A 56,223-nucleotide genomic window follows, 5' to 3' on the forward strand; every position below is an offset into this window, starting at 1 on the left:
TAAAGAACATCTCTTCACTTGGTTAAGCAATTTGCTTTCCGTTTGAAGAGGCGGCCATTCTAGCGAGATATTCTTTCGTGTCAAACACTTTATTGATTTATTTTTTACTTATTTCAAAAACAAATCCTGAAATCTCTTTTGGCTAGAAGCCTTACTGAACATTGCCTTGAACCCTTGTGGGCTCTGCCGTGTCAGTGAGGACGCATTATAGAGGTCAGCATCACATTGGCAAGCGTTTTTTTGAATAAATTGCAAAAATAGCGGTTATTTATTAAAAACCATCCCAAAGGCTTATTTATCCCAATTTACCCTCAACTCAAATACAGGTTATCCACAGAGTTATTAAAAAAAGAGGGCTTTCGCCCTCTTTTTTACATCTTAATAGTTAGATTCCAGAGCCATCTTGCTCATCATCTTCTTCATGTAGTCCACATTCTCGCTTTAGACCATTAAACCGCGTCTCTTCTTCTTTCATGCCAGGCACCCACTTTTGAGTTGTGTGCGTATCACCGATAGATAAATAGCCTTCTTCTTTAAGAGGGTGGTAACTCAGCTCATGCGAATGAAGATAATCTTCTATATTTTGGTTGGACCAATCAATAATGGGAAGAAATTTAAAGCGTCCATTTTGAATAGCTAACACGGGTAAACTCGAACGACTCTCTGCTTGCTCTCTTCTTAAACCGGAGAACCAAGTTGTAACCTTGAGCTCTTCAAGCGCACGCTTCATCGGTTCCACTTTATTAATGAGGTTATACTGCTTAATCCCCTCTATCCCCTGCTCCCATAATTTACCATATCTAGCTTCTTGCCAGCTTGGACTAATCTTCGCACTATATATATGCACATTAAGGCCAAGTTGCTGGGTAAGCTGATCAATAAATTGATACGTTTCAGGAAACAAGTACCCTGTATCGGTGAGTATCACTGGCACATCATTCCTAACCTGGCTTACTAAGTGAAGCATCACCGCTGCTTGCATACCAAAACTAGAACTAAGAACGTGCTGTCCAGGTAAGTGCTCGAATGCCCAGGCGATACGTTGCTCTGCACTTAACGATTCTAGATGTCCGTTGAGTTCGGCCAACTTGAGGATTTGCTCGGTCTTGGTCAAAGACAATAATGTTTCTAGTTTATAGCCCTCTTCAAATTTAAGCATAGAAATCCCTCTTTGACACTTTGACTTCCTCGATCACGCCCGTTCTTATTACGAAGTCACCAAATGCTTCCTTGTTGGTACGTTTTTGAGCCCACTCTCCAACCAAGCTATCAAGCTCCTGCAAGATTTGCTTATCAGTAATGTTCTCTTTATACATTTTCGGTACACGGGTTCCCGCTTTATTGCCGCCAAGATGAAGATTATAGCGACCAGGTGCTTTACCCACTAAACCAACTTCAGCCAACATCGCTCGTCCACATCCATTAGGGCAGCCAGTAATACGTAAGATAATGCTCTCTTCTTTAGGTATTTGATGTTTCGCTAACAGGTCTTCAACCTCAGTAACAAATGATGGAAGAAAACGCTCTGCTTCCGCCATTGCTAAAGGACAGGTTGGGAATGCCACACATGCCATTGAATCTTTACGCTGCTCGCTCACTAGATCATCCATCAAGCCATGCGCGCGCGCTATCTTTTCAATCTTGGTTTTCTGCGTTTTACTTACCCCTGCCACTATCAGATTCTGATTTGCGGTCATTCTGAAATCACCCTTATGAATCTTGGCTATTTCAGCGACGCCTGTCTTTAAAGGTTTTCCAGGGTAATCAAGTAAGCGACCATTCTCTATGAATAAAGCTAAGTGGTGTTTACCGTCTATTCCTTCAACCCATCCAATACGATCACCACGTTCTGTAAATTCATATGGTCGACTTTTAGAGAAAGCGATACCTGCTCGCTTTTCCACTTCAGCTTTAAATACGTCTATCCCTACGCGATCTAACGTATATTTGGTTTTCGCATTTTTACGGTTAGAACGATTGCCCCAATCACGTTGAGTCGTTACCACCGCAGCTGCGACATCTAAAGTATGTGCCAGTGGGATAAAACCAAAGTCATCAGCACGTCGTGGGTATGTCGACAGGTCACCATGCGTCATTGCCAAACCACCACCGACGAGAACATTAAAGCCAATAAGCTTGCCAGCATCTGCGATGGCGACAAAGTTCAGGTCATTTGCGTGGACGTCCACATCATTTTGAGGAGGGATAACAACGGTTGTTTTGAATTTCCTTGGTAAATAGTTACTACCAAGAATGGGTTCTTCTTCAGTGGTTTCGACCTTTTCACCATCTAACCAAATTTCTGCGTATGCACGAGTCTTAGGCAATAAATGTTCGCTGATTTTTTTTGCCCACTCATAAGCTTCTTGATGAAGCTCAGATTCAACCGGGTTAGTCGTACACAACACATTTCGGTTAACATCGCCAGCCGTAGCAATGGAATCAATACCAATACTATTCAACGTCTGGTGCATCAGTTTAATATTAGGCTTCAATACGCCATGAAACTGAAACGTTTGACGAGTCGTTAAACGAATACTGCCGTAGAGACTATGGTCTGAAGCAAACTTGTCGATAGCTAACCATTGTTTAGGAGAAATGATCCCGCCAGGCATACGCGCTCGTAACATTACGTTGTGTAGAGGTTCTAACTTTTGCTTGGTGCGTTCATTTCGAATATCACGGTCATCTTGCTGATACATACCGTGAAAACGAATTAGTTGGAAGTTATCAGCTGTAAACCCACCAGTGATTTGATCGGTTAAATCCGATTCAATCGTGCCTCGTAGGTGATTACTCTCTCGCTTCAAGCGCTCGTTATCAGCTAATGGGCCCAACACTTGGCCTAAGACTTCTTGTTTGCTCATTAGTACACATCCTTTTGATAACGTTTTGCTTTTCTTAACTCGTTTATATATTCCTCAGCTTCAGCTAAATCTTTGCCGCCATATAGCTTTGCAATTTCAACCAAGGCCGTATTCACATCTTTTGCCATATGGGTCGCATCTCCACATACATAGATATGCGCACCTTCCTGCAGCCATTGCCAAACTCGTTCACCTTGCTCCAGAAGGCGATGTTGAACATAAACTTTCTCATGCTGATCACGACTAAACGCAACATCTAAACGATCCAATACGCCAGACTTAAGGTACTTTTGCCACTCTACTTGATATAAGAAATCTTGAGTAAAGGTCCTGTCACCAAAGAACAACCAGTTCTTACCTTTCGCGTCTTTATTTTCACGCTCTTGAATAAAGCTTCGGAAAGGTGCGATACCTGTCCCAGGCCCCACCATAATAATGGGGGTATCATTGTCGTCTGGAAGTTTAAATTGCTTGTTATGTTCAACAAACACTTTAACCTCACCACCTTCTTCTAGCCCTTTAGCTAAGTGGTAAGAAGCCCCTCCGTATCGGGTTTCTTCTCCTTTGTCATACTCCACTAACGCCACCGTCAGGTGAACTTCTTCATCCACTTCTGATTGGCTTGACGCGATCGAGTATAAACGTGGTGTTAGACGACGCAGTATAGACAGCAGCGATGTGGCATCGAGTTTGGTTTTCTTCTCTTTGAGTACATCAATCACTTGAGTTTCAGCTGAATACTCTCTTAGCTGATCTTTATTCTCGACTAATTTCAGCAGTTTTTTACTACCTGATAACTCGGCATATTTGGTAATAAGCTGCGGATTTGACGCTGTCACTTCGTAGTTCTTAATTAACGCTGTACGCAATGAGACACTTTCACCATCAACATCGACACTTTCAATGCCAGATAAATTAGTCTGTGCAAGAATCGCATCCACCAGCTCGCTACTGTTTTCAAACCAAACACCCAGTGCATCCCCCGCTTGGTAGGTCAGCCCAGAGTCTTCTAAATCAATTTCAATATGACGAACATCTTTACCTGAATCACGCCCGGTAATTTTTTGGCTTGTTAACAGTGTCGCAGTATAAGGGTTCTGCTTAGTATACGACGCAGCAGCACCTGCCGTTGCGACAGGTAACGTCACAACATCCGCAGGTTGAGACGATAAGTCATCTTTGATCACTTCGAGCGCTTTAAGGCGCCATTCTGCTGCTGAAACGTCGTAGTCAACATCACAGTCCAACCTTTCGATGAATGGAGTTGCGCCTTGCTTCGTTAAAAATGCATCAAAATCCTTACCTGTTTGACAGAAAAACTCGTAGCTTGAGTCACCAAGACCAATCACACCAAATTTTAGATTGGTGAGTTTAGGGACTTTTTTAGACTGCAGAAACTCATGTAATTCAATCGCATTGTCTGGTGCTTCGCCTTCACCATTCGTCGACGCAACAAAAATAACGTGAGTTTCTTTCGCTAAGTTTTTGCCTTTATAGTCACTTGCATCGAACAACTGTGCGGAAATACCGTGAGCAGAAGCTTCTTGCTCAAGCGCTTCCGCTACACCTTTAGCATTACCAGTTTGAGAGGCGTAAATAATAGTCAGCTTACCCGCGGGGGCAGCAGCAACGGCAGAAGTCACGGCACTGGCGACAGGGGTCAATTGTGCTGAGTTTTGAGATTGGCTTAATCCCCAAAAGTACCCACTTACCCAGGCTAATTGGTTAGAAGATAAAGCGGTTGATGCTTGCTGTAGTTGAGATAACTGCTGATCATTAATAGGAGCAGCTAAACCCGGTAATTGTTGTTGTGTATTTCCATTTGATGACATAGTCACGACATCCCTAATCATTGCGTGACGATAGATTAACCAACCATTTTAATAACAAGAAAGAATAGATATGAATGTTTTATAACTTTTTGGAAGAAAGGAATAGTTTAAGGTGGGTTACTTAGCTTCAATACGTACCTGAGAAAAGCCTACAGCAAGAGCCGATTTTGAGGCTTTATCGAGATCAAGGTACTGACACTCAGCTCCATGAATGTCGGTTAACATAAGGAAGCCACCCTGTTTGTGGCGAAATTCCACTACCCACCCACCATCAAGCTCGGAAGGCTCGATAATCGCTTCGGCTAACAAGTCCTGATGATAAAGGTGCTTCAATTCGGTTATGGTCATAATTACTCCCTAAATATACCGCTCGCCTATCTACGTAGGTTGATTAGTATAACTATAGCAAGTAGCGGCACATTCGCCTGTTTAGTTGTTGCGAACATGTTAACCTTCACGTGCAACAAAGCGATGATAAACCCATAAAGCAATGACAAAAGCAACAATCCAAGGAAGCAACTGAATAACCACTCCCATCATCCCCAGCACAAACATAACAGCAAAAGAAGCTACAATGGCTAATGTGACCGTCACAAACGTCACACCAGTCATGACTAACATCCCAAAAAATACCATAAGAAAAATCAGCTCAAACATATCGCCTCCTCAGGCTCAAACTAAACAGTGAAACACACAAACTACTGTACAAACTAACTGCACAAACCGTTCCAGTTTTTAAGTAACTGATTTAGTTGAACTTACAAAACAAAAAAACTCCAACTAGCGTCAAAGCCAGCTGGAGTTGGTATTTTTTACCACAACATTGGTAAATTTAAACGTCGAGTTCTTTTGGAATTTTAGTCAGTGCTGTTTGAATCACTTCCACACCTGCACCTTTTTTATGAGCATTTTCACTAATATAACGACGCCACTGTCTACCACCTGGCATTGCTTGGAATAAACCAATCATATGTCGGCTGATATGACCTAGATTAGAGCCATTAGCAAGCTGCTTCTCGATGTAAGGGTACATCTCTTCTACAACCTGACTGCGCTTTTTCACAGGCTTGTCTAAACCAAAAACCTTTTGGTCTACTTCCGCAAGTAGATAAGGGTTTTGATACGCTTCTCTACCAATCATCACTCCATCAAGGTGTGCCAAATGCTCCAAAGATTCGTCCAGTGTTTTAACGCCGCCATTCATACCGATCTGTAAATGTGGGAAGTCTTTCTTAATCTGGTAAGTTCGAGGATAATCGAGCGGTGGGATCTCTCGGTTCTCTTTTGGGCTCAAACCACTCAACCATGCCTTACGAGCGTGAATGGTAAAGTCTTGACAACCACCTTGCTCTGAAACGATAGAAACAAAGCGCGTCAGAAACTCATAAGAATCCTGATCGTCAATGCCAATACGTGTCTTTACCGTAACAGGAATCGACACAACCGCTTTCATTGCAGCAATACATTCCGCAACCAGTTCAGGCTCTCCCATAAGGCAGGCACCAAAACGGCCGTTCTGTACCCTATCCGACGGACAACCAACATTGAGGTTAATTTCATCATAACCACGCTCTTGGGCAAGCTTGGCACAAGTCGCTAAGTCGATTGGGTTTGAGCCACCTAACTGCAACGCGACTGGATGCTCTTCTTCGCTGTAAGTTAAGAAATCCCCTTTACCATGGATAATGGCACCTGTTGTGATCATCTCGGTATACAGCAAGGCTTGCGAAGAAAGCAAACGATGGAAATAACGACAATGCCTATCCGTCCAATCGAGCATGGGCGCAATTGAAAGACGGCTTGAATGGAAATCGCTTGTGTTGTCTGGCTTCATCATTGTTTTACCTAAGTTTTAACCACTCAAATCCGCTTTGAATATCATGGGTACTTTGCCTAAATTAGTCCCATAGTCCCCGTAAGATAGGAGGACAACGGAATGCTTTCTCTATCAATGAAAAAACGGTCGCGACAAAACGGGGAATTCCGCTACAAGGCAACCATCATCGTGAAGAAAAAGCAGGCAATAATACACAGAGAATTAAGAACTTTCAAAAAGAAAGAGCTGATGTCAACCCGCTTGAAACCCTCCACCTAGACACTACCCCTTGATAAATTTATGACTAGTAAGGATTTTACTGATTTACAGAATAGTACTGCGTGTACCAAACGCTATGTCATCGACATGTTTAATAGCTGGTAATTAAGACCCAGCCATAGCACTACTCTAAACCTGGGTTGTCTTTTTCTCTTTCAAGCTGATTTACCTTTGTGGTGATAACTTCATCCCCCCCTCTTTATATCTAACCCTTCCTTGCCTAATACAAGGAAGGGTTACCATGTTCTTTTTACTCCCCAACCTGTACAACGACTCTTCGCTCACCACTACTCAATAAAACCAGCCTGCACTCCCAAGCCCCACGATAAAATATAACACAATGAAAAATATAAATAAAAACACAAAAACCAAGTGTTAATATCAAAGAAAACAGCCGATACGCTTAGCAATATGTGTATTTGGCCTATGATGATCCTTTTACTTGTAGAGCTGTACATTAGGTCGTTAAATATCTCTTCAGAATTAGTCGACTCAAAGTATGACTTTTGATCTCACCTCGGAGTTGGCCAATAATCTATGTGACAGAAGCATCGCAATCCATGAATCTATCTGCCGTTCCCCACACGACAATAACGATCTGTGTAGGGAAATAGTATAAGATGTAGGGATATCGCTTAGGTAGGTGGTCATGTGAATCAACAGTTAATCCAACAAGTCGAAGATATTTGTGCTGCTCGTGGTGTTCGCTTAACGCCACAACGTCGCAGTGTCTTTGTTCTAATTTGTGAAAATAAAAAGGCATCAAGTGCTTATGAACTACTGGAGCAATTAAAGGCCAGTGAACCTAAAGCCAAACCGCCAACCGTATATCGCGCTCTTGATTTTTTATTGGAGCAAGGGTTTATCCATCGCGTTGAATCGACAAACAGCTTTGTCTCATGCTGTTCATTTGGCGAACATAAGCATTTTTCTCATCTTCTGATTTGTGACAAATGCGGCAATGTCGTTGAACTACAAGATGATAATCTGATAGCCTTGTTGAATAGCAACGTTGATAAATATGGCTTTCAATATTCCAACCACGTTATAGAATCTCATGGTACTTGTCAGACGTGTTCGTCATTGGAAGATCACACTTAGATAGAAGAAGTTATGCGCGCTGAATTTGTAAACCCGTTTTTAGCCTCACTCATGAATGTGCTAAAAACAATGGCTTCAATGGAGATAAAGCCATTAAAACCCAGAATTAAAAAAGATGAGGTTGCACGTGGAGACGTGTCCGGTCTTATTGGAATGGTAGGAACGCAATCTCGCGGCTCAATGTCAATTACCTTTGAAGAAGGGTTGGCACTGGAGATCATGCAAAAAATGTTGGGTGAGCGCCCTCATGGCTTAAATGAAGAAGTGACCGATATGGTCGGTGAAATCACCAACATGGTCACTGGTGGTGCAAAGCGTATCCTAGCAGAGAAAGGCTTCGATTTTGACATGGCGACCCCTGTGGTCGTTTCGGGAAAGGGGCATACCATTCGACACAAGTGTGATGGAGCCATCATCATCATGCCATTTACCTCAGAATGGGGTAACGCATTTATTGAAATTTGTTTCGAATAACGATTAATTTCGAAGAGCCATTTTTCGAAGAAGCTTGTCGAACACACCTCGATGTTGCTCACTCATAAAAAATGCCAGTCCTTAGATGTGACTGGCATTTCTCGTTGTTAAGCTCGTTAACCGTGTAAGCGATTATCCGCTTAATCTCCCGCGACTTTCATTGACTCAATCAAGATTGAACCAGTTTGAATCTGCGAGCGAGTTTCAACGTCACTACCAACAGCAACGATATTTTTAAACATCGTTTCCAAATTAGAAGCAACGGTAATTTCAGATACCGGGTATTGGATCTCGCCATTTTCCACCCAGAATCCAGCGGCCCCGCGTGAATAATCACCCGTGACGGTATTGACTCCCTGCCCCATGACTTCAGTCACTAGCAAACCAGTACCGAGTGTTTTAAGCATGGCATCAAAGTTTTGCCCAGTATTTTTTACGTACCAGTTATGAATACCACCAGCATGACCGGTTGGCGTCATATTCATTTTTCGCGCCGCATAACTGGTTAATAAATACGTCGCCAGTTTCCCATCTTTAATAATTTCTAGGTCTTGAGTAAACACCCCTTCACTGTCAAATGGGCTAGATGCTAAACCGCGAAGTACATGTGGTTTTTCTTCGACTTGAAACCACTCTGGCAGAATAGTTTCACCCAGTTTATCAAGTAAAAATGAGGATTTTCGGTAGAGATTTCCACCACTAATCGCCATGACGAGGTGGCCCATCAATCCCGTTGCCACATCATTGGCAAACAATACAGGGTACTTACCCGTTTTTATTTTCTGAGGGTCTAATCTTTGAATGGTTTTGGATGCTGCTTCTTTACCCACTCGTTCAGGGGACCAAAGGTCATCGATATGGCGGGCAAGCGTATAGCTATAATCACGCTCCATATCACCATTTTTACCCTGACCGATAACGCTACAGCTGATACTGTGGCGGCTAGACGCATAGCCTGCAAGCAAGCCGTGACTATTACCATAGACTTTAACACCGTAATGACTGTCATAACTCGCGCCGTCGCTTTGCTTAATCTTATCACTGTAAGATAATGCCGCTTTTTCTGCTTCAATGGCTCGCTGTGCTGCAACATCAGGATTCGGTTCATCAGGATGGAAAAGATCAAGGTCTGGAATGTTGGAGACCATCAACTCTTTCGGTGCAGGTCCTGCAAACGGATCTTCTGACGTATATTGTGCAATATCCAGCGCTGCGGCAACGGTCTGCGCAATGGCTTTTTCACTCAGATCTGATGTCGAGGCACTACCTTTACGCTGACCTCGGTATACCGTGATGCCAAGAGCACCATCACTGTTAAACTCAACGTTTTCAACTTCGCACATACGTGTTGAGACGCTTAGTCCGGTACTTTTTGTAATGGCGACTTCCGCGGCGTCGGCACTCACAGATGCCATGTCCAAAGCTTTTGCTACCGCGGCTTCCAGCTCAGCTTGCTGCTGAGCAACTTGCTCTCTTACGTCCATAATCCATCTAACTTTTATCAATTATCTTTGCCTAGAATAACAAGCTTTTCGCTTTCTCCCCAGATTTCTTGCTAAAATAGGCAATATTCGTAACGAGATAGTGATATAGGCAGAAAACATGGCTCGCAAAAATCAGAAAGCACCGTGGGAAGAAGAAGAAGAAATCATTTGGGTAAGTCGAACCGAAATGAAAAATGACATGGAAGCGTTACAAAAACTAGGCGAAGAGCTTGTAGGGTTAAAACCTTCCGTGTTAGCAAAATTCCCGCTTAGCGATGACCTAAGAGATGCAATCAAAGACGCGCAACGTTTTAAAAACGAAGCTCGCCGTCGTCAGTTACAATACATTGGCAAAGTCATGCGTAATGTTGATCCAGAGCCTATTCAAGCAGCACTGGATAAAATCCGCAATAAGCACTCTCAACAAACAGCAGCATTGCATAAGTTGGAAGAGCTAAGGGACAAGATTGTAGAAGAAGGCGATTCAGCTATTGCAGAAGCCTTAGACTCGTATCCAGATCTCGACCGCCAACGCTTGCGCCAACTTGCTCGTCAAGCGAAGAAAGAGAAATCAGCCTCTAAGCCAGCTAAAGCGTTTCGTGAAATTTTCCAAATGCTAAAAGCGGAAGAAGAAGCAAAAGAAGAAGCGCTAGCACAAGAGCAAGACCAAAACAGCTAGAGTCAATTTAAACAGTGGGAGCGAACTCGCTTTCACTGTTTTCTTCACTCTTTTTACCACCGCGCCACATCGTCGATTTTAATGCTGCGCCGCAAGAACAAATTTGGCTAACTCAGCATGGTCATGATGACTGTTCAATGCCTCAATGTTACCCACCATCGATATACTCCCCTTAGAAAGATAAGCAAAACGATGAGCAATTGCCTTTGCGTCATTCAAGTGATGCGTCACCATGACAACCGTAATAGCATTGTCCTCAGCCAGATTTTTTACCACCGACAGCATCTCTTTCCTCAACAGTGGATCGAGCGCAGAAAAAGGTTCATCTAATAGCCACAATGGCCGAGATTGAACAAAACAGCGAGCTAAGGCTACCCGTTGCTTCTGCCCGCCAGATAACTCTGAAGGTAAGCGAGATAAGTAGTCTTGTAGCCCCACCTTGCTTGCTGCTTCCTTTACTTTCTTTAGGACTTCAGGCGTCAGTTTAAGCGAAGGGTGAATACCAAGAACAATATTGTCTTGAACGGTAAGATGCTCAAAAAGGTTATTATCTTGAAATAGCATCGCCAGCGGTCGCTGATGAGGTTCCAATGACAACATTGACTGCCCTCCGATAAGGATCTCACCCGATTCCGGGGCGCAAAAGCCAGACACCATTGCCAGTAATGTTGATTTACCTGCACCACTTGGCCCAATTAATGACAATATTTCACCTCGTTTGACCCCTAAGGTGAACTCAAACCATTCTCGATGATAGCGATATCTTGTTTGCTTCAATTCCAGCATCATGTTTATTGCGACTCCCGATGTCTATTTTTCACTACTAGGCGATCGGTCAGTGAGAACATCCCAATACTTATCGTAAATAACACCAATGAAACCACCGCGGCGGCCTGCATTTGATAACTTCCCAATAGTTGATAAAGATACAAGGGAAGCGTTTTAAAATCTTGACTACCAAACAATGCAATCACGGTTAAATCCCCTAACGAGAGGATAAAACTCATTGAAAAAGCATGCAGCAATGGCGCTCTTAACGCTCGCCACTCCATACTAAAGAATCGCGCAACCCCTAAGATACCAAGACTCTGCCAAAGTAGATGATACTGGGTTGCTAGTTGAAGCATGGGCTGGCTGAGCGTTTTAATCACAAACGGCAGAGCCATTAACGCGTTAACCATGACAACAATCACCACGGCTAAACTAAATACATCCGTCATACCACGCAACATCAAGAATGTTGCCGTGCTCAGTACTAGTGCAGGTGTCACCAGTATCACTGTACCAACCAATTCAATTTTATCGGCAAGGCGGGAGCGCTCTTTCAGCCGCAACATTCGCGTGGAACTCACTATCAAGACGCCCACAATCAAAGCAATCACCGCGGAGAACATCGCCACTTGCAAAGACGAAAATAGCGACTGCCAAAATATAGCATCCGTTAATACCGTATAGGCTTTGTGATTCAATCCACTAAGGACCACCATCAATAAAGGCGGTATGACAAGCAATAGACTTGCGATGATCCAAAAAGCATCCCAAAGCCGCTTATTCCAGGTATCTGATGATTGAATCGGCGCGGCATGACAAAAAGTGCTCGCCCCCTCCAATACTTTACTAAAGCGTCCTACAAGCAAGACCAATACGGAGCAAGTACCCATTTGCCATATCGCTAATACCGCCCCAACCTGCAAGTCAAAGTCGAACTTAATGGCTTGATAAATAGCCAGCTCAATAGTCGTCGCTTTCGGCCCTCCTCCCAATGCCATGACCGTCGCGAAACTGGTAAAACAAAGCATGAAAACGAGTCCTACAACATGAGGTAAATGCTGCTTAAGCCTTGGCCACTCAACAAACTTAAAGCAATGCCAACTTCCCATTCCCAGATGTTTTGCCAGTTTACGCTGCTCACTAGGAACACTTTCAATCGTCATCAATAGCAAGCGTGTTGCAAACGGCAAATTAAAAAACACATGGGCGATCAAAATGCCATTTAGTCCGTATATGGAAAAAGGCAGTTTGGTATTGAATAGCCCTAAGGCCTGAGCGACGACCCCCTGATTTCCGTACACAGCAAGAATACCAAACACGCCTACTAGCACAGGTAAAACAAGGGTTGTTCCAAACACTTTAAGCAAAAAGTTTCGGCCGAAAAATCGACGACGTGACAGCGCATGCGCCACCGGCAAAGCTAAGCCGACACTCAAGCCAGTAGAAAGAGTGGCTTGAAAGAGGCTAAATTTGGCGACATGAAGATAGTAGCTATCCGTAATTAAATCACTGAAATTGGCAAGTGATGAATAAGATAACAACGTCCAAAGCGATGCCACCACATAACTGGCGATGATGATGACAATGACAATGCCTGTTTTTGGTGTACGTATCACATAGACCTCGAAAAAAGCGGCCCAATATAGGCCGCTGTGTAAACGTATTTAACTCAACCATTTTGGCTTTAGTCTATCACTGAATCACCAATACTACTGGATTAGCGCAGATTGCCACTCACGAATCCAAGCTTTACGGTTTTTTGCTACTTCATCTGGCGTAAAGGTCAGCGATTTACTCGGTACGGTAAGTGCATCAAACCCTGTAGGTAGATCACGGTCCACAACTGGATACATCCAATTGCCTGTGGGAATTTGAGACTGAAAGTCATCAGACACGACAAACTGCATAAATTCATCGGCTAATTTGTCATTTTTGGTATTGGCAACCTTAGCGGCGACTTCGACTTGAGTATAATGCCCTTCCACAAAATCCGCCGCGGCGAATCGAGCATCTTGCTCAGCGATTAGGTGATAAGCTGGCGATGTGGTGTACGATAATACCAAATCTGCCTCGCCTTCTAGAAACATGGAATACGCTTCAGACCATCCTTTTGTCACGGTAACGGTTTTTTTCGCTAACTGCTGCCACGCCTCACTGGCGTCATCGCCATACACAGACTTCATCCATAGCAGTAAACCTTGCCCAGGCGTCGAGGTTCTTGGATCTTGGTAAATCACACTAAGATCATCACGATCTTCAATCAAAGCTTTAAGACTGGTAGGTGGCGTTTTTACTTTGTCTTTGTTGTACACAAACGCAAAGTACCCGTAATCGAAGGGGACAAACACATCGTCACTCCAGCCATTGGGCAATACTAAATTATCGGTATCAACCTTGTGGTTCGCGAGTAGACCCGACGCTTTAGCTTCGCTCATTAAATTATTATCAAGACCTAACACCACATCCGCTTTTGAGGAAGCACCTTCAAGGCGTAAACGATTCAAGATCGATACACCATCATCCAAAGCAACCAATTTCAGCTCACAATCACATTGAGCTTCGAACGCTTTTTTAATCGCAGGACCTGGCCCCCAGTCTGACGCAAAAGAGTCATAGGTATAAACCGTTAATGTCGATGCACTTGCCACTTGTGTGAGCGCCAGAAGGGAAGTAGCAATGGCTACTTTAGATAAACGGATGCAGTTCACTCATTCTATCCTTAGTTATTGTTTTATCGTCCAAACAGCCTTTGCACCGAAGTATCAGTAGCAAAGCTCAGTAACAACATTGATGATGAATTGTAACCGCTGCATCACATATTCACCATCCTTATTCCTTTATCTTTGGTCGTACCCCCAACGCGGTACCAAAGCTTGCTCAATGCCCATGTGATCGAGTACTCGCGCGACAATAAAATCAACCAAATCATCAATGCTCTTAGGTTGATGATAAAAACCAGGCGCTGCTGGCATAATCGTGACACCCATGGTGGACAGTTTATGCATATTCTCCAAATGCAATGTCGAGAACGGCGTTTCACGCACGACCAACAACAACTGTCCGCGCTCTTTCAATACCACATCCGCAGCACGTTCAATAAGGTTGTCAGACATGCCATGCGCTATGGCCGCCACACTTCCTGCTGAGCAAGGACAAATGATCATTTGCTTAGGCGCTGCAGAGCCAGATGCAACGGGGGAAAACCAATCTTCCTTGCCACACACCACAAGTTTTTCTGGCTCGCAATTAAGGCGCGCCACCAGCTGCTTATGAGCTGCATCAGGACCACTAGGTAATTTGATATCATGCTCTGTTGCTAACACCACTCGCGCCGCTGAAGAAATCAATAAGTGCACGGTATAATCCGCCGCTAAAAGACATTCCAGCAACCTCATTCCATAAGGTGCACCAGAAGCACCGGTAAACGCGAGCGTGATAGCCTTGTTGGTTGCGTTCATTAAGCCAATCTCTCTAATAGTTTCTGATGAATACCACCAAACCCACCGTTACTCATTACCAGAATTTGGTCACCAGCTTGCGCTTTAGATTGAATCGCTGCGACTAACTCATCCACGCTGTTTCTAATTACTACTGGCTGAGAACAGCTAGCGGCGATATCGTTGACGGACCAGTCAATGTTATCCGGTTGCAGCAAAAACACCTCATCGGCATGCTGAAGAGAATCGGCAAGTTTATCTTTATGAACACCTCGCTTCATCGTGGCTGAACGAGGCTCTAATACCGCTAAAATACGCTTTTCACCCACCTTATTCCTCAACCCTTCAAGGGTGAGCTGTATTGCCGTGGGGTGATGAGCAAAATCATCGTAAATTTCAATTTGGTTCACTTCACCTTTGAATTCAAGGCGACGCTTGGTATTAATAAACTTAGTTAATGCAGCACAGGCAAGCTCAGGCGTCACGCCAACATGCCTTGCGCCAGCAATAGCCATCAGTGCATTATCCACGTTATGATCACCGACCAAATCCCACTTCACTTCCCCCACTTTGTCGCCATGTAAGTAAACATCAAAATGAGACCCATCTTTATGTTGTTTCAGCGCATTCCAGTCAGCTGAAGGTCCGGTATGCTCGACCTCACTCCAACAACCTCGTCCTAGCACATCTTGAATTGCGCTATCACCTGCCGGAGCTAAGATTCGACCATTCCCCGGCACCGTGCGTACCAAGTGATGGAACTGCCGTTTTATCGCTTCAAGATCATCAAAGATATCCGCATGGTCAAACTCAAGATTGTTCATGATGAGGGTTCGTGGATGGTAGTGAACAAACTTGGATCGCTTGTCAAAGAAAGCGCTGTCATACTCATCAGCCTCGACAACAAAAAACATCGACTCACCTAGCCTCGCCGACTGACCAAAATTGCCCAGAACGCCTCCGACTAAAAAGCCTGGCTGATAGCCACACTCCTCTAAAATCCAACTTAACATGCTCGACGTGGTGGTTTTACCATGAGTTCCAGACACAGCAATAACCCAGCGGTCGTGAAGCAAGAACTCTTGTAACCATTGAGGACCCGAGGTGTATTTGAGATTTCGATTCAATACATACTCAACACAAGGGTTACCGCGACTCATTGCATTACCGATCACAACTAAATCTGGCGCAGGATCCAACTGACTAGGGTCGAAGCCCTCAATAATTTCAATTCCCTGAGACTCAAGAAGTGTGCTCATAGGGGGGTAAACGTTAGCATCACTACCAGTGACTCGATGGCCTAACTGTTGAGCTAGAACGGCAGCGCCACCCATAAAGGTGCCACAGATACCAAGAATATGAATATGCATGTTGGGTTCTCTATTGTTCACAGTGCTTCTTTTTGCTTTCGCTATATATACCCAAACCACGCGATAAAAGCGAGGAAGTTAACAGTTACGCGGCATTTTGTGACTTCCATCATACAAACACCCCATTTGTAAGGTTACTTCATTACCATTAAAAAGTTCTGCCCCCTACAATATTCCATGTGTGTAGATGAATACCCCCAACTCGTTCACTCACACTTCTCCCCCAAGATAATAGTTAGCAGATTAAAGGAAAGACCATGTCTGAAATGCGCACCCTAGGCGAATTTATTGTTGAGAAACAAAACGACTTCCCCCATGCCAGTGGTGATTTATCATCCCTTATCTCTTCAATTCGACTTGCCGCAAAAATTGTAAACCGAGAAATTAATAAAGCAGGCCTTGTCGATATCACCGGTGCAGTAGGTACTGAGAACGTACAAGGTGAAGCACAGCAAAAGCTGGATCTTTATGCTAATGATAAATTTAAAGCGGCACTTGAAGCTCGTGACCAAGTTTGTGGTGTTGCCAGTGAAGAAGAAGATGAAGCTGTAGCCTTTAATAAAGAACTGAATAAGAACGCAAAATACGTCGTGCTAATGGATCCTCTTGATGGTTCTTCTAACATCGATGTAAACGTATCTGTCGGCACTATCTTCTCCATCTACCGTCGAGTCTCACCAATTGGTACGCCTCCCACTCAAGAAGATTTTTTACAGCCAGGAAATAAACAAGTCGCTGCTGGTTATGTTGTCTATGGTTCTTCAACGATGCTGGTTTACACCACAGGTAAAGGCGTCAACGGTTTCACCTACGATCCCTCTATCGGTACCTTCTGTCTATCCCATGAAAACATGATGATTCCTGAAGATGGTTCGATCTATTCCATTAACGAAGGTAACTACATCCGCTTCCCTATGGGCGTGAAAAAATACATCAAGTACTGCCAAGAAAATGAGCCAAGTGAAAACCGCCCATATACCTCGCGCTATATCGGTTCTTTGGTGTCAGATTTCCACCGCAACCTGTTAAAAGGCGGTATTTATCTGTACCCGAGTACGCAAAGCCACCCGAGCGGAAAGCTTCGTTTGCTGTATGAGTGCAACCCAATGGCCTTCATTATGGAACAAGCTGGCGGAACAGCCTCTGATGGTAATCAGCGTATTATGGATATTAAGCCAACAGAACTTCACCAGCGAGTGCCTTTCTTTGTAGGCTCAAAACGTATGGTAGAAAAGGTTGAATCTTTCTTGGAAGAATACCCAGAGCAATAAATTTTCTACAAATTAAACAAATTAGAAGTGTCTCTCAGTGAGGCACTTTTTGTTTTAATTTTCAGCGTATATACTTTATTTAACCCATTTGAATGATAACGCCTATCCTTAATATCTATAGGGATTTAGAATCAAGAAGGAAGATCCAAATGAGCTTAAACCACGTACCTGCCGGTAAGTCACTACCTGATGATATTTATGTCGTCATTGAAATCCCGGCGAACGCCGACCCGATAAAATATGAAGTGGATAAAGACTCTGGTGCTGTCTTTGTCGACCGATTTATGTCCGCACCTATGTTTTATCCCTGCAACTATGGTTATGTTAACGACACGCTTTCACTCGATGGCGACCCTGTGGATGTTCTCGTCCCAACACCGTATCCACTCATCCCAGGTTCTGTCATTCGCTGTCGCCCAGTGGGCGTTCTGAAAATGACGGATGAATCGGGCGAAGATGCTAAAATTTTTGCTGTTCCGCACAGCAAAATATCAAAAGAGTACGAACACATCCAAGATGTAAATGATATTCCTGAGCTACTTAAAGCCCAAATTACCCAGTTTTTTGAGCGTTATAAAGAACTAGAGCCAGGTAAATGGGTAAAAGTAGAAGGGTGGGCTGATATTCACGCCGCTCGAGAGGAAATCATCAGCTCCTATGACCGAGCACAACAAAAATAGTCACCATCAAAAAGCGCTCTTTATGAGCGCTTTTTGATTATACTCACTTAACGCTGGAACATCATTCTATCAGCGCTTAGCTCTAGATTGCTTCCCTCGCCAATATTCTTCCAAATAGGTACGGCTAACATCTTGGCAAATCCCGTAGTAAATCTTACCACTCAACCCCAAAACAAATGGGTCCTGCTGGCAATACGTCTCCTTTCCTAACGCATACCCCATTTGATATTGCTTATATTGAGCAAGACTCAAAGAGGGCGTATCCTGCTCCAACTCACTACGATCTTTGATAACGTAGCCTTTCATGGCCCAAGCTTGGCCAAACTCTTGCCATGCTTGGTTATCATCACCTGTTGGTGGCTGTAATTGAACACACCCTACCATCAGTAGCCCTAAAATCAGCACGCTATAATTTTTCATGGCTAACCTCACGCAAACTTTCAGCTTAGTTAATCGGTCTTATAACTTATTAACTGTAGCAGCATCTCTCGAGTTAAACGGCCATCAATCAACTTCAAATTGGTATAAGAAGACCACAGAGCTATAGAGCCCCGACACCGCCTCAACATAAAAATCTTCAATAATGCGATAACGGATAGTGAACTCACCCAGTGAGTTAAAGATGCCGACGCCATACTTTACCTGCAAGCCCGGTAATACATAGCCACTAACGGTAACTTGAGAGTCATCCCCCGTACCAGCGGTATCTAATTGTAGGTCTTGAACCCCAAACGCTTGACCAATTTCACCGACCACCTTGCCGCTTTTTGCCAAACTTAAACCAATTAGCGTCGTTGTCAGCGCATTGCCTCCAGTCTCACCATCGATGTCTTGACCACGAAGTAGATAAGATAAAGCATTCGCCTGTGGCATCGTTGGGTCTGAGAATATCTCGATTTTCGGCTGCGTTGCCAACCCCGTTACTTTCACACCAGCTGTCACATCATCAGCGGTAGTGTCTGGGTTTCGGATGGCTTTAATATTGACGTAAGGTTGGTCCACAGGTCCGGTCATCAGGATCTTACCTTCATCGATGAGTAAGTCCTGTCCAAAAGAGTTATAAGAACCATTCACAATGTTCACTTCCCCTTGGATAAATGGCCCTTTATCTTTTTGAGAGACATGAAGCTTGCCGCGCAAACCACCTTTAAGACCAAAAGCAGAGACGGTGAAATCATTACCAATAGAGATTGAAACGTCAGTTTCAATATTGAAAGGTACTGGTATTGAATCGTCTTGCGGTGTTAAGTCAGCATTGAGTATCACCTGATCACTAGACACTGCCACCGCACTTGGTGGCAGCTCTTCGACTACAATGCGTCCCCATGGTAAACCAATGCTACCAGTGACTTTAGCCAGCTTTGGTGTGGCCTCAATGGTCATATCAGGTACCACTTTCACTTTGACCATTGGTGGCACATCGACCTTTAATTCTTCAGCAAAGACTCGCAGTTTTGTTCGCCAATCTTGTAGATCTTGCCAATTCCCGTCGCCGTTGATCAACAGTTCGCCATCGGTGGTCTGAATTTTTGCATCAAGCTTACCATCATAACCATTGAGATTAAGCACAAGTCCACCAGACTCCACCTGTATCGGAGAAATATCACCTTTCAGTGATAAGTCTTCTACTTTAAGATCGCCGTACAATTGAGGGTGCAGAGCATCGCCTTTTATCTGAATAGAGGATGATAAGTTAGCTTGCAGCTTGTTAAATTCACCAATGATGGGCTGTAAGAAGTCAAGATTAAACGTGGAGAGATTTAGCTCGCCTTCAATTTGCTTGTCCTCTTCCAGTACATTAGGCAACGTCACTTTGCCTGATAGGTCGCCATTATCGGTAACATCAAGTAACCAAGATGCATCCAATTGGTCATTGGCCAAGTTGGCTTTGAGTTCTATCGACTCCCACCCAACCACAAGCGGGATTTCTAACTCCTGAGTTACCTGCCCTTTTGGTAATCTAACGTCTACTTTCACTTCAGGCGAGACCTCTGGTGCCCATTTCGCCCATATGGTGGCGCTGGCCGAACCTTCTAGGCGGGTTTGCTCAGGAACATACGCTTTAATCTGTTCAAAATTGAAGTTCTTCAACGTGACCAACGCTTCACCCGACGTGCCGGCTTGAATATCCTTTTCTAAACAAACACGCGACTCTGACTGCTTCCAACAGTGGGCGCTGACGTCAGCACTTTGTTTGTCTACATCAACTTTCACTTGAATCGGGTTTTGCAGGTGTAACGGCCCTTGCTCCGTTTCAAAGTGAGCGCTTGCTAACTCACCTGTCCATATCAAACTCGGCTTATCAATGAGTTCACCGACAACACTTAACTGAGCGGAGAGTAACGTTGAAACCAGATCTAAGTCCAGTTCATGTTTTGCCTGCGTGCCTTGTAAACTGACATCGAGTGAATCAACTTTGTGTTCTTGATATTGAATTCCCGAGGCCTGCAAACGAATATCGGCTTTGGCCTGATCTATAGGCAATGGTTTCGCTTCACCGGAAAGCGATAACGTGTCGATACTCGCCTCTTGCTGCCATTTAGCCTTCTTAACCTGCAGATCTAAACGAACATCAGGCTCTTGCATCTTACCTTTTAGGGCGATGGTGCCGACCAACAAACCTTGTAACTCAGGGACAGTCTTGGCTAGATCAGGAAAGTCGATGGCGACATTCATATCCCAATTTTTACGCAAGCTGCCTTTCGCGCTCATATTGTTTGGGCCATGCGCTAACGACAAGCCATCCGTATTGACACTCAGCTCTCCTGATCCTGACTTGTCCGCAGCCTCTACTTGCCCTTTTACCAATAATGGGTAATCTCGCAAAATACCGACGATGTCGAGTTTAGGCACTTGTACTTGCCAGCCACCAGCGTCGGTCAACGCACCTGAAGTCACGATTTGGCCACTAATGTCTCCTTCGGCTTCTGGCCATTGCAGCCCTGGCTGAATATGCGACAGCATCATGTCCGCCTTCCAATTGACAGGCGCTTCCCAATTCGCCATGACCGAACCTTGAATGGAGCCACCGAGAGAATTGATCGTCAACGTTTCAAGATTAATCTGTTTAAGATCGCCTTTACCTTGTAATTCAACCGCAACATCTGGAATTGGCTTGCCCGATGCCTGTGTTTTTAACACTACTTCGTAGCTGTCCAGCGACCCTTTGGCTTTAAGCTGGTCAACAATAACCTGATACTCACTCTCACCTTTCAAAGGCCACGCAGCCTTGCCATCCGACAAAACAACATCAAACGGTAACGTAGGCGCTAATGGCTGAATATTCCCAGATAAAGCGGCGTCAATAACCCCTGAAAAATGACTATCCAGGTGCAAGTCACCAACACTGCCCTTAGCGGTAAGCGCCAGTTTTTGTCCAGTAAGATCTGTTTCTTTTAATTGGGCATCCAAAGTGATGTCAAGGGGGTAATCTTTTATTAGCGCAACGTTGCCAGACAAAGAAGCATCAACCTGCGGCATGGCTAATTCAAGACTTTCGACATGAACATCATGTTTACCCGCGAAGCCTTGCAACCCAAGGTGATGGACAACAATCGGCTCTTCTTGCTGTAAGGTAAAGTCTCGAATATCAAGGCGAGTAATATTGACAAATAAAGGAATGAGGACTTCTGGCAACTCAATTGCGCGCGCAGGCTCTGCCGTTGCAGGATTCTTAACGGCTGTCGAGGTCTCTGCAGCTACAGCGGTATTCGCCATCGCGGTATTTTTCTTAGTCGCGATCTCTGGTACCTCTTCTGCCGGAGGTAACGCTACGCTCGGGGTCGCAAGCAGGGTTTTACCTATAGATAATTTCGAACCGGTCATAGAAAGCGATGTCGTAAAGCTGTCCCAACTCACTTTTGTGCCCAAAATATCCAGTTTAATATCTTCAAGATTCACCTTACCGATCGCGATTGGAATTGGCGTCGATATACTGGTAATCGGCTCTGAAGGTTCAGGAGAAGGCTCACTCGGCGCGATTTCAGGCATGGAAAAGTCTAACCCATGAACCGACAGCTCATTCACACACACTCGAGGGTCGCTGAGACAATTTAGATCAACCGCCAGCGTCAGTGAATCCGCCGCTAAGTCGATAAATAGAGATTCATCTTTAAACGTCACGTTGTTTAAAGTAAAACGAGGGAATAACGCCCCTTTGGTTGACTCCACTTTAAGCTCAGGTAGCGCTTGGCTTGCTCCCCATAAAATGGCCGTTAACCCAGTATTGGTAAACAGTGCAAAAGCAAGGGTGGCCAGCAATAGTGTCACAATCAATATGAACGTCACTGACAGCCACTTTGTTACTCGCCAAACTTTTAACATCATAACTCTGGCCCTAAACTAAAGTGAACTCGCCATTCTGCCTCAGGCTTTTGATCGAGTCCCTTGGCAAAATCGAATTTAATAGGCCCAACAGGCGATACCCAACGTATCCCAACACCCGCACCACGCTTCCAAACTGGCGTGTCATCAAAGGCATCACCCACATCAAAGAACGTTGCCGCCCACCAGTTATTGTAGATACGGTATTGATACTCAAGCGTGCTGGTTGCTAAATATTGGCCACCGGTCTTGGTTCCACCAGTATCAACAGGGGAAATACTCTCATAGTCATAACCCCTAACACTGTTGTCACCACCCGCGTAGAAACGCAAAGATGGCGACAGTTTCGAAGGGTCATCGGCAATATTGGCACCCACATCAACCTTAAATATGCCGCGATGGTTTTCGCCAATACTGCTGATCCATGTTGAGGTTCCTCGCATTCTAAACACCGAGGTTTCTGATAACGCCCGCTTATCACCCACCTCGAACATAATGGTTTGTTTATTACCACTCATTGGCAATACGCCACCACGAGACACAACGCGTGAATAAGAAAGCCCCGGTAAAACAAACTGGCCAACATCGCCTTCTAAATTACGCTCATAATCTTCGACTAAATAGCGGATGTAAGCGGTACGGTGCCAACCACTATCAAGCACCCAGTGCCTTTCAAAACCTAAGTTAGACTCTAGAGTCTTTTTATCCGAACGATTGACGTTTTTCAGACCATACTGAATCACGTAATAATCTCGCAACACATCATCTAATGGAATTTTATAGGCAGCAGTGACCTGTTGTTCAGGAATGGATAAATCAAGACTGGTATTAAAGCTGTGACCACGAGAGTTAATCCATGGCTTTTTCCATTTAAATTTAACTTTTGCTCCGACATCGGTCGAATAACCTAAACCCGTTTCAAATTGATTTTTTACCTGCGGCGCTAGTGACACCTTCATCGGCAACTCTCGACCCTTGCCAACCTGCTCCAAGTCGGGCTCAACAAACACCGACGAAAACCACTCGGTGTTCGACAAACCTTGGTTATATTCCCCCACCTTTCCAACCTGATAGTAATCACCACTTTTATATGGCTGTAGTGATTGCACACGGTCAATATCTATCTGGCTACCTGTGATCGTGGAAGACCCAAATTTATAACGAATGCCGCTATCAAAATGTAACCGAATGAATGCTTGATTGAGCTCTGGCACAACTTCGAGGCGACTCAATGTGTACGCGCCGTCAAAGTAGCCTTTTTGCAAGGCTAAATTGCGAAGACTCGACTTTAACATGTCATATTCACCTTGATTGAGTACCCGCCCTTCTTTGACTGGCGTCACTCGAATCAAACGCAAAAAGTCGGCGTCTTCTTTCGCCTCTCCGGTGAGTTCAACATCCACCAGTTTAATTCGCATCGGTTGCCCTGGCGTTACTGCCACAGTTAATTCATCTTGCTGGTCATTGATCGAGAACTGAATCTCAGCATGGTAGTAACCTAACGCATTCAACGCTGAGTTAATTTCTTTGGTAATACGAGATTGAAAGCGCAGCGAAGTAGAGTATTCGCTAGGGGAAATCGCGGACACATACGCATCCACATTATCTTTTAAGGGGCCGCTCAATCCATTGATGTTCAACTCGATATCTTCAGCTGCCATGAGTGACATTGAAGCGATCATGAACATTAGCGGTGGAAAAACTCTCTTTATCATGCTTTATTGTCGAGACTGAAGTTCGCTATTTTTATTATTACGTTAAATGATAACGCTGTTCAATTTGTAAGTCTGTATTTAACAACTCATACCCATAGAAAAGTATCATTTTTCATACAATATTTCGCCATCTACACTGCCGTTCGTCAACTAAAAAAGGAATCCCCATGAGAAAAACAGACATGGTTTCAGAAGCCGAAGCACTTCCTGGCAGAGAACATGCCATCGCCATCATGGAACCACACTTTATTTACCACAATGATGTCACCGCTCCTTTAGCGGAGCATGAAGAAAGTATTATAGTTGGCTTAGGGTGCTTTTGGGGGGCTGAGCGTGTTTTTTGGCAACTCCCTGGTGTCACGAGCACCTCTGTAGGTTACGCGGGAGGCTATACGCCTAACCCAACCTACGAAGAGGTGTGTTCAGGCATGACTGGTCACACAGAGGTCGTACGTATTGTCTATGACACCACGCTCACTACGCTCACCGACCTTCTCAAAGTTTTTTGGGAAAAACACGACCCGACGCAAGGAATGCGTCAAGGTAATGATGTCGGTACGCAGTATCGATCCGCCATCTATTGCAATGATGACAAGCAGCTAGTATTGGCGCAAACCACTAAACAACAGTTTCAACAGGCGCTAGGGGATAAAGGCGAAATTCAAACTGAGATTCGCCTCTCAGACCATTACTATTTTGCTGAAGTCTACCACCAGCAATACTTGGCAAAAAATCCCAACGGCTATTGTGGTATAGGCGGAACGGGCGTTTGCTTCCCTCCTCAATAAAAATATGCTGCATGCTAGATTAGCGTAAAAAAAATGCCCCAGACAAGTCTGAGGCATTTTTTAACGTTTGGTTTAGACTGCTTATATCGCTAAGGCAGCAATCTCACCGTTAATCTCTTTAAAGGCATCCAGTTTACGGCGGTCTTCCATCCCCGGAAGTAAAACCTTGCCATTATCGAACATGAACAATCCAAGACCAGCAATAAAGAATTGCCCTTTAAATAAAGTTTTTACAAACTTTGCGATCTGTTTCGGACGATAAACCGTAAATTTTTTTAGCATAATCTGACCTCAATATCCGTTTGAGTAAATCTTGTCTTACACAGTTCTTTGCTGTGCCTCGCAATATCTTTTGCGTCTATTGACAAGTATACCTGAACTTTCGCATTAGACAAATTGAAATTAACATCTTTGCAACAAGTTATAAATCACTGTTATGCTTATGATGATTTTATCAAGCTGAGTACATGTCTTGGTCAAATCAACATCTACAAGTTGTACTTAACCTAAGGTTCACCTATGGTTATCGCGATCATCAAATAATAATATGGAAATATCACAATGAAACTAAAGTCTCTCCTCTCTTTAACGTTACTCTGTCTGCCAACACTCGCGTTAGCGACCAATGTACAAGTAGGCTCAGCCGCGCGTTCTGTCTCTGTCGATGCTCATGGTGAGCTTTTACTAGAAGGCGACACCATTAATTATAGCGCTTGGAAGAGTACACAAATGCTCGGAAAAGTACGGGTTATTCAGGCCATTGCAGGACGTAGCAGCTCGAAAAAAATGAACGCCCCACTCATGGCAGCCATTACTGATGAAAAATTCCCAGAAGACAGCTATCAAACGACAACGGTGATCAATCAAGACGATGCGATGTGGGGAACGGGATCATTCGTAAAATCATCGGCAGAGGACAGCAAAAAAGAATTTCCTTGGTCATCCATGGTCCTTGATGAGCATGGCTTAGTGGCAAGTGCATGGCAATTAGAAGCCGAAAGCTCCGCTATTATTGTGCAAGATAAATCAGGGAAAGTACTATTCGTGAAAGAAGGGATATTAAGTGACGATGAAGTCAACTCCGTTCTAGAGCTAATCAAACAAAACCTATAATAAGTTACGCATACCACCGCAAGGGAGCACCTCTCTCCCTTGCCTTCTCCCAGCTAAATAGACCGAAACCTCACCATTCATCTGGAAAAAATATTTAGTTGTTATACTATAACAATTAATTTCAAATAGAAGAGTTCATGTCGTGTTACGAACCTATGCCGTTACATCAGGTACACCCTTGTATCATGCTCTCGCATTGGCTTTGCTTCTACTCTCTATTAATTTTATTTCCATCGAACATCACTACGAGCAACATAGCGATCACCAGCATCACCAGTGCGCCCTTTATGGCAAAGGCTCACACTCCATTCCGACCTCAGGCTTAGCAATTCCACTTCCAACACTGGCTCCCGATACCATTCAGCCATCGTTTAATGAAGTTGCCAACCGACCGCCTTTATCTGTTTCTGCTCGCTCCCCTCCAATGCCCAGTTAACTCATACACTCTTATTTTTATTACACATTTTATTTATTAGGAATCACCATGAAACTACGTATGACTTTACTCGCCTCTATCATCGTTGCCCCTATTGCTGTCGCAAATGACGAGTTTCGTCAACATGACGCTCATGTCCATGGACAAGTAGCGATGAACATTGCTCAAGATGGCCAAGACTTATTATTCGAAATTACAGCACCAGGCGCCGATGTTGTTGGATTTGAGCATAGTGCTAAGAGTGAGGCTGAAAAGAAGGCTCTTGCTAACGCTGAAGCCATACTGGCACAAGCGGACAAGATCTTTACCCTACCAAGCTCACTAGGCTGTACACTCGTTGATACTCATGTTGAACACGGGTTAGGTGGGCACGACGACCATGAAGATCACAGCGCTCATAAAGGTCATCATGACCACGGCGATCATGAGCATGAGAAACATGCGGAGCATGACGGTCACGACGATCACGGCCATGAAAAACACGCAGAGCATGATGGTCATGACGACCACGACCACGACCACGACCACGACCACGACCACGACCACGACCACGACCACGACCAACATGATGGACACGGCGAATTTACCGTGCAATACCAATTTAGCTGTTCAAACCTATCTGACCTCTCAAAAATTGAAACCCAATGGTTTACTCACTTCCCATCAACCGAGAAAGTATCAGTCAACCTATTAACCGATAACGCTCAATCTGCTAGTGAGCTCAACTCAACGTCAACCACGATTCAATTTTAACGAATTCGACTCGATTAACTGCTGCCCTGAGCTTTCGCTTGGGGCATATTTAGTGAGGTCTTTATGACGAGCGTAATTGAGCTCAGCAATGTTTCTTTTTGCTGGCAAAAAAACCAGCCGCCCACCATCGATATCCCAGAGCTCATCATCGAGCAAGGTGAGCATTTATTTTTAAAAGGGCCAAGTGGCAGCGGAAAGTCGACACTATTGAGCCTACTGACCGGTATTAATACTGCCGACTCTGGTGAGGTTAAAGCACTAGGGCAATCCTTGACCCAGTTGCCATCACGACACAGAGACCGTTTTCGAGCAGACCATATTGGTTATATTTTCCAACAATTTAACCTGATCCCTTACCTGTCGGTTATTGATAATGTCACACTCCCTTGTGAGTTTTCTCAACATCGACGTAATAAAGTTTCAGGCACACTCCAAAACGAGGCTAAGCACTTACTACAACAGTTGCACCTTGACCCACAGCTATGGATGAAGCCTGTGGTTGAGCTGAGTATCGGCCAACAGCAAAGGGTGGCGGCTGCGCGCGCTTTGATCGGACAACCAGAAATTCTCATTGCAGATGAGCCGACATCCGCACTCGACCATGATAATCGCGAAGCCTTCATTACACTGCTAATGGAGCAAGCAAACCAAGTAAACTCAACCATGGTATTCGTTAGCCACGATCCAAGTTTAGAGCCGCTGTTTAGTCGCAGTGCTAATTTGACTGTTTTAAATCAGGCGAGGTCATCATGAGTATCACCCTAAAGCTGGCTTGGAAAAGCGTGCTCAATCGCAAAACCACCGCCATACTCACCGTACTCACTGTGGCGATTTCCGTTATCTTATTAATGGGCGTCGAACGTATTCGTACTCAAGCGAAAAGTAGTTTTGCTAATACTATTTCTGGCACCGATTTAATCGTCGGAGGACGGTCAGGCCAAATCAACTTATTGCTCTACTCGGTATTTCGCATTGGTAATGCCACTAACAATATTGATTGGAAGAGCTTTGAAGAATTTAGTCAGCACAAAGCCGTCAAATGGGCGATTCCCATCTCTCTTGGAGATTCGCATAAAGGCTTTAGAGTCATGGGCACCAATCACAGTTATTTCGAGCACTATCAGTACGGTAAAAAGCAGGCTTTGACCTTTAGCCAAGGTCGTGCTTTTGATAGTGTATTTGAAACGGTTCTCGGCTCAGACGTGGCAAAATCATTAGGGTATAAAATTGGCAGCGAAATCATTATTGCTCATGGTATCAGCGATGTGAGTTTCAGCCGCCACGACAACCTCCCCTTTAAGGTCGTCGGTGTATTAGCCCCGACCGGAACCCCTGTCGACAAAACCGTACATGTCTCACTTGGTGCTATTGAAGCTATACACGTAGGGTGGGAAACCGGTGCTAACTTGGGTAATGCCCCGAGTAAAAAGCAATTAGAAAATCTGGACTTCCAACCTAAACAAATTACTGCAATGTTGGTTGGGCTAAACAGTAAAATCCAAACATTTGCACTACAAAGACAAATCAACACCTACAAACAAGAGCCATTAAGCGCCATCATGCCTGGTATCGCCTTACATGAATTATGGGGTTTAATGAGCGTGGCAGAGCAAGCTCTGTTAATGGTCTCTATTTTTGTTGTGGTTGCTGGTTTGATGGGAATGTTATCTAGCTTATTAACAAGCCTGCAAGAACGTCGGCGTGAAATGGCAATTCTACGGGCAATGGGAGCAAGACCGAGACATGTTTTTGCATTGTTGGTCAGTGAAGCAACGGCTTTAACGACTGTCGGTATAATCGTGGGGGTTGCAGGCACTTATGGCCTACTTGCTATCGCGAGTCCCATCATTGCGTCACAATATGGAATTAGTATAACCTTATCAGGCGTTAGCCAACATGAATGGCTGCTACTTGGTTTTGTGCAACTGGCTGGGATCCTTATTGGATTCTTCCCTGCCTTACGCGCCTATCAACAATCTTTAAGCGATGGCATGACCATCCGAGTATGACGAGATTTTTATGACAATATTCACTCGCATAAGCTGTGTCATTATGCTGACTATGGGCTTATGTCTACCTCCCGCACTAGCTCAAGGTAGCGAAAGTACCGATAGCGAAGTGCTTAAGCTTGATTGGATTGATTTAATCCCCGAAGCGGAGCGAAATCAGTTTGATGCCGTCGGTATGCCTATAACCAATCACTCTGGTGGACAAATGGAACAGTCAAAAGTTGGCACCGTTCGTCAAGAGCTTGATGGCAGCACAGTAAAAATACCAGGCTTTGTCGTGCCACTAGAAGGCGATGAAGATACGGTGACTGAATTTTTGTTGGTGCCCTATTTTGGTGCTTGCATACACGTCCCACCACCACCGCCAAACCAAATCGTTTATGTGAAATTTAAACAAGGCGCACCAGTGCATCGTCTATGGGATGTCATTTATGTTGTAGGGACACTGAAGACAGAGACCATCAATTCTGAACTTGCCGAGACAGGTTACTTAATTGAAGGTCTCCATATTGAAGATTACGATGATAACTAGAATGCACATAACAAATACGCAACAAAAAACTGCGTGACGAAAATGGATGATTTGCTAGCGTATAGTATTTAACTGATATAGGTTGAAAGATACGCTAGCACGCCGATATAGACGCCTAGTAACAATACCGTCGAGATATGTTTCTTGAGTTTAGGTTCTCCTGAGTGCCGCATAACGCCCCCCTTACTTACCCAATAAATTTAACAAAATTTTATCATTTAGCCTAGGTATTTTTACAACATACCTGCTCTAATTGTTAAATCGGAAAATAGCTCACACAAATAGCGCTAGTCATATTGGCAAAACCTCGTTAAATTTATCTTTCATCCCAAACTCTCATTCAACCTGCCAAGTGTATGACTATGAGCAATGTAACGACCAGCAGTCCATCTCCAATCATTGAGGCGACATCCGCGCGTAATGAGCAAACTCAGAAAAAGAGTTCTCATATGCGTGACAGTGCGAGTCGTATCCGAGCCATTGCTCAAAACCACTTGCTTGACGCTCTCATCGGTGAAGAGTCCCCCAGCAAAAGTGTTTTTGAACGAGCAATACAACGAGACAAACAGCGCAAAGAGCAACGACAAAAAAACCTGGAGCAAATCGTCAAGTTGTCACTTCAAGCATGTAACAGCGAAGTATCCAGCGAACCCGATTTTGATTGGCTATTGCGCTTTTTTGATATGGCTCAGGATATTCATAATACGTCCATGCAAAAGCTCTGGGCGCAAGTGCTCAAAAGAGAAGTCACTAATCCCGGATCCACCTCAATGAAAGCACTAAAAACGCTTAGGGACATGACACCAAAAGAAGCTCAAACACTGCAACGAGCCGCCTCTCTTGCTTGCAGCTTTGGTGCAGACAGTAGCCGAAAGCTACTATTAGGGATCAAACATCATGCAGGACTCTTTAGCTTTTCAAAAAGAGAGAGCTTCGATGAACTAAGTCTAGGTGAGTTTAACCTGCCATATTCAAGCCTATTACTGCTCATAGAGTTGGGAATTTTGTTAGGTACAGAACTGGAGTCAGGGGAAATTGCGCAAGAGCCAGCATTGAAGCTCAACTACCAAGGAAGCGAGTTTCTGCTGCAATCTAAGCTGAAAGGGATTCGGCTAACCTACTATCGCTTTACTCCAACAGGGAATGAATTATGCCAGCTGTTAGGGCATCGCGGTAATACTCATTACCAAGAGAAACTGGTGAATTTGCTCAACAGAAAATTCACTGTCGCGGGTGAAGTAACGTCCTCTTTTCACCACCAAGTCTAATGATAGTCAGCATCACTAAGATGCGAAGACAAAGGAATAGAGTGTGCCCCCTATTCCTTACCCACCTAGCCTTGCCAGTTTACGCAAAGTCATCACATGGAATGAAATCATTGCCTGAATAGTAACCGGGTGGGATTAACCAATGATCCCTTTTTCTTTAAGTACCGCTAAGCAGTCTTCCACCAACGTTGCGACGCTTTTCTCGCTCGCTTGAAGATGAATATCTGGGTCAATAGGTTGTTCATATTCAGAATCAATGCCAGTGAAGTTAGCGATCTCACCTGCTCGTGCTTTCTTATACAAGCCTTTAGGATCCCTAGATTCACATACCGCTAGACTCGCATCCACAAACACTTCTAAAAACTCCCCCTCTGGAAGCAGTGATTTCACTAACGCCCGCTCTTCTCTATGAGGAGAGATAAAGGCAGAGAGTACAATCAATCCAGCATCCGCCATCAGTTTTGCTAACTCACCAACACGGCGAATATTTTCACGTCTGTCTTGTTGCGAAAAGCCAAGATCTCGACACAAACCGTGTCTAACATTATCCCCATCCAGTAAGTAAGTATGGTGACCCAAACGAAGTAACTCCGTTTCTAATGCACCCGCAACCGTGGACTTTCCAGCACCAGAAAGTCCGGTAAACCATAATACAACGGGCTTTTGCTGCTTTAATTCTGAACGCTGCAATTTGGTGACGTAATGCTGATGCCAGATCACGTTCTCATCTTTATCTAAAGTAATGTCCGACATATAAATCCTTAATTGTCACTCTCATCAATATTAAAATGGAAAGAAGTACGGAATAAGCGCTAATACCAGTACCGAATACACGATAGAAATAGGGATGCCTATTCGCAGATAATCTTTAAGTTGGTAATTACCAACGCTATACACCAACAAGTTAGTTTGATAACCATACGGTGAAATGAAGCTTGCACTAGCGCCAAATAACACCGCCATAATAAACGGCATCGGATCAACGCCGTAGCCCACTGCCATGCTGTAGCCAATAGGAAAAGCGAGAGCCGCTGCGGCGTTATTGGTAATCAGCTCCGTAAGAATTAAGGTCACAAAATAAGTCGCCACCAAAGCCCCGAAGACACCCCAACCGTTAAACAACTCCATAAACATCTCGCCCATCCGTACAGATAGGCCCGTTGAGATCATCAATTGAGCAATAGATAGCGCCGAGCCAACAATCACGACGATGTCCGTTGGAAAGCGTCGTCTTAGCTCACCAATATTCACGATGCCAAAAGCAAGAATCGCGATAAGATATAGCGCAAGCCCTTTAATGATCGGCAAAATGTTAGTAAGTGCTAACGCAATAACGACAACAAAGCCCAACAGCACATAACTCGACTTCGAAATATCTAGCCGAGCACTCGAGTCTAAGTCATTCACCAAGACAAACTCTTTACGATACTTACGCCTTTCATCGTCAAAACGTTTTCCAGGCGCTAAAACCAACGTATCGCCGGCTTGCAAAACAATGTTCCCTAATCCACCTTCCAAACGTTCATGTCCACGACGAATGGCCACAACTACTGCATCAAACTTGTCACGAAAATGACTCGATTTCAGCGTTTTATTACAAAACGTAGCCGAGGAACTCACTACGACTTCAAGAAGATTTTGACCATTTAAATGATGCTGTCCAAAAAACGTCAGTCCATTGATTTCTTGTAACGTATTGACGCTCTCTACATCACCACAAAACAATAGCCTGTCTTTTGCCTTCAACACAAAATCGGGACCAACGGAAGCAAGCGTGTCACCATCACGCACTACTTCAGCTAAAAACAATTTTCTTAATGCACGTAAGTTATTCTCAGCAATACTGCCACCCACAAGTGGTGAGCCAGGTTCAACCCTAGCTTCCAAAAAGTAAGGCAGTTCATCTTGATTATCATCATCATAGTTTGGTAATAGGTAGCTCAGTGGAATCAGAATAATGACGCCACCAACTAAGACACTCAAACCAATCCAAGTTGGTGCAAAAAAATCAAGACTCGGTAATCCTACATCTTCAACAAAGCTATTAATGATCAGGTTGGTTGAGGTACCTATGAGCGTTAGTGTTCCCCCCAAGATAGCCGCATAAGACAAAGGAATGAGTAATTTAGAAGGCGCATGGCGTTGGTTACGTTTAATCGCCCCAATAAGCGATACTACGACAGCGGTATTATTGGTAAACGACGACAACAGGGCCGTAGAAATCCCCAGTTTGGCGACCACCGACCCGAGTCTTCCGGTTGCAATAGAACGGCTTACCCAGCTAATCAAACGTGTCTTCTCTAAAGCGGCAGACGACATAATCAACAGCACTAACGTCAATAATGATGAGTTCGTGAAGTTCGTGGCGATAACACTCAATTCTGTCATACCACTAATGAAAGCAATAAACGCTGCGCCAGCAAAAATAAGGCTAGGTTTAATTTGAGTTGCTACCAAGCAGCTAATGATTGACATCAATAGCGCTAAGACGACTCCCTGTTCCCACATAATCCTTATCCTCGATAGCAGCTACACGGTCGATTAATCTATCATTAGGCTGACGAGATCATCGACCGAGTAAACAGTCACTCACCACTAGGGCTACACGTTAAATTTTTGCATCCCACTCAGGGAAGTGCTTCATGATTAACGCTTTCAACTCACTTTCAAACGCCCCCATACGTTCCTTAGGCGAGCGCTCTTGCTCTGCTAACGCATCACGTACTAAACCAGCTCCGACCGTCACATTGGTCAGGCGGTCAATGATAATAAAGCCTCCGGTATCTTGAACCGCATCATAGTTATCAATGGCTACTGACTCAGTGAGTGACCACTCACATAAACCAATTCCGTTGAGGGGTAAGGTTTCTGTATCAAATGATGCGAGCGTGTTAATGTCGTACTGGTGACGCACTGTCTCTAATTGACCTTGGGTTTTCTTACCAGCAATCTTGATGTCGTACGTTTTTCCTGCCGCGAGCGCGTCATCCGTCATCCAAACCACGTCGGCAAGTAATCGGTTTGAAGACGTGACTTTTGCGTCTTGCTTAACAATCAGATCACCTCGACTAATATCAATTTCATCGCTCAATGTTAGCGTGACCGCTTGTCCTGCAAAGGCTACATCTAAGTTTCCATCAAAGGTGACAATACTCTCGATGGTGGATGTTTTTCCCGATGGTAATGACTTAATTTCATCGCCAACTCGAACTTCGCCCGAGCCAACCGTCCCCGCAAAACCACGAAAGTCTAGGTTTGGGCGGCTGACATATTGCACCGGGAAACGGAATTCCCCATAGCGTTTGTCTTGATCGATATCGACATTCTCAAGCAACTCTAAAAGCGGCTTTCCTTGATACCAAGGCATGTTTTCGCTGGGCTCAACCACGTTGTCGCCGTCAAGCGCAGACAAAGGAATAATTTGAATATCAATGCCTTTACCTAGCTTCTCTGAAAATGCCAAATAATCATCACGAATGGATTCAAATCGTTGCTGGGAAAAGTCAACTAAGTCCATTTTGTTTACAGCAACCACAAAGTGCTTTAAACCCAGTAGACTGGCGATAAAGGAATGGCGTCGAGTTTGATCTAACATGCCTTTACGTGCATCCACCAAAATCACCGCTAAATCACAGGTCGATGCGCCAGTAGCCATGTTACGAGTATATTGTTCATGCCCTGGAGTATCGGCAATGATGAACTTTCGCTTTTGAGTTGAAAAATAACGATAAGCTACATCAATGGTAATACCTTGTTCGCGCTCAGCTTGCAGACCGTCAACTAACAGCGCAAGATCAGGCTTATCCCCTGTCGTCCCTACGCGTTGGCTATCTGAGTGAACCGCAGCTAGTTGATCTTCATAAATTTGCTTAGAATCATGGAGCAAGCGCCCAATTAACGTACTCTTACCATCATCAACTGAACCACAGGTCAGAAATCGAAGTAAGGATTTGTGTTGATGCTGATTGAGGTATCCCTCAATGCCTAGCTCGGCAAGTTGTGCTTCTACTGCGCTATTCATAATGTGTCCCTTCGATCCTTAGAAATATCCCTGACGTTTTTTAAGCTCCATTGATCCAGACTGATCATGGTCGATCGCACGGCCTTGTCTTTCACTGGATGTCGCAACCAGCATTTCTTCAATAATTTCCGTCAACGTCGCCGCCTCTGATTCCACTGCACCTGTGAGTGGGTAGCAACCAAGTGTTCTAAAACGTACGCTTTTGTTCTCTACTTTTTCGTCTGGTTGAATGTCCATTCGATCATCATCAACCATGATTAACATGCCATCGCGCTCCACGACTGGTCGCTCAGCGGCCAAGTAAAGCGGTACAATATCAATGCCTTCTAAATAGATGTATTGCCAGATATCCAGTTCCGTCCAGTTTGACAGAGGGAATACTCGGATACTCTCACCCTTGTTGATTTGCCCGTTATAAGTTTTCCATAATTCAGGGCGTTGGTTCTTTGGATCCCAGGTGTGATTTTTGTCGCGGAAAGAGTAAACGCGCTCTTTGGCTCTGGATTTTTCTTCATCACGACGTGCCCCACCAAAAGCCGCATCAAAGCCATAGTGATTCAGCGCTTGTTTGAGCCCTTGAGTTTTCATGATATCCGTGTGTTTTGAGGAACCATGCACAAATGGATTTATCCCCATCGCAAGGCCTTCTGGGTTCTTATGTACCAAAAGCTCAAAGCCATAGTTTTTCGCCGTGCGATCACGAAATTCAATCATCTCTTTGAATTTCCAATCGGTATCGACATGCAATAAAGGAAAAGGTATTTTCCCTGGGTAAAATGCTTTTCTAGCCAGATGCAACATGACTGAAGAGTCTTTACCGATCGAATACATCATGACCGGATTATCGAATTCGGCAGCGACTTCACGAATAATGTGAATGCTCTCCGCTTCGAGTTGTTTGAGGTGAGTGAGTCTTTCTTGATCCATTTGTTGTGCTTCCTTTTTTTCGAGTAAAGGCCATTAAACCTCTACCAGACTGAATTCCTATGCACTCTTAACTTTGAGTACTTGAGTCGATGCCTCACCAAACCAAGCAAGATCTTTCGCTAATTCAACGACCTCGCCTACTACGATCAATGATGGAGCTTGAGCATCTCTCGCCAGATCCGTAAGATCCTTCAGTTGACCCACAAACACTTTTTGCGTCTGTTGAGTACCACGTTCAATGATGGCAATGGGTACGTTCGGGCTTCTTCCATGGAGAACCAATTGCTGCTGAATATAGTCGGATTTCATCAATCCCATATAAATCACAAGTGTTTGTTTAGGACGTGCGAGTGTCGACCAATCCATATCATCACTGTTTGGCTTTAAGTGCCCAGTAACAAACAAAGCAGATTGAGCGTAATCGCGGTGGGTAAGAGGAATGCCGGCATACGCCGTTGCACCAGCAGCTGCGGTGATACCCGGAATAACTTGAAACGAAATACCCGCTTGCGCCAACACTTGAAGTTCTTCGCCCCCTCGTCCAAACATAAAAGAGTCACCTCCTTTAATTCGAACCACTTTGTGACCGCTTTGAGCAAACTCGAGAAGTAGCTGGTTAGTCTTTTCCTGAGGTACGCTGTGGTGGCCGGCTCGTTTACCAACGCACACCAACACCGTGCTTTCTGGCACCAATGCCATTATTTCGTCAGACACGAGATAGTCATATAAAACGACATCTGCCTGCTGCAAATAATTAAGAGCCTTGAGCGTCAATAACTCAGGGTCGCCAGGGCCAGCACCGACCAACGCAACTTCACCAGACTGAAGTATCGACGTCGGTAACTTAGGCTTTACCGAACTCGTCACCAACTGAGGTGTCGTTTTCAATTCCGTTATTGGGTTAAAAGGCTGTTCCATTGTGGCCGTCCATCGCGTCTCTGATGATGGCATTATGACCAACTGGCTATATTACCGGAAATTCTAAAATTTCATTTTTTATTCCAAAAACCACTATAGGATTTATTTGCAGACTTTTGTTACACGGAACAACGCAAGGCTAGCTAACAGCAGCTATTGTTAACAGCACAATGTGCATATGAGACTTACAAGCCAAATATCACAATAACAATCAATTCAGATCACACTTTACCTATGTATGAAAAATAAATTTCACATCAAATTGATACAATCTGCATGTTTTGAAACAAATTTCCATAAAAAGGATATGAAGATGAAAGTGGCAGTGAAACCGATTTCGATCGCCGTTCTTAGCGGTATGCTTGCAATAGCAGGCCCAGTCATGGCTGATGAAATTAAGCTTAGAATAATCGAGACAACCGACATTCATACGAATGTGATGGATTATGACTACTACAAAGACAAGCCTTCACAAAAGATCGGCTTAGCTCGAACTGCCACTTTGGTTAAAGAAGCCCGTAAAGAAGTCACCAACAGCGTTTTAGTTGATAATGGCGACCTTATCCAAGGGAGTCCAATGGGTGATTACATGGCTGCTAAAGGGGTCAAGGACGGCGATGTTCACCCTGTCTATAAGGCTATGAACCAGCTTAATTATGATGTGGGTAATATTGGTAACCATGAGTTTAACTACGGACTAGACTTTTTAGCGGCAACGCTAAAGGGAGCTAACTTCCCTTACGTCAGCGCTAATGTGTTTGATAAAAAGACAGGGGAACACTACTTCAAGCCTTACCTCATCAAAACCCATACCTTCAAAGACAGTGACGGAAAAGCTCAAGAAGTTAAGATAGGTTATATCGGGTTTGTTCCACCGCAAATCATGGTGTGGGATAAGAAAAATCTCGAAGGTAAAGTGTTTGCAAAAGATATTAAAGCGACCGCTGAAGAGCTAGTACCTCAAATGAAGAAAGAGGGCGCCGATATTGTTATTGCCATCCCTCACTCTGGTGTATCCAGCGATCCTTACAAAACTGGCGCAGAAAACTCAACGTATTACCTCTCTGACGTTGAAGGTATCGACGCGATTGCATTTGGGCACTCTCATTCGGTATTTCCAGGTAAGGGCTTTGACAACATTCAAGGTGTCGATAACCAAAAAGGCACTATCAATGGCGTCGCTGCCGTCATGCCAGGCCGCTGGGGCAGCCATGTCGGTGTCATGGACTTAATGTTAGAGAAGGAGGGCGATAGCTGGAAAGTCACAAATGCACAAACTGAAGCTCGTCCTATCTATGATGCGAACAATAAGAAAGCCATGGTTGACGCCGATAAAGGGATAGTAGAGGCGATCAAAGATGACCATGATGCGACCCGTGACTTCGTCAACCAGCCAATTGGTAAAGCAAATGATGTCATGTACAGCTTCCTGGCATTAGTACAAGATGACCCTACCGTGCAAATCGTTAACTTGGCACAAAAAGACTATGTAGAAACCATGATCCAAGGCGACCCTGACTTGGATGGTCTTCCAGTCCTTTCTGCAGCAGCGCCATTTAAAGCGGGCGGTCGAAAAAATGACCCAGCTAACTTTACTGAAGTTGAGTCAGGCCAACTGACTTTCCGAAATGCTGCCGATCTGTATCTCTATCCAAACACGCTTGTGGCATTAAAAATGTCAGGTAAAGAAGTAAAAGAATGGCTAGAGTGTTCTGCTGGGCAATTTAAACAAATTGATATTACCACTGACCAACCACAGTCTCTCATTGATTGGGATGGCTTCCGTACATATAACTTCGATGTTATGGATGGGGTAAACTATCAAATCGACGTAACCCAACCGGCTCGTTACGATGGCAACTGCAAGCCACTGAATGAAGACAGTGAGCGTATTGTCGGTCTGACCTACCAAGGTAAACCTATCGATATGGATCAAACCTTCATTGTCGCGACCAACAACTATCGCGCATACAGTAACAAGTTCCCGGGAACAGGCAGTGAGTTTATCGCCTTTGATTCTCCAGATGAAAACCGCACTATCGTGGCAAATTACATCTCTAAGATCAGTAAAGAAAAAGGGGAAGTGACACCTAGCGCTGATAACAACTGGACGTTTGCGCCGATTACATCAAAAGTAAAAGTTGATGTTCGTTTTGAGACATCACCTTCTGACAAGGCGGCACAATTTATTAAAGACAAAGGTCAATATCCAATGGAGAAAGTCGCGACGGATGACGTTGGCTTTGCTGTCTATCGTATAGACCTACAAAAATAATTCGCCTGCTCATGAGTATTAAGCCACGCTGACGCGTGGCTTTTTTAATTCATCCGGTTTACTCTAAACGCTGATCAGCTATAGGTGATAAGTGAATGCTAACTTGGAAAACAAAGACATTTAATGAATTAAGTACACTAGAGTTGTATCGACTACTAAAATTGCGAGTTGATGTGTTCGTTGTTGAGCAAACTTGCCCCTATCCAGAGCTCGATGATAAAGATCACCAAGAAGGCGTACACCAACTACTTGGCTATCATGGGGATGAACTTATCGCCTGCGCGAGACTGTTACCTAAGGGGGCCAGCTACAATGAGGTTAGCATTGGGCGTGTTGCGACTAAAGAAAGCCATCGAGGAAATGGGCTAGGACATGATCTCATTGATCAGGCAATCAAAGAATGTGACCGACTATGGCCAAATGAAAATATCACAATTGGTGCTCAGTATCATCTCCAAGCCTATTATGGAAAGCATGGGTTTTGTGCTTGTTCAGAGCAATATCTCGAAGACGATATCCCACATATAGACATGAGACTGACGCGATAGCGTCAGCCTGATTACGCTACTTACTACGTCCAAAACCGCCGTCTGATAGACGGAAAAACATAACAGATTGCTCGCCTTTTTCGATCTGCAAGATATCGAGCTGCCCCTCTGGGCTGTACTTGAAGCGAATAAGCTGCCCCTGTTTAATTCGGCTTAACGGTTTGTCACTGCCTTCAACACGAGCCAACGAATTCAGATCAGCCATCGGCAGTTGATTCTTGCGAAAAACTTGCGCCAACGTATCGCCTTTCTTTACCGTATATTCATGCCATTGCGTCTCAACCGCCTCTTCAGCTTGGACAACACCGCTTTGTTCACTCAATGATTGAGTATTGACGCTCACCGTCACACGTTGATTAGTTGGACTTGGTTGTGACACATCGCCCTCACTTGAAGGCCAAAGCAATAATACAATTACGACAGGGGCGATGACACTCAATAAACGACGATGCAACCGAGGTAAGCCCAGCCAAAACGTACGGGACTTTTCCTTAGCTCTTAACCCTTCTGATTGAATGGTCATTTTTATCTTTGAAAAGTCGATGTTTGCCCATAAGGCCTTAAACGATTGTAAGGGATCGCTTTTCTGCTTTTTCCTTTGACGACGATTCATTCCTATCCGTCTCCTGCTACACAACGGCTCCAGTTTAAGAAAACCCACGATCAGAGTATAGAAAAATCGTAGGAAAACCTATTTATAGCAGTCTAATGTCACAAGTTTTACAACTTCCTCAAATTAAATAGTAAAACTTCTTAAGACCATTCCGGTTTTATTTCAGAACTGGTATCCTTTCGGCTTCATTCGATAAGTAAAGAGAGACCGTCATGTCTGACGTGAAATTAGAAACTGTAGAACAAAAAGCAAGCTACGGTATTGGTCTACAAATGGGCCAACAACTTGCTGGAAGCGGCCTAGAAGGTCTTAACGTTGATGCGATCGCTAAAGGTATTGCAACAGCGCTTACTGGTGATATGCCAGAAATCGAAATTGATGAGATCAACAACGCATTACAAGATCTGCACACACGTGCGGAATCTGCGCGTCAAGAAGCGGCTAAAGCAGCTGCAGCAGACGGTGAAGTATTCCTAGCAGACAACGCACTTCGTCCAGAAGTGACTGTTCTTGAATCTGGTCTACAATACGAAATCATCACTGAAGGTACTGGTGAAATTCCAACTTCAGACAACACTGTACGTGTTCACTATCACGGCGAGCTAACTGACGGTACTGTTTTTGACAGCTCTGTATCACGTGGCCAGCCAGCTGAGTTCCCAGTAACTGGCGTAATTAAAGGTTGGGTTGAAGCACTTCAACTAATGCCTGTTGGTTCTAAGTGGAAACTTTGTATCCCACAAGATCTTGCATACGGTGAACGCGGCGCTGGCGCAGCAATCCCACCATTTGCAGCACTTGTATTTGAAGTAGAGCTTCTAGAAATCCTAGGCTAATCTTCAAAGAAAAAATATACCAAGCAGTGATTCGTCACTGCTTTTTTTTTGTCTACACTTACGATCGAGCACATTTAAATGGATCGTATTATGAACAACACTCTTCCCCTCGCATTATCATTTTCTCTTTTGACCTTACCAGTAATGGCCGAATTCGATTTACCCAAGATTGACTCAGACTCAGCGAATAGTCTGCTGAGTAGTGCTAATTCATTGAGCCAATTTCAAGACTCCGCGATGATCAATGACCTAACAAATAATTTATCAGTGTCCCCCGAGCAAGCCTCTGCTGGCGCAGGGGCGCTACTCTCTTTAGCTCAGAGTCAACTGGGAACTAGTGGCGTAACCGAGCTCCACTCACTCATTCCGGGTCTGTCATCTTTGGATAGTAGTGGATTACTAAAATCGGTGGAAAGTATGGAGGGTGTTAAAAGTGCCTTCTCATCCGTTGGGCTCGACCCAAGTATGATTTCGCAATTTGCGCCTGTCGTATTGGAATACTTAGGAAAACAAGGCGCGAGTTCCGAACTGCTCAGTTCGCTAACGAGCCTTTGGCAATAATTGATAGCGATAAGCTAACGTCACCTCTAGGAACTGAGTTTCCAATATCTTAGTTCACTAACATGCAGATACAAAAAAGCCGAGCATAAATGCTCGGCTTTTCAGTTCTTACGAACCTACTGATTACTCAGCAGCAGCTTCTTCAGATGCTTCTGGGCGATCTACAAGCTCAATGTAAGCCATTGGAGCTTTATCACCAGCACGGAAGCCAGCTTTTAGGATACGTGTATAACCGCCTTGACGGGCAGCAAAACGTGGACCTAGTTCGTTGAATAGTTTCGCAACTACTTCGTTATCACGAGTACGTGCAAATGCTAGACGACGGTTAGCAACACTGTCAGTCTTAGCTAGTGTAATCAAAGGCTCAACTACGCGACGTAGCTCTTTTGCTTTAGGCAATGTAGTCTTGATTACTTCATGACGTACAAGAGAGCTAGCCATATTGCTGAACATCGCTTTGCGATGACTGCTGTTGCGGTTGAGTTGACGACCACTCTTACGATGGCGCATGACCTAATCCTTCTAACTAGTATCGATTAATCTTCAGCGATAGACGCTGGTGGCCAGTTTTCTAGGCGCATGCCCAGAGAAAGACCACGTGATGCAAGTACGTCTTTAATCTCAGTAAGAGATTTTTTACCAAGGTTAGGCGTTTTAAGTAGCTCAACCTCAGTACGCTGTACAAGATCACCGATGTAGTGAATCGCTTCTGCTTTCAGACAGTTAGCAGAGCGAACTGTTAGTTCAAGATCGTCTACAGGACGCAGTAGAATAGGATCGAACTCCGGCTTCTCTTCTTTCTCCTCAGGAACACGTACATCGCGAAGATCTACGAATGCATCCAATTGCTCAGCTAAAATAGTAGCTGCGCGACGGATAGCTTCCTCAGGTTCAAGAGTACCGTTCGTTTCCATGTCGATGACAAGCTTGTCTAAGTCAGTACGTTGTTCTACACGAGCTGCTTCAACAGCATAGGCGATTTTATCGACTGGGCTGTATGTAGCATCTACAAGTAGACGACCGATTGGACGCTCATCTTCTTCAGTATGGATACGAGCTGAAGCTGGAACGTAACCACGACCACGTTCAACTTTGATACGCATAGCGATCTCAGCGTTGTCATCCGTTAGGTGACAAATAACGTGTTCTGGGTTAGCGATCTCTACATCACCATCATGGGTGATGTCACCTGCAACAACAGGGCCTGAGCCTGATTTATTCAGCGTAATGAATACTTCATCTTTGCCTTCGGCAACGCGAACAGCTAGACCTTTCAAGTTAAGCAATATCTCAAGGATATCTTCTTGAACGCCTTCTTTAGTGCTGTACTCGTGCAGAACGCCTTCTATTTCAACTTCTGTTACAGCACAACCTGGCATAGAAGATAATAGAATGCGACGAAGTGCATTACCTAGAGTGTGACCGAAACCACGCTCTAATGGCTCAAGAGTTACTTTTGCGTGTGTCGTGCTGATCTGTTCAATATCAACAAGACGTGGCTTAAGAAATTCTGTTACAGAACCCTGCATTGTGTCCTCTCTTTTGTTTAAACCTTACTTAGAGTAAAGCTCGACGATCAAGTGTTCGTTAATGTCAGCAGATAGGTCAGAACGCTCAGGCATACGCTTGAATGTACCTTCCATCTTACCAGCATCTACTTCAATCCAAGTTGGTTTTTCACGTTGTTCAGCAACTTCTAGAGCAGCCTTAATACGAGCTTGCTGTTTAGCTTTCTCGCGGATAGTAACAACGTCGTTAGCCGAAACTTTGAAAGAAGGAACGTTTACAACTTTACCGTTAACTACGATAGCTTTGTGGCTAACTAGTTGACGTGCTTCTGCGCGAGTTGCGCCAAAGCCCATGCGGTAAACTACGTTGTCAAGACGACCTTCAAGAAGCTGAAGTAGGTTTTCACCCGTGTTGCCCTTAAGGCGAGCAGCTTCTTTGTAATAGTTACGGAATTGTTTTTCTAGAACGCCGTAGATACGACGAACTTTTTGCTTCTCACGAAGCTGAACGCCATATTCAGATAGACGACCGCGACGAGCGCCGTGTACACCTGGTGCGTTATCAATTTTACACTTGGTATCGATCGCACGTACACCAGACTTAAGGAATAAGTCAGTACCTTCGCGACGGCTAAGCTTCAGCTTAGGACCCAAATATCTTGCCATGATTCTTCTCCAATTATCCCAGAAACGTTATACGTTTATACGCGACGTTTCTTAGGTGGACGACAACCGTTATGAGGGATTGGTGTAGCATCAACAATGTTTGTGATGCGGAAACCAGCAGCGTTCAGTGCACGAACAGTAGATTCGCGACCTGGACCTGGACCCTTAACCATAACTTCCAAGTTCTTTAGACCGTATTCTTTCGCCATTTCAGCACAACGTTCAGCAGCAACCTGTGCAGCAAACGGAGTGGATTTACGAGAGCCACGGAAACCTGAACCACCTGCAGTAGCCCAAGCAAGAGCGTTACCTTGACGGTCAGTAATGGTTACGATTGTATTATTGAAAGAAGCATGAATGTGCGCTACGCCATCAGCAACTTGCTTGCGTACGCGCTTACGAGCGCGTGTTGGTTGTTTAGCCATTGTACTCTACCTTCCCGACTATTTCTTGATCGGCTTACGCGGACCCTTGCGGGTGCGAGCGTTGGTTTTAGTACGCTGTCCACGTAGTGGTAGACTGCGACGATGACGAAGACCACGGTAACAGCCAAGGTCCATAAGACGCTTGATGTTCATTGATACTTCACGACGTAGATCACCTTCTACAGTGTATTTTGCAACACCATCACGCAGTTGATCGATCTGTTCTTCATTTAGTTCACTGATCTTAACATCTTCAGCAATACCCACTTCAGCTAGAATAGCTTGAGAGCGAGTCTTACCGATGCCATAAATCGCAGTTAATGCGATTACAGCATGCTTTTGATCAGGAATGTTAATGCCTGCTATACGGGCCATTATTCACTCCATAGTGTATCGAAAAGAATTATCCGCAACAAAGCCCGTCTAGGATACGTTGCGGGATACTACTTCTTTTGCACGCAAAAGGTAGGTCGAGGAATATACTCGACCATACCTCATATTTCAAGTAAAAACTTCTGCTTAATTAGCCTTGGCGCTGTTTGTGCTTTGGCTCACTGCAGATCACTCGCACAACACCGTTGCGCTTAATGACTTTACAGTTACGGCAGATTTTTTTAACGGAAGCACGAACTTTCATTGCTAAACTCCGTAAATGAAATCTGAATTAGCGGCCGGAGCCCTTCAGATTTGCTTTTTTCAACACAGAATCATACTGTTGAGACATCAGATGAGTCTGTACCTGTGCCATGAAATCCATGATAACTACCACTACGATTAGTAGTGATGTGCCGCCAAAATAGAAACGTACGTTCCAAGCGACCATCATGAACTCGGGAATCAGACATATAAAGGTAATGTATAGCGCACCCGCTAGGGTTAATCTAGTCATTACTTTATCGATATACTTCGCTGTCTGCTCTCCTGGGCGGATACCGGGTACGAATGCACCAGACTTCTTCAAATTATCTGCTGTTTCTCTTGGGTTGAAAACCAACGCCGTATAGAAGAAACAGAAGAAAATTATCGCTGCAGCATAAAGCATTACATACAATGGTTGACCAGGGCTAAGAGCCAAAGACACATCAGTTAACCAACCGAATGCGCTGCTCTCACCATTTTGACCAAACCACTGAGCCAATGTTCCTGGGAACAGGATAATACTTGATGCAAAGATTGCCGGAATTACACCTGCCATGTTGATTTTCAACGGCAAGTGAGTACTTTGAGCTGCAAATACCTTACGGCCTTGCTGTCTTTTCGCATAGTTAACGACGATTCGACGTTGACCACGCTCCATGAACACTACAAAGTAAATAACTGCAAAAGCTAATACAGCAATAAACAACAAAAGAAGAACGTGCAGTTCACCTTGACGCGCTTGCTCGATTGTTTGACCGATTGCCGAAGGCAACCCAGCAACAATACCTGCAAAGATGAGAATAGAAATACCATTCCCGATTCCACGCTCTGTAATTTGTTCACCTAACCACATTAAGAACATGGTACCGGTTACTAAACTTACGGTCGCAATTAGCGTAAACATGGTTTGGTTGATAACAACCAGATTATTGACCATGTTTGGAAGGCCAGTTGCAATACCTATTGCCTGGAAAGTTGCAAGTACAAGCGTACCATAACGCGTATATTGGCTAATCTTACGACGCCCTGCCTCACCCTCTTTTTTGAGTTCGGCTAACGCTGGATGAACTACAGTTAGCAACTGGACAACAATAGATGCCGAAATATACGGCATGATGCCCAGTGCTAAAATAGATGCACGCTCTAGAGCACCACCGGAGAACATGTTAAACATTTCTACGATGGTACCTTTTTGCTGTTCGAACAAATCGGCAAGTACAGCCGCGTCAATACCAGGAATCGGCACAAAAGAGCCAGCACGAAACACGAGTAACGCACCAAGTACGAATAAAAGGCGCGACTTGAGCTCGTTTAAGCCACTTTTTGCACTGTTAAAATCTTGTCCTGGTTTCTTAGCCATCTGTACCTCATCCCTCGAGATTATTCCTCGATTTTACCGCCTGCAGCTTCGATTGCAGCTTTAGCACCTTTAGTCACGCGTAGACCTTTAACAGTCACAGCTTTCGTTAGTTCACCTGAAAGAACAACTTTTACAAATTCGATGTTCTTAGTGATAACGTTAGCCGCTTTAAGACTGTTTAGATCAACAACGTCACCTGTTACTTTCGCTAGCTCAGCTAGACGAACTTCAGCAGACACTAGGCTCTTACGAGAAGTGAAACCGAATTTAGGTAGACGCTGTTTCAAAGGCATTTGACCGCCTTCAAAGCCTGGACGAACACTGCCGCCAGAGCGTGATTTTTGGCCTTTATGACCACGACCTGCTGTTTTACCAAGGCCAGAACCGATACCACGGCCTACGCGCTTCTTAGAAGGCTTAGAACCCGCAGCCGGTGATAGAGTATTCAAACGCATTCTGATTACTCCTCAACTTTAACCATGTAGTAAACCTTGTTGATCATACCGCGTACACACGGAGTATCTTCAAGTTCTACTGTATGGTTGATTTTACGAAGGCCTAAACCTTTAAGACACGCTTTGTGCTTAGGTAGACGACCGATTGAACTCTTAGTTTGAGTCACTTTAATAGTATTAGCCATGGTTCTTACTCCGAAATCGATTCAACAGTTAGACCACGCTTAGCAGCTACCATTTCTGGTGACTTAACGTCTACTAGACCAGCAATCGTTGCGCGAACAACGTTGATTGGGTTAGTTGAACCGTAAGCTTTCGCTAATACGTTGTGAACACCTACAACTTCAAGTACTGCACGCATCGCACCGCCGGCGATGATACCAGTACCTTCTGCAGCTGGCTGCATGTAGATCTTAGAGCCCGAATGACGACCTTTCACCGCGTGGTGAAGAGTGCCTTCGTTAAGCGAAATCGTAACCATGTTACGACGTGCTTTTTCCATTGCTTTTTGAATCGCAGCAGGTACTTCACGGGCTTTACCGTAACCGAAACCTACACGACCGTTACCGTCACCAACTACTGTTAGTGCAGTGAAGCTCATGATTCGACCACCCTTAACCGTCTTAGAAACGCGGTTAACAGCGATTAGCTTTTCTTGCAAATCACTAGCTTGTTGTTGTTCTTTTGCCATCGTCCAACCCTACCTTAGAATTTCAGACCAGCTTCGCGAGCAGATTCTGCTAGCGCCGCTACTCGACCGTGGTATTGGAAACCAGAGCGATCGAATGCAACTGTAGAAACGCCTTTTTCAAGAGCGCGTTCTGCAATTGCTTTACCAATTGCTTGAGCTGCTTCGATGTTACCAGTGTTCTTAACTTGCTCACGGATCGCTTTTTCTACAGTAGAAGCGGAAGCGATGACCTCAGAGCCGTTTGATGCGATAACCTGAGCGTACACATGACGTGGAGTACGGTGTACAACTAGGCGAGTTGCACCCAGTTCTGCAATCTTACGACGCGCACGTGTAGCACGACGGATGCGAGATGCTTTCTTATCCATAGTGTTACCTTACTTTTTCTTAGCTTCTTTGGTACGCACATTTTCATCTGCGTAACGAACACCTTTGCCTTTATAAGGCTCAGGCTCACGGTAAGAACGAATGTCAGCTGCAACTTGACCTACTAATTGCTTATCGCAACCAGTAATGATGATCTCAGTTTGGCTAGGACACTCGGCTTTAATACCCGCTGGCAACTCGTGCTCAACTGGGTGAGAGAAACCTAGAGTTAGGCCTACAGCGTTGCCTTTAATAGCAGCACGGTAACCAACACCCTTAAGAGTCAGTTTCTTAGTAAAGCCTTCGGTAACACCAACAACCATGTTGTTAACTAGTGCACGAGCAGTACCTGCTTGTGCCCAAGCGTTAGCAACACCTTCTTTCGGTCCGAAAGTTAGGTTGTTCTCTTCCTGTGCAACAACTACTGCGCTGTTAAGAACGCGAGTAAGTTCACCTTTGCTACCTTTTACAGTAACTTCTTGGCCGTTTAGTTTCACCTCTACGCCAGCTGGAATAGCGACAGGTGCTTTAGCAACACGAGACATAGTCTACTCCTATTAAGCTACGTAACAGATGATTTCACCGCCAAGGCATGCTTTACGAGCAGCACGGTCTGACATCAGACCCTTGGAAGTAGATACGACAGCAATACCCAAACCACCCATTACAGATGGTAGCTCGTTGTTCTTCTTGTAAACACGAAGACCAGGACGAGATACACGTTTGATTTGCTCGATTACAGGTTTAGCTTGGAAGTACTTAAGTGTAACTTCTAGCTCAGGTTTTGTTTCGCCTTCAACAGCGAAATCTGTAATATAACCTTCAGCTTTTAGCAAAGCAGCAATTGCAACTTTAAGCTTTGAAGAAGGCATTTTAACAGCAACTTTATTTGCTGCCTGACCGTTACGAATACGGGTCAGCATATCCGAAATCGGATCTTGCATGCTCATATGATTTACTCCAAATGATTAAGTGGCAATTACCAGCTAGCCTTACGAAGTCCAGGAATCTCGCCTTTCATGCAAGCTTCGCGAACTTTAATACGGCTGAGACCGAACTTACGTAGGAAACCGTGTGGACGACCAGTTTGGTTGCAACGGTTGCGCTGACGTGATGCACTTGAATCACGTGGAAGAGATTGCAGTTTAAGAACCGCATTCCAACGATCTTCTTCTGATGCGTTAACATCGCTAATGATAGCTTTTAGCGCAGAACGCTTTTCTGCGAACTTAGCTACTAGCTTCGCGCGTTTTACTTCGCGCGCTTTCATTGATTGTTTAGCCATAACAGTAACCCTTCACCTTACTTACGGAATGGGAAGTTAAAGGCAGCCAGCAGAGCTCGGCCTTCCTCATCGTTTGCAGCAGACGTCGTAATAGTGATGTCTAGGCCACGAACACGGTCTACTTTATCGTAGTCGATTTCCGGGAAGATGATTTGCTCGCGAACGCCCATGCTGTAGTTACCGCGTCCGTCAAAAGACTTAGCGCTAACGCCACGGAAGTCACGTACACGTGGAAGTGCGATAGAGATTAAACGCTCTAAAAATTCCCACATACGTTCGCCACGCAAGGTTACTTTACAACCAATTGGGTAGCCTTCACGAATTTTGAAACCTGCAACAGATTTACGCGCTTTAGTGATAAGTGGCTTTTGACCAGAGATCGTTGCCATATCAGCTGCTGCGTTTTCTAGCAGTTTCTTATCGTTGATTGCTTCACCAACGCCCATGTTTAGGGTGATTTTCTCAATCCTAGGGACTTGCATGACGCTTGAGTAGCTGAACTCTTTGGTCAGTTCAGCAACTACAGACGACTTGTAGTAATCATGCAGTTTCGCCATAGTAGAACTCCAAATTACTTCTAATTAGTTAGAAACAGTTTCGCCGTTAGATTTGAAGAAACGAACTTTCTTGCCATCTTCGATACGGAAACCGATGCGGTCTGCTTTACCAGTAGCCGCGTTGAAAACTGCAACGTTAGAAGCATCAATAGCTGCTTCTTGTTCAACGATGCCACCTTGTTGACCTAGAGCCGGAACCGGCTTTTGGTGCTTCTTAACAAGGTTAATGCCTTCAACGATAACTTTACCGGTCGCTAGAACCTTAGTTACTTTACCTTTCTTGCCTTTATCTTTACCAGCAAGAACGATTACTTCGTCGTTACGACGGATTTTAGCTGCCATGTTGCCGCTCCTTACAGAACTTCTGGTGCTAGTGAAACAATCTTCATGAATTTCGCATTACGAAGTTCACGAGTCACTGGACCAAAGATACGTGTGCCGACTGGTTGCTCAGTAGTGTCGTTCAACAATACACAAGCGTTGCGGTCGAAGCGAATGACAGAGCCATCTGGACGACGTACGCCTTTACGGGTGCGAACTACCACCGCCTTCAGGACATCACCTTTTTTTACTTTACCGCGAGGAATTGCTTCTTTCACAGTAACCTTGATGACATCACCGATGTGTGCATAACGGCGGTGAGAGCCACCCAGAACCTTAATACACATTACTCTACGAGCGCCGGAGTTATCCGCAGCGTCGAGTGTACTTTGCATTTGGATCATGTTAGTGCTCCGCTAAATATTAAAAACTAGACCCTCTCGGGTCGGGCTGCCTCTTTAAAGGGATGCGAACTATACCACCCTTTTTTGAGATTGGGTAGACAAAAAATAAGCGGCCCCCAAATTAAATCGGAGCCGCTTGATTTTTAAGCAGAATTCTTAATTAAGATTTCGCTTTTTCTACGATGTTTACCAATGTCCAAGACTTCATCTTAGACAGTGGACGACATTCACGAACTTCAACAGTGTCGCCAATGCCACACTCGTTGTTTTCGTCATGTGCGTGTAGTTTAGTCGTACGCTTTACGAATTTACCGTAAATTGGGTGTTTAACCATGCGTTCGATTGCAACAACAATAGACTTATCAGCCTTGTTGCTAATTACACGACCTAGTTGGGTACGAATTTTGTCGCTCATTATGCGCCTGCCTTCTCAGTCAAAACAGTTTTCACACGTGCGATATCACGGCGTACAGCTTTAAGAGTATGAGTTTGCTGAAGTTGACCAGTTGCACCTTGCATGCGCAAGTTAAACTGTTCACGTAGCAAATTCAATAGCTCGGCGTTAAGCTCTTCAACGCTTTTTTCGCGTAGATCTTGTGCTTTCATCACATCACCTGCTTAGTTACAAATGTAGTTTTGAACGGCAGTTTGCGAGCCGCTAGGCGGAACGCTTCACGTGCCAACTCTTCAGGTACACCGTCCATTTCGTACATAACCTTTCCAGGTTGGATTTGGGCTACCCAGTACTCAACGTTACCTTTACCCTTACCTTGACGAACTTCAAGTGGTTTTTCTGTGATTGGCTTATCTGGGAACACACGGATCCAGATTTGACCTTGACGCTTCACGTGACGTGTCATCGCACGACGTGCCGCTTCGATTTGACGAGCAGTCAAACGACCACGGCCAACAGCTTTAAGACCGAATTCGCCGAAGCTTACATCAGTACCTTTAGCTAGACCACGGTTACGACCAGTCTGAACCTTACGGAACTTAGTACGTTTAGGTTGTAGCATCTGTCGACTCCTTACTTACGGCCTTTACGCTGCTTCTTAGGCTTATCGCCTTTCGGCTCTACTGCGTTAGCAGCTGGCATTCCGCCTAGAATCTCACCTTTGAAGATCCAAACTTTAATGCCGATCACACCGTATTGGGTGTGAGCCGAAGAAGTTGCGTAATCAATGTCAGCACGTAGAGTATGTAGAGGTACACGACCTTCACGATACCACTCAGAACGTGCAATTTCAGCGCCGCCTAGACGACCGCTTACTTCCACTTTGATACCTTTAGCGCCTAGACGCATAGCATTCTGAACCGCGCGCTTCATAGCACGACGGAACATAACACGACGCTCTAGTTGAGACGCGATGCTATCAGCAACTAACTTGCCGTCTAGCTCAGGCTTACGTACTTCAGCGATGTTAATTTGCGCTGGTACACCTGCGATTTTAGCTACAGCTGTGCGTAGCTTCTCAACGTCTTCACCTTTCTTACCGATAACAACACCAGGACGAGCAGTGTGAATAGTCACACGGATGCTCTTCGCTGGACGCTCGATAACGATGCGTGATAGAGACGCTTTTGCTAGTTCCTTAGTAAGAAACTGACGTACCTTGAAGTCGCCGTCTAGGTTGTCAGCGAAATCTTTGGTATTAGCAAACCATGTAGCATTCCAAGGCTTAACGATGCCAAGACGAATACCATTTGGATGTACTTTCTGACCCATTGCTTATCTCCTAGCTTTTAGCGATCTGCTACAACAACAGTGATGTGGCTTGAACGCTTCAAGATACGGTCGGCACGGCCTTTAGCACGAGGCATAATACGCTTCATGATAGGGCCTTCATCTACGAAGATTTTAGCGACATTAAGATCGTCGATATCTGCACCTTCGTTATGTTCCGCATTCGCGATTGCTGATTCTAGAACTTTCTTGATCAATTCAGCAGCTTTTTTGTTGCTGAAAGTAAGTAGTTCTAGCGCTTGATCCACGTTTTTACCGCGGATTTGGTCTGCAACTAAGCGAGCTTTCTGTGGAGAAATACGAGCAAAGTTATGTTTAGCGATAGCTTCCATCATCTACTCCTATTTCTTCTTAGCTTTCTTATCTGCAGCATGGCCGCGATAAGTGCGAGTTGGTGCAAATTCACCCAGTTTGTGACCGATCATTTCTTCGGTAACGAAAACTGGTACGTGCTGACGACCATTATGGACAGCGATGGTCAAACCGATCATAGTAGGTATGATCATTGAGCGACGGGACCAAGTCTTAACAGGCTTTTTGTCTCCGCTTTCCACCGCTTTCTCTACCTTCTTCAGCAAGTGTAGGTCAATAAAAGGACCTTTCTTGAGAGAACGTGGCATGGCGATTCCTCTTTATAGATTATTTATTACGACGACGTACGATGTACTTGTCAGTGCGCTTGTTCTTACGAGTCTTAAAGCCTTTAGTAGGCTGACCCCAAGGAGATACTGGATGACGGCCACCAGAAGTACGACCTTCACCACCACCGTGTGGGTGGTCTACCGGGTTCATTACCACACCGCGAACGGTTGGACGAACACCGCGCCAGCGGCTAGCACCAGCTTTACCTAGTTCACGTAGCATGTGCTCTGCATTACCAACTTCACCGAGCGTAGCACGGCCTTCTGATAATACTTTGCGCATTTCACCTGAACGTAGGCGTAGAGTTACATATGCACCATCGCGAGCGATAAGTTGTGCGTATGCACCTGCAGAACGAGCAATTTGTGCACCTTTACCAGGCTTCAGCTCAACACAGTGAACTGTAGAACCTACAGGGATGTTACGCATCGGCAGAGTGTTACCTGCTTTGATTGGCGCATCAACACCTGACTGGATAGAGTCACCCGCTTGGATGCCCTTTGGTGCGATAATGTAGCGGCGCTCACCGTCTGCGTACAGAACTAGAGCAATGTTTGCGCTACGGTTTGGATCGTATTCTAGGCGCTCAACTTTCGCTGGGATGCCATCTTTAGTACGTTTGAAGTCAATCAAACGGTAGTGATGTTTGTGACCACCACCGATGTGACGTACTGTGATACGACCGTTGTTGTTACGACCACCGTTCTTAGAGTTTTTCTCTAGAAGTGGTGCGTATGGCTTACCCTTGTGCAGGTCAGTGTTAACAACTTTAACAACGTGACGACGACCAGGGGAAGTCGGCTTACATTTAACAATAGCCATTCTTAACTACTCCTGTTATTCCGCGCCGCCAACAAAGTCAAGGTCTTGACCTTCAGCCAAAGTAACATACGCTTTCTTAACGTCGCTGCGGCGACCTTGGCGTAGACCTTGGCGTTTAGTCTTACCCTTAAGAATAAGAGTATTTACAGACTTAACTTCAACTTCAAATAGCTTTTCAACAGCTGCTTTGATCTCTTTCTTCGTTGCATCTTTTGCTACTTTGAAAACGATAGTGTTCGCTTTCTCTGCAGCCATAGTTGCTTTCTCAGAAATGTGCGGAGCACGTAGAACTTTTAGGATACGCTCTTCAGTGATCATGCTAGCATCTCCTCAACTTGCTTAACTGCGTCAGCAGTCATTAGAACCTTGTTGAAGCCGATTAGACTTACTGGATCAATCGCAGCAACGTCACGAGCATCAACTTTGTAAAGGTTACGAGCAGCTAAGAATAGATTCTCATCTACTTCGCTAGTCACAATAAGAACGTCCGAAAGCTCAAGTTCATTAAGCTTAGCAATTAGCTCTTTTGTTTTTGGTGCTTCAACTGAGAAGTTGTCTACAACAACTAGACGCTCTTGACGAACAAGCTCAGAAAGAATGCTTTTCATAGCACCGCGGTACATTTTTTTGTTTACTTTTTGGCTGTGATCTTGTGGTTTCGCAGCAAAAGTAACACCACCTGTACGCCAGATTGGGCTACGAATTGTACCAGCACGCGCGCGGCCAGTACCTTTTTGACGCCATGGCTTAGCGCCACCGCCAGATACTTCAGAACGAGTCTTTTGAGCACGAGTACCTTGACGAGCACCTGCTGCATAAGCAACAACTACTTGGTGTACAAGAGCTTCGTTGAAGTCACGTCCGAAAGTAGTCTCGGAAACAGTTAGTGCATCAGCACCTTTAACCATCAATTCCATTACTTACTCCTAGACGTTATGCTTTAATAGCTGGTTTAACGATCACGTTGCCGCCTGTTGAGCCTGGTACTGCACCTTTAATAAGGAGCAAACCGCGCTCAGCGTCAACACGTACGATCTCTAGGTTTTGAGTCGTTACACGCTCAGCACCCATGTGACCTGCCATTTTCTTGCCTTTAAATACGCGACCTGGAGTTTGGCATTGACCAATTGAACCCGGTGCACGGTGAGACAAGGAGTTACCGTGAGTCATATCTTGAGTAGAGAAGTTCCAACGCTTAACAGCGCCTTGGAAGCCTTTACCTTTAGATGTACCAGTAACGTCTACTTTTTTAACGTCGTTGAATAGTTCTACATTTAGCTCAGCGCCAAGTTCAAACTCTTCGCCGTTTTCCAAACGGAATTCCCAAAGACCGCGACCTGCTTCAACACCTGCTTTCGCAAAGTGGCCAGCTTCTGGCTTAGAAACACGGCTAGCTTTCTTCTCACCTGCAGTGATTTGGATTGCTGCATAACCGTCAGTCTCAAGTGATTTAACTTGAGTTACACGGTTCGCTTCAACCTCAACAACTGTTACAGGGATAGAAACGCCTTCTTCGGTAAATACGCGGGTCATACCCACTTTACGTCCGACTAGACCAATCATTATTCTTATCTCCCTTAACCTAGGCTGATTTGAACATCAACGCCAGCAGCAAGATCAAGACGCATTAGAGCATCAACAGTTTTATCTGTTGGCTCAACGATGTCGATCAAACGCTTGTGAGTACGAATTTCGTACTGATCACGTGCATCTTTGTTGACGTGTGGAGAGGTAAGAACAGTGAAACGCTCTTTACGAGTAGGAAGTGGAATAGGACCACGAACCTGTGCGCCGGTACGCTTAGCTGTTTCAACGATTTCCGCAGTAGACTGATCGATTAGCTTGTAATCAAAAGCCTTTAGGCGGATACGAATACGTTGGTTCTGCATGAGACAGAGCTCCAAAATTAATTATTACACAAACAATATCGCCACTCATACTCGCTAAGGCGAGAGAATGTCGATTGATTTATGTGAAACCGTAGCATTCTAATTGAATGCATTGTCAGCTAATTTTCGATTAACCTAAATCTGTTTTAGTGTGTAAACGCTAAAACATAAGGGTTAATTGTATTAACTGCGAACATAAGCTGAGTCTACGTTACTAAACATCTACGTGAGTAGGCGTTTACTCCTCAGTGCTCATTGGTTCACAACTGGCTAGGCCAGAGCGCGCTATTATACAGAACAAGTTAGGAGTTGCAATAGGTGAAGGGAAATTAATCAATGGGTGGTTGTTTGGGTGTGGATAAAGAAAACCAAAACAGAGTCTGATGGATTGATAAATGAATAAATTAGGCTATTCATTCAATAACATAGAGCCGAAAGGAACAGAAGAAAATGACGACATACGACAATAGGCCAATAAAAAGAGGAGCCTAAGCTCCCCTTTTTTAGTGCGGTATTCGCAAGATTTTGCTAAAAATTAAGCAAAGATCTTAGCAACAACACCAGCGCCTACTGTACGGCCACCTTCACGGATAGCGAAACGTAGACCTTCGTCCATTGCGATTGGAGCGATTAGCTCAACAACCATTTGGATGTTGTCGCCAGGCATTACCATTTCTACGCCTTCTGGTAGAGAGATATCACCAGTTACGTCAGTTGTACGGAAGTAGAACTGTGGACGGTAGCCTTTGAAG

67 protein-coding genes and 1 pseudogene are annotated in these 56,223 nt (G+C 44.7%); 17 read left to right on the forward strand and 51 right to left on the reverse strand.

Features of this window, described 5'->3' with window-relative positions; genetic code table 11:
• Positions 1-385: 385 nt before the first annotated feature.
• The 6 genes from L4D74_RS22985 to dusA form a co-directional block, all read right to left on the reverse strand.
• Positions 386-1,159, reverse strand: a complete 774-nt coding sequence (locus L4D74_RS22985; RefSeq protein WP_428754778.1) for a phosphoadenylyl-sulfate reductase — start codon at positions 1,157-1,159, stop codon at positions 386-388.
• Positions 1,152-2,867, reverse strand: coding sequence for an assimilatory sulfite reductase (NADPH) hemoprotein subunit (gene cysI, locus L4D74_RS22990; protein WP_428754779.1), 1,716 nt, complete (start codon positions 2,865-2,867; stop codon positions 1,152-1,154). Before cysI ends, L4D74_RS22985 begins: the two co-directional genes overlap by 8 nt.
• On the reverse strand, positions 2,867-4,720 hold the full coding sequence (locus tag L4D74_RS22995) for an assimilatory sulfite reductase (NADPH) flavoprotein subunit (protein ID WP_428754780.1): 1,854 nt from the start codon (positions 4,718-4,720) through the stop codon (positions 2,867-2,869). The genes cysI and L4D74_RS22995 overlap by 1 nt, the downstream gene beginning before the upstream one ends.
• A 96-nt stretch (positions 4,721-4,816) precedes the next feature.
• Positions 4,817-5,047, reverse strand: a complete 231-nt coding sequence (locus tag L4D74_RS23000) for a thymidylate kinase (protein ID WP_428754781.1) — start codon at positions 5,045-5,047, stop codon at positions 4,817-4,819.
• A gap of 99 nt (positions 5,048-5,146) precedes the next feature.
• Positions 5,147-5,356: an envelope stress response protein PspG gene (locus L4D74_RS23005; protein WP_428754782.1), complete on the reverse strand. Its 210-nt coding sequence runs from the start codon at positions 5,354-5,356 to the stop codon at positions 5,147-5,149.
• A gap of 175 nt (positions 5,357-5,531) precedes the next feature.
• A complete protein-coding gene (gene dusA / locus L4D74_RS23010) occupies positions 5,532-6,533 on the reverse strand; it encodes a tRNA dihydrouridine(20/20a) synthase DusA (RefSeq protein ID WP_428754804.1) in 1,002 nt (333 codons plus the stop codon).
• A 912-nt stretch (positions 6,534-7,445) separates the two neighbouring features.
• Here dusA and zur point away from each other — a divergent pair.
• Both zur and L4D74_RS23020 read left to right on the forward strand, forming a co-directional pair.
• On the forward strand, positions 7,446-7,895 hold the full coding sequence (gene zur / locus L4D74_RS23015) for a zinc uptake transcriptional repressor Zur (RefSeq protein WP_428754783.1): 450 nt from the start codon (positions 7,446-7,448) through the stop codon (positions 7,893-7,895).
• A 12-nt stretch (positions 7,896-7,907) separates the two neighbouring features.
• Entirely contained in the window at positions 7,908-8,369 is a 462-nt protein-coding gene (locus L4D74_RS23020) for a chemotaxis protein CheX (protein ID WP_250619358.1), read from the forward strand.
• 140 nt (positions 8,370-8,509) lie between these two features.
• On the opposite strand, the gene pmbA is transcribed toward L4D74_RS23020, so the two are convergent.
• Positions 8,510-9,853, reverse strand: a complete 1,344-nt coding sequence (gene pmbA, locus L4D74_RS23025) for a metalloprotease PmbA (protein WP_428754805.1) — start codon at positions 9,851-9,853, stop codon at positions 8,510-8,512.
• A gap of 118 nt (positions 9,854-9,971) precedes the next feature.
• Here pmbA and yjgA point away from each other — a divergent pair, with 118 nt between their 5' ends.
• Positions 9,972-10,532 carry a ribosome biogenesis factor YjgA gene (gene yjgA / locus L4D74_RS23030; protein WP_265677656.1) on the forward strand — a complete coding sequence of 187 codons (561 nt, stop codon included), beginning with the start codon at positions 9,972-9,974 and terminating at the stop codon, positions 10,530-10,532.
• A 78-nt stretch (positions 10,533-10,610) separates the two neighbouring features.
• Here yjgA and thiQ read toward each other — a convergent pair whose 3' ends face one another.
• From thiQ to mpl, 5 genes are all read right to left on the reverse strand, one after another.
• On the reverse strand, positions 10,611-11,318 hold the full coding sequence (gene thiQ, locus L4D74_RS23035; RefSeq protein ID WP_428754806.1) for a thiamine ABC transporter ATP-binding protein: 708 nt from the start codon (positions 11,316-11,318) through the stop codon (positions 10,611-10,613).
• Positions 11,319-11,323: 5 nt separating this feature from the next.
• Positions 11,324-12,919, reverse strand: coding sequence for a thiamine/thiamine pyrophosphate ABC transporter permease (gene thiP / locus L4D74_RS23040; RefSeq protein ID WP_428754784.1), 1,596 nt, complete (start codon positions 12,917-12,919; stop codon positions 11,324-11,326).
• Positions 12,920-13,012: 93 nt separating this feature from the next.
• Complete coding sequence (thiB, locus tag L4D74_RS23045; RefSeq protein ID WP_428754807.1) at positions 13,013-14,002, reverse strand: thiamine ABC transporter substrate binding subunit; 990 nt, start codon at positions 14,000-14,002, stop codon at positions 13,013-13,015.
• A 138-nt stretch (positions 14,003-14,140) separates the two neighbouring features.
• A complete protein-coding gene (locus L4D74_RS23050) occupies positions 14,141-14,761 on the reverse strand; it encodes a flavin prenyltransferase UbiX (protein WP_428754785.1) in 621 nt (206 codons plus the stop codon).
• Entirely contained in the window at positions 14,761-16,110 is a 1,350-nt protein-coding gene (gene mpl / locus L4D74_RS23055; protein ID WP_428754808.1) for a UDP-N-acetylmuramate:L-alanyl-gamma-D-glutamyl-meso-diaminopimelate ligase, read from the reverse strand. Before mpl ends, L4D74_RS23050 begins: the two co-directional genes overlap by 1 nt.
• 257 nt (positions 16,111-16,367) lie before the next feature.
• Between mpl and fbp the strand changes: the two genes are divergently transcribed.
• Complete coding sequence (fbp, locus tag L4D74_RS23060) at positions 16,368-17,381, forward strand: class 1 fructose-bisphosphatase (protein ID WP_265677661.1); 1,014 nt, start codon at positions 16,368-16,370, stop codon at positions 17,379-17,381.
• Between the two features lie 149 nt (positions 17,382-17,530).
• Entirely contained in the window at positions 17,531-18,061 is a 531-nt protein-coding gene (ppa, locus tag L4D74_RS23065) for an inorganic diphosphatase (protein WP_265677396.1), read from the forward strand.
• Between the two features lie 69 nt (positions 18,062-18,130).
• Here ppa and L4D74_RS23070 read toward each other — a convergent pair whose 3' ends face one another.
• From L4D74_RS23070 to tamA, 3 genes are all read right to left on the reverse strand, one after another.
• The gene (locus L4D74_RS23070) at positions 18,131-18,481 is read right to left on the reverse strand and encodes a DUF2799 domain-containing protein (RefSeq protein WP_265677395.1); all 351 of its coding nucleotides are present in this window, start codon (positions 18,479-18,481) and stop codon (positions 18,131-18,133) included.
• An 84-nt stretch (positions 18,482-18,565) separates the two neighbouring features.
• Entirely contained in the window at positions 18,566-22,384 is a 3,819-nt protein-coding gene (gene tamB, locus L4D74_RS23075) for an autotransporter assembly complex protein TamB (protein ID WP_428754809.1), read from the reverse strand.
• Positions 22,384-24,099, reverse strand: a complete 1,716-nt coding sequence (gene tamA / locus L4D74_RS23080; RefSeq protein WP_428754786.1) for an autotransporter assembly complex protein TamA — start codon at positions 24,097-24,099, stop codon at positions 22,384-22,386. The genes tamB and tamA overlap by 1 nt, the downstream gene beginning before the upstream one ends.
• A 167-nt stretch (positions 24,100-24,266) precedes the next feature.
• Here tamA and msrA point away from each other — a divergent pair, with 167 nt between their 5' ends.
• Positions 24,267-24,887 (forward strand): peptide-methionine (S)-S-oxide reductase MsrA, encoded by a 621-nt coding sequence (gene msrA / locus L4D74_RS23085; protein WP_428754787.1) that lies wholly within the window; start codon positions 24,267-24,269, stop codon positions 24,885-24,887.
• 81 nt (positions 24,888-24,968) lie between these two features.
• On the opposite strand, the gene L4D74_RS23090 is transcribed toward msrA, so the two are convergent.
• Entirely contained in the window at positions 24,969-25,169 is a 201-nt protein-coding gene (locus L4D74_RS23090; protein WP_250619368.1) for a DUF1107 family protein, read from the reverse strand.
• Positions 25,170-25,448: 279 nt separating this feature from the next.
• On the opposite strand from L4D74_RS23090, the gene L4D74_RS23095 reads away from it, so the two are divergent.
• The 7 genes from L4D74_RS23095 (at position 25,449) to L4D74_RS23125 (ending at position 30,998) form a co-directional block, all read left to right on the forward strand.
• Positions 25,449-26,000, forward strand: coding sequence for a YtfJ family protein (locus L4D74_RS23095; RefSeq protein ID WP_428754788.1), 552 nt, complete (start codon positions 25,449-25,451; stop codon positions 25,998-26,000).
• A 142-nt stretch (positions 26,001-26,142) separates the two neighbouring features.
• Positions 26,143-26,436, forward strand: a complete 294-nt coding sequence (locus tag L4D74_RS23100) for a DUF2607 family protein (RefSeq protein ID WP_428754789.1) — start codon at positions 26,143-26,145, stop codon at positions 26,434-26,436.
• 48 nt (positions 26,437-26,484) lie between these two features.
• Positions 26,485-27,189, forward strand: coding sequence for a zinc uptake protein ZrgA (zrgA, locus tag L4D74_RS23105; RefSeq protein ID WP_428754790.1), 705 nt, complete (start codon positions 26,485-26,487; stop codon positions 27,187-27,189).
• A gap of 63 nt (positions 27,190-27,252) precedes the next feature.
• Complete coding sequence (locus tag L4D74_RS23110) at positions 27,253-27,942, forward strand: ABC transporter ATP-binding protein (protein ID WP_428754791.1); 690 nt, start codon at positions 27,253-27,255, stop codon at positions 27,940-27,942.
• The gene (locus L4D74_RS23115; protein ID WP_428754792.1) at positions 27,939-29,198 is read left to right on the forward strand and encodes an ABC transporter permease; all 1,260 of its coding nucleotides are present in this window, start codon (positions 27,939-27,941) and stop codon (positions 29,196-29,198) included. The genes L4D74_RS23110 and L4D74_RS23115 overlap by 4 nt, the downstream gene beginning before the upstream one ends.
• 10 nt (positions 29,199-29,208) lie before the next feature.
• Entirely contained in the window at positions 29,209-29,730 is a 522-nt protein-coding gene (locus tag L4D74_RS23120) for a DUF3299 domain-containing protein (protein ID WP_428754793.1), read from the forward strand.
• A gap of 362 nt (positions 29,731-30,092) precedes the next feature.
• Positions 30,093-30,998 carry a TIGR03899 family protein gene (locus L4D74_RS23125; protein ID WP_428754794.1) on the forward strand — a complete coding sequence of 302 codons (906 nt, stop codon included), beginning with the start codon at positions 30,093-30,095 and terminating at the stop codon, positions 30,996-30,998.
• 135 nt (positions 30,999-31,133) lie between these two features.
• On the opposite strand, the gene cysC is transcribed toward L4D74_RS23125, so the two are convergent.
• The 5 genes and pseudogenes from cysC to cobA all read right to left on the reverse strand — a co-directional run bounded on the left by cysC (position 31,134) and on the right by cobA (position 36,864).
• Positions 31,134-31,751 carry an adenylyl-sulfate kinase gene (cysC, locus tag L4D74_RS23130; protein WP_428754795.1) on the reverse strand — a complete coding sequence of 206 codons (618 nt, stop codon included), beginning with the start codon at positions 31,749-31,751 and terminating at the stop codon, positions 31,134-31,136.
• A gap of 30 nt (positions 31,752-31,781) precedes the next feature.
• A complete protein-coding gene (locus tag L4D74_RS23135; RefSeq protein WP_428754796.1) occupies positions 31,782-33,506 on the reverse strand; it encodes an SLC13 family permease in 1,725 nt (574 codons plus the stop codon).
• Positions 33,507-33,606: 100 nt separating this feature from the next.
• Positions 33,607-35,019 (reverse strand): sulfate adenylyltransferase subunit CysN, encoded by a 1,413-nt coding sequence (gene cysN / locus L4D74_RS23140; RefSeq protein WP_428754797.1) that lies wholly within the window; start codon positions 35,017-35,019, stop codon positions 33,607-33,609.
• A gap of 18 nt (positions 35,020-35,037) precedes the next feature.
• Positions 35,038-35,964, reverse strand: a pseudogene (gene cysD / locus L4D74_RS23145) (sulfate adenylyltransferase subunit CysD); the annotation flags it as partial.
• Positions 35,965-36,003: 39 nt separating this feature from the next.
• The gene (gene cobA, locus L4D74_RS23150) at positions 36,004-36,864 is read right to left on the reverse strand and encodes a uroporphyrinogen-III C-methyltransferase (RefSeq protein WP_428754798.1); all 861 of its coding nucleotides are present in this window, start codon (positions 36,862-36,864) and stop codon (positions 36,004-36,006) included.
• 313 nt (positions 36,865-37,177) lie between these two features.
• Between cobA and cpdB the strand changes: the two genes are divergently transcribed.
• Both cpdB and L4D74_RS23160 read left to right on the forward strand, forming a co-directional pair.
• Positions 37,178-39,139, forward strand: coding sequence for a 2',3'-cyclic-nucleotide 2'-phosphodiesterase (cpdB, locus tag L4D74_RS23155; protein ID WP_428754799.1), 1,962 nt, complete (start codon positions 37,178-37,180; stop codon positions 39,137-39,139).
• 95 nt (positions 39,140-39,234) lie between these two features.
• A complete protein-coding gene (locus L4D74_RS23160) occupies positions 39,235-39,687 on the forward strand; it encodes a GNAT family N-acetyltransferase (RefSeq protein WP_428754800.1) in 453 nt (150 codons plus the stop codon).
• 16 nt (positions 39,688-39,703) lie between these two features.
• Here L4D74_RS23160 and L4D74_RS23165 read toward each other — a convergent pair whose 3' ends face one another.
• Complete coding sequence (locus L4D74_RS23165) at positions 39,704-40,300, reverse strand: OapA family protein (RefSeq protein WP_428754801.1); 597 nt, start codon at positions 40,298-40,300, stop codon at positions 39,704-39,706.
• A 212-nt stretch (positions 40,301-40,512) separates the two neighbouring features.
• On the opposite strand from L4D74_RS23165, the gene bamJ reads away from it, so the two are divergent.
• Both bamJ and L4D74_RS23175 read left to right on the forward strand, forming a co-directional pair.
• Complete coding sequence (gene bamJ, locus L4D74_RS23170) at positions 40,513-41,136, forward strand: BamJ family beta-barrel-assembly machinery protein (protein WP_428754802.1); 624 nt, start codon at positions 40,513-40,515, stop codon at positions 41,134-41,136.
• A gap of 90 nt (positions 41,137-41,226) precedes the next feature.
• Complete coding sequence (locus L4D74_RS23175; protein WP_428754803.1) at positions 41,227-41,697, forward strand: DUF2780 domain-containing protein; 471 nt, start codon at positions 41,227-41,229, stop codon at positions 41,695-41,697.
• Positions 41,698-41,820: 123 nt separating this feature from the next.
• On the opposite strand, the gene rplQ is transcribed toward L4D74_RS23175, so the two are convergent.
• The 29 genes from rplQ to L4D74_RS23320 form a co-directional block, all read right to left on the reverse strand.
• Positions 41,821-42,207: a 50S ribosomal protein L17 gene (rplQ, locus tag L4D74_RS23180; protein WP_031493230.1), complete on the reverse strand. Its 387-nt coding sequence runs from the start codon at positions 42,205-42,207 to the stop codon at positions 41,821-41,823.
• A gap of 26 nt (positions 42,208-42,233) precedes the next feature.
• On the reverse strand, positions 42,234-43,226 hold the full coding sequence (locus tag L4D74_RS23185) for a DNA-directed RNA polymerase subunit alpha (protein ID WP_102471322.1): 993 nt from the start codon (positions 43,224-43,226) through the stop codon (positions 42,234-42,236).
• 24 nt (positions 43,227-43,250) lie between these two features.
• Positions 43,251-43,871, reverse strand: a complete 621-nt coding sequence (gene rpsD, locus L4D74_RS23190) for a 30S ribosomal protein S4 (RefSeq protein ID WP_265677369.1) — start codon at positions 43,869-43,871, stop codon at positions 43,251-43,253.
• A gap of 35 nt (positions 43,872-43,906) precedes the next feature.
• Positions 43,907-44,296 (reverse strand): 30S ribosomal protein S11, encoded by a 390-nt coding sequence (gene rpsK, locus L4D74_RS23195; protein WP_001118870.1) that lies wholly within the window; start codon positions 44,294-44,296, stop codon positions 43,907-43,909.
• Between the two features lie 18 nt (positions 44,297-44,314).
• On the reverse strand, positions 44,315-44,671 hold the full coding sequence (gene rpsM, locus L4D74_RS23200; protein WP_102471324.1) for a 30S ribosomal protein S13: 357 nt from the start codon (positions 44,669-44,671) through the stop codon (positions 44,315-44,317).
• Between the two features lie 148 nt (positions 44,672-44,819).
• Positions 44,820-44,933 carry a 50S ribosomal protein L36 gene (rpmJ, locus tag L4D74_RS23205; RefSeq protein ID WP_000868186.1) on the reverse strand — a complete coding sequence of 38 codons (114 nt, stop codon included), beginning with the start codon at positions 44,931-44,933 and terminating at the stop codon, positions 44,820-44,822.
• A 27-nt stretch (positions 44,934-44,960) separates the two neighbouring features.
• Positions 44,961-46,295, reverse strand: coding sequence for a preprotein translocase subunit SecY (gene secY, locus L4D74_RS23210; RefSeq protein WP_250619388.1), 1,335 nt, complete (start codon positions 46,293-46,295; stop codon positions 44,961-44,963).
• A 20-nt stretch (positions 46,296-46,315) separates the two neighbouring features.
• Positions 46,316-46,750 (reverse strand): 50S ribosomal protein L15, encoded by a 435-nt coding sequence (gene rplO, locus L4D74_RS23215; RefSeq protein WP_102471326.1) that lies wholly within the window; start codon positions 46,748-46,750, stop codon positions 46,316-46,318.
• Positions 46,751-46,755: 5 nt separating this feature from the next.
• Entirely contained in the window at positions 46,756-46,935 is a 180-nt protein-coding gene (rpmD, locus tag L4D74_RS23220) for a 50S ribosomal protein L30 (RefSeq protein ID WP_102471327.1), read from the reverse strand.
• Between the two features lie 5 nt (positions 46,936-46,940).
• A complete protein-coding gene (gene rpsE / locus L4D74_RS23225; protein ID WP_265677366.1) occupies positions 46,941-47,441 on the reverse strand; it encodes a 30S ribosomal protein S5 in 501 nt (166 codons plus the stop codon).
• A 14-nt stretch (positions 47,442-47,455) separates the two neighbouring features.
• Positions 47,456-47,809: a 50S ribosomal protein L18 gene (gene rplR / locus L4D74_RS23230; protein WP_250619389.1), complete on the reverse strand. Its 354-nt coding sequence runs from the start codon at positions 47,807-47,809 to the stop codon at positions 47,456-47,458.
• 9 nt (positions 47,810-47,818) lie between these two features.
• Complete coding sequence (gene rplF / locus L4D74_RS23235) at positions 47,819-48,352, reverse strand: 50S ribosomal protein L6 (protein ID WP_265677365.1); 534 nt, start codon at positions 48,350-48,352, stop codon at positions 47,819-47,821.
• A gap of 12 nt (positions 48,353-48,364) precedes the next feature.
• Positions 48,365-48,757, reverse strand: coding sequence for a 30S ribosomal protein S8 (gene rpsH, locus L4D74_RS23240; RefSeq protein WP_265677364.1), 393 nt, complete (start codon positions 48,755-48,757; stop codon positions 48,365-48,367).
• A 29-nt stretch (positions 48,758-48,786) separates the two neighbouring features.
• On the reverse strand, positions 48,787-49,092 hold the full coding sequence (gene rpsN, locus L4D74_RS23245; protein WP_265677363.1) for a 30S ribosomal protein S14: 306 nt from the start codon (positions 49,090-49,092) through the stop codon (positions 48,787-48,789).
• Between the two features lie 17 nt (positions 49,093-49,109).
• Positions 49,110-49,649, reverse strand: a complete 540-nt coding sequence (gene rplE / locus L4D74_RS23250) for a 50S ribosomal protein L5 (RefSeq protein ID WP_250619391.1) — start codon at positions 49,647-49,649, stop codon at positions 49,110-49,112.
• A gap of 24 nt (positions 49,650-49,673) precedes the next feature.
• The gene (gene rplX, locus L4D74_RS23255; protein WP_006075571.1) at positions 49,674-49,991 is read right to left on the reverse strand and encodes a 50S ribosomal protein L24; all 318 of its coding nucleotides are present in this window, start codon (positions 49,989-49,991) and stop codon (positions 49,674-49,676) included.
• A gap of 11 nt (positions 49,992-50,002) precedes the next feature.
• The gene (gene rplN, locus L4D74_RS23260) at positions 50,003-50,374 is read right to left on the reverse strand and encodes a 50S ribosomal protein L14 (RefSeq protein WP_017036074.1); all 372 of its coding nucleotides are present in this window, start codon (positions 50,372-50,374) and stop codon (positions 50,003-50,005) included.
• 160 nt (positions 50,375-50,534) lie between these two features.
• Entirely contained in the window at positions 50,535-50,789 is a 255-nt protein-coding gene (rpsQ, locus tag L4D74_RS23265) for a 30S ribosomal protein S17 (protein ID WP_265677362.1), read from the reverse strand.
• Positions 50,789-50,980, reverse strand: coding sequence for a 50S ribosomal protein L29 (rpmC, locus tag L4D74_RS23270; protein ID WP_102471336.1), 192 nt, complete (start codon positions 50,978-50,980; stop codon positions 50,789-50,791). Before rpmC ends, rpsQ begins: the two co-directional genes overlap by 1 nt.
• The gene (gene rplP, locus L4D74_RS23275) at positions 50,980-51,390 is read right to left on the reverse strand and encodes a 50S ribosomal protein L16 (RefSeq protein ID WP_265677360.1); all 411 of its coding nucleotides are present in this window, start codon (positions 51,388-51,390) and stop codon (positions 50,980-50,982) included. The genes rpmC and rplP overlap by 1 nt, the downstream gene beginning before the upstream one ends.
• Before the next feature lie 11 nt (positions 51,391-51,401).
• On the reverse strand, positions 51,402-52,100 hold the full coding sequence (gene rpsC / locus L4D74_RS23280) for a 30S ribosomal protein S3 (protein ID WP_265677359.1): 699 nt from the start codon (positions 52,098-52,100) through the stop codon (positions 51,402-51,404).
• A 17-nt stretch (positions 52,101-52,117) separates the two neighbouring features.
• Positions 52,118-52,450: a 50S ribosomal protein L22 gene (gene rplV / locus L4D74_RS23285; protein WP_102471339.1), complete on the reverse strand. Its 333-nt coding sequence runs from the start codon at positions 52,448-52,450 to the stop codon at positions 52,118-52,120.
• Between the two features lie 9 nt (positions 52,451-52,459).
• Positions 52,460-52,738 carry a 30S ribosomal protein S19 gene (gene rpsS, locus L4D74_RS23290; protein ID WP_102471340.1) on the reverse strand — a complete coding sequence of 93 codons (279 nt, stop codon included), beginning with the start codon at positions 52,736-52,738 and terminating at the stop codon, positions 52,460-52,462.
• Between the two features lie 19 nt (positions 52,739-52,757).
• Positions 52,758-53,582: a 50S ribosomal protein L2 gene (gene rplB, locus L4D74_RS23295; protein ID WP_102471341.1), complete on the reverse strand. Its 825-nt coding sequence runs from the start codon at positions 53,580-53,582 to the stop codon at positions 52,758-52,760.
• A gap of 15 nt (positions 53,583-53,597) precedes the next feature.
• Entirely contained in the window at positions 53,598-53,900 is a 303-nt protein-coding gene (gene rplW, locus L4D74_RS23300) for a 50S ribosomal protein L23 (RefSeq protein WP_031495626.1), read from the reverse strand.
• Complete coding sequence (gene rplD / locus L4D74_RS23305; RefSeq protein ID WP_265677358.1) at positions 53,897-54,499, reverse strand: 50S ribosomal protein L4; 603 nt, start codon at positions 54,497-54,499, stop codon at positions 53,897-53,899. Before rplD ends, rplW begins: the two co-directional genes overlap by 4 nt.
• A gap of 16 nt (positions 54,500-54,515) precedes the next feature.
• The gene (gene rplC, locus L4D74_RS23310) at positions 54,516-55,145 is read right to left on the reverse strand and encodes a 50S ribosomal protein L3 (RefSeq protein ID WP_265677357.1); all 630 of its coding nucleotides are present in this window, start codon (positions 55,143-55,145) and stop codon (positions 54,516-54,518) included.
• Positions 55,146-55,159: 14 nt separating this feature from the next.
• On the reverse strand, positions 55,160-55,471 hold the full coding sequence (gene rpsJ, locus L4D74_RS23315; protein ID WP_005417222.1) for a 30S ribosomal protein S10: 312 nt from the start codon (positions 55,469-55,471) through the stop codon (positions 55,160-55,162).
• A 535-nt stretch (positions 55,472-56,006) separates the two neighbouring features.
• Positions 56,007-56,223: EF-Tu C-terminal domain-related protein (locus tag L4D74_RS23320; RefSeq protein ID WP_489686470.1), on the reverse strand; the 217-nt coding region annotated here is incomplete at its 5' end.

This window comes from Vibrio cionasavignyae, assembly GCF_050337155.1.
GTDB classification, from domain to species: domain Bacteria; phylum Pseudomonadota; class Gammaproteobacteria; order Enterobacterales; family Vibrionaceae; genus Vibrio; species Vibrio nomapromontoriensis.

Coding starts and splice junctions, on each gene's coding strand:
- L4D74_RS23120 (WP_428754793.1), top strand. CDS start 29,209: ATGACAATATTCACTCGCATAAGCTGTGTCATTATGCTGACTATGGGC.
- rpmD (WP_102471327.1), bottom strand. CDS start 46,935: ATGGCTAATACTATTAAAGTGACTCAAACTAAGAGTTCAATCGGTCGT.
- L4D74_RS23020 (WP_250619358.1), top strand. CDS start 7,908: ATGCGCGCTGAATTTGTAAACCCGTTTTTAGCCTCACTCATGAATGTG.
- L4D74_RS23000 (WP_428754781.1), bottom strand. CDS start 5,047: ATGACCATAACCGAATTGAAGCACCTTTATCATCAGGACTTGTTAGCC.
- zrgA (WP_428754790.1), top strand. CDS start 26,485: ATGAAACTACGTATGACTTTACTCGCCTCTATCATCGTTGCCCCTATT.
- cysI (WP_428754779.1), bottom strand. CDS start 2,867: ATGAGCAAACAAGAAGTCTTAGGCCAAGTGTTGGGCCCATTAGCTGAT.
- rpsH (WP_265677364.1), bottom strand. CDS start 48,757: ATGAGCATGCAAGATCCGATTTCGGATATGCTGACCCGTATTCGTAAC.
- L4D74_RS23125 (WP_428754794.1), top strand. CDS start 30,093: ATGAGCAATGTAACGACCAGCAGTCCATCTCCAATCATTGAGGCGACA.
- rpsQ (WP_265677362.1), bottom strand. CDS start 50,789: ATGAGCGACAAAATTCGTACCCAACTAGGTCGTGTAATTAGCAACAAG.
- L4D74_RS23135 (WP_428754796.1), bottom strand. CDS start 33,506: ATGTGGGAACAGGGAGTCGTCTTAGCGCTATTGATGTCAATCATTAGC.
- rpmJ (WP_000868186.1), bottom strand. CDS start 44,933: ATGAAAGTTCGTGCTTCCGTTAAAAAAATCTGCCGTAACTGTAAAGTC.
- rpsC (WP_265677359.1), bottom strand. CDS start 52,100: ATGGGTCAGAAAGTACATCCAAATGGTATTCGTCTTGGCATCGTTAAG.
- L4D74_RS23095 (WP_428754788.1), top strand. CDS start 25,449: ATGAAACTAAAGTCTCTCCTCTCTTTAACGTTACTCTGTCTGCCAACA.
- L4D74_RS23175 (WP_428754803.1), top strand. CDS start 41,227: ATGAACAACACTCTTCCCCTCGCATTATCATTTTCTCTTTTGACCTTA.
- rplR (WP_250619389.1), bottom strand. CDS start 47,809: ATGGATAAGAAAGCATCTCGCATCCGTCGTGCTACACGTGCGCGTCGT.
- bamJ (WP_428754802.1), top strand. CDS start 40,513: ATGTCTGACGTGAAATTAGAAACTGTAGAACAAAAAGCAAGCTACGGT.
- rpsE (WP_265677366.1), bottom strand. CDS start 47,441: ATGGCAAAAGAACAACAACAAGCTAGTGATTTGCAAGAAAAGCTAATC.
- rpsN (WP_265677363.1), bottom strand. CDS start 49,092: ATGGCTAAACAATCAATGAAAGCGCGCGAAGTAAAACGCGCGAAGCTA.
- secY (WP_250619388.1), bottom strand. CDS start 46,295: ATGGCTAAGAAACCAGGACAAGATTTTAACAGTGCAAAAAGTGGCTTA.
- rplC (WP_265677357.1), bottom strand. CDS start 55,145: ATGATTGGTCTAGTCGGACGTAAAGTGGGTATGACCCGCGTATTTACC.
- rplF (WP_265677365.1), bottom strand. CDS start 48,352: ATGTCTCGTGTTGCTAAAGCACCTGTCGCTATTCCAGCTGGCGTAGAG.
- rpsS (WP_102471340.1), bottom strand. CDS start 52,738: ATGCCACGTTCTCTCAAGAAAGGTCCTTTTATTGACCTACACTTGCTG.
- L4D74_RS23005 (WP_428754782.1), bottom strand. CDS start 5,356: ATGTTTGAGCTGATTTTTCTTATGGTATTTTTTGGGATGTTAGTCATG.
- pmbA (WP_428754805.1), bottom strand. CDS start 9,853: ATGGACGTAAGAGAGCAAGTTGCTCAGCAGCAAGCTGAGCTGGAAGCC.
- L4D74_RS23165 (WP_428754801.1), bottom strand. CDS start 40,300: ATGAATCGTCGTCAAAGGAAAAAGCAGAAAAGCGATCCCTTACAATCG.
- dusA (WP_428754804.1), bottom strand. CDS start 6,533: ATGAAGCCAGACAACACAAGCGATTTCCATTCAAGCCGTCTTTCAATT.
- rplX (WP_006075571.1), bottom strand. CDS start 49,991: ATGGCAGCTAAAATCCGTCGTAACGACGAAGTAATCGTTCTTGCTGGT.
- L4D74_RS22995 (WP_428754780.1), bottom strand. CDS start 4,720: ATGATTAGGGATGTCGTGACTATGTCATCAAATGGAAATACACAACAA.
- rplB (WP_102471341.1), bottom strand. CDS start 53,582: ATGGCTATTGTTAAATGTAAGCCGACTTCCCCTGGTCGTCGTCACGTT.
- ppa (WP_265677396.1), top strand. CDS start 17,531: ATGAGCTTAAACCACGTACCTGCCGGTAAGTCACTACCTGATGATATT.
- L4D74_RS23110 (WP_428754791.1), top strand. CDS start 27,253: ATGACGAGCGTAATTGAGCTCAGCAATGTTTCTTTTTGCTGGCAAAAA.
- rpsD (WP_265677369.1), bottom strand. CDS start 43,871: ATGGCAAGATATTTGGGTCCTAAGCTGAAGCTTAGCCGTCGCGAAGGT.
- rplP (WP_265677360.1), bottom strand. CDS start 51,390: ATGCTACAACCTAAACGTACTAAGTTCCGTAAGGTTCAGACTGGTCGT.
- cobA (WP_428754798.1), bottom strand. CDS start 36,864: ATGGAACAGCCTTTTAACCCAATAACGGAATTGAAAACGACACCTCAG.
- fbp (WP_265677661.1), top strand. CDS start 16,368: ATGTCTGAAATGCGCACCCTAGGCGAATTTATTGTTGAGAAACAAAAC.
- rpmC (WP_102471336.1), bottom strand. CDS start 50,980: ATGAAAGCACAAGATCTACGCGAAAAAAGCGTTGAAGAGCTTAACGCC.
- rpsJ (WP_005417222.1), bottom strand. CDS start 55,471: ATGCAGAACCAACGTATTCGTATCCGCCTAAAGGCTTTTGATTACAAG.
- L4D74_RS23050 (WP_428754785.1), bottom strand. CDS start 14,761: ATGAACGCAACCAACAAGGCTATCACGCTCGCGTTTACCGGTGCTTCT.
- L4D74_RS23115 (WP_428754792.1), top strand. CDS start 27,939: ATGAGTATCACCCTAAAGCTGGCTTGGAAAAGCGTGCTCAATCGCAAA.
- mpl (WP_428754808.1), bottom strand. CDS start 16,110: ATGCATATTCATATTCTTGGTATCTGTGGCACCTTTATGGGTGGCGCT.
- cysC (WP_428754795.1), bottom strand. CDS start 31,751: ATGTCGGACATTACTTTAGATAAAGATGAGAACGTGATCTGGCATCAG.
- cpdB (WP_428754799.1), top strand. CDS start 37,178: ATGAAAGTGGCAGTGAAACCGATTTCGATCGCCGTTCTTAGCGGTATG.
- thiQ (WP_428754806.1), bottom strand. CDS start 11,318: ATGCTGGAATTGAAGCAAACAAGATATCGCTATCATCGAGAATGGTTT.
- rplD (WP_265677358.1), bottom strand. CDS start 54,499: ATGGAATTGATGGTTAAAGGTGCTGATGCACTAACTGTTTCCGAGACT.
- rplO (WP_102471326.1), bottom strand. CDS start 46,750: ATGCGTTTGAATACTCTATCACCGGCTGCGGGTTCTAAGCCTTCTAAG.
- msrA (WP_428754787.1), top strand. CDS start 24,267: ATGAGAAAAACAGACATGGTTTCAGAAGCCGAAGCACTTCCTGGCAGA.
- L4D74_RS23090 (WP_250619368.1), bottom strand. CDS start 25,169: ATGCTAAAAAAATTTACGGTTTATCGTCCGAAACAGATCGCAAAGTTT.
- tamB (WP_428754809.1), bottom strand. CDS start 22,384: ATGTTAAAAGTTTGGCGAGTAACAAAGTGGCTGTCAGTGACGTTCATA.
- rplV (WP_102471339.1), bottom strand. CDS start 52,450: ATGGAAGCTATCGCTAAACATAACTTTGCTCGTATTTCTCCACAGAAA.
- rplW (WP_031495626.1), bottom strand. CDS start 53,900: ATGATCACTGAAGAGCGTATCCTAAAAGTTCTACGTGCTCCGCACATT.
- L4D74_RS22985 (WP_428754778.1), bottom strand. CDS start 1,159: ATGCTTAAATTTGAAGAGGGCTATAAACTAGAAACATTATTGTCTTTG.
- rpsM (WP_102471324.1), bottom strand. CDS start 44,671: ATGGCCCGTATAGCAGGCATTAACATTCCTGATCAAAAGCATGCTGTA.
- rplN (WP_017036074.1), bottom strand. CDS start 50,374: ATGATCCAAATGCAAAGTACACTCGACGCTGCGGATAACTCCGGCGCT.
- rpsK (WP_001118870.1), bottom strand. CDS start 44,296: ATGGCTAAACAACCAACACGCGCTCGTAAGCGCGTACGCAAGCAAGTT.
- L4D74_RS23185 (WP_102471322.1), bottom strand. CDS start 43,226: ATGCAGGGTTCTGTAACAGAATTTCTTAAGCCACGTCTTGTTGATATT.
- rplE (WP_250619391.1), bottom strand. CDS start 49,649: ATGGCGAAACTGCATGATTACTACAAGTCGTCTGTAGTTGCTGAACTG.
- yjgA (WP_265677656.1), top strand. CDS start 9,972: ATGGCTCGCAAAAATCAGAAAGCACCGTGGGAAGAAGAAGAAGAAATC.
- L4D74_RS23070 (WP_265677395.1), bottom strand. CDS start 18,481: ATGAAAAATTATAGCGTGCTGATTTTAGGGCTACTGATGGTAGGGTGT.
- tamA (WP_428754786.1), bottom strand. CDS start 24,099: ATGATAAAGAGAGTTTTTCCACCGCTAATGTTCATGATCGCTTCAATG.
- rplQ (WP_031493230.1), bottom strand. CDS start 42,207: ATGCGCCATCGTAAGAGTGGTCGTCAACTCAACCGCAACAGCAGTCAT.
- cysN (WP_428754797.1), bottom strand. CDS start 35,019: ATGAATAGCGCAGTAGAAGCACAACTTGCCGAGCTAGGCATTGAGGGA.
- L4D74_RS23160 (WP_428754800.1), top strand. CDS start 39,235: ATGCTAACTTGGAAAACAAAGACATTTAATGAATTAAGTACACTAGAG.